This is a genomic window from Maribacter spongiae (assembly GCF_047345125.1).
Classification (GTDB): Bacteria; Bacteroidota; Bacteroidia; order Flavobacteriales; family Flavobacteriaceae; genus Maribacter.
The window spans coordinates 173014-229940 of the sequence record NZ_JBLFEQ010000001.1 but is presented as its reverse complement, the minus strand read 5'-3'; the positions used below and the strand labels follow the sequence as shown (position 1 = coordinate 229940).

Below are 56927 nucleotides of genomic sequence, written 5' to 3'. Positions count from 1 at the left end.
TATTTGTACTGTTGTCCAACCTGAACCTGGTAAAGAACAAATATGCATGGTTAGCGGTATGTACGGCGTTACTATGCTACATACCCCATTTTTACTGGCTTTATGCAAATGATTTTGTCTCTATCAAATATCACCTGTACGAAAGGCCCAACGGAGCCTATAGCTTTGAAAAATACACTCTGGGCTTTTTTGTAAACCTGATAGCACTTTTTGGACTTACTTTCCCTTTTATATATTATGCCCTGATTAAAACCAGATCCAAAGAGTTGTTCACCAGGGCACTTCTCTTTCTAACGTACGGGATCATACTTTTCTTTTTTGTTTCCAGCTTTAACAGGAGGATACAAACACAATGGGTAGTCGTTATTTCTATTCCCCTGGCCATTATTGCCTTTAATTTTATGTTGCGACACAAACAAAGCTTAAAGTGGATCTATAGGCTTGGGACAATAAATATTATTCTTATGCTCTACTTAAGGGCCGGTTTGATTTATCAGCCCCTTCTGTTCAATTTCTATTATGAAAGTCATGGCAATAAGGATTGGGTCAAAAAAGTAGCGGATAAGGCAGGGGCAATTCCTGTAGTATTTGAAAATTCATACAGGAGAGCCCCCATGTATGCCTTTTATTCTGGTGGAAAGACATCATTCTCACTGAATAATGTGCAATACAGAAAAAATCAATATACCATTGACGGTTCGGAAGAACAGGTAAGGGGCAAAAAAATACTCTATATCTCTAAATACATGAAAAGTGGCCCCTTTAGCTATACAAAAACGGACGGCAGTACATTTTATGGAAAGTTTATTGATGATTTTAAATCTTATCGTAATTTAGAATGTACCCTTACTGGGCAAGTATCTCCTATTACCATTGGACAATCGTTGGATTTTAAGGTCTATAATCCCTATAATTTTGATATCCCCATGAAAGAGCTCCAATTTGCCATAGCCTATTTGGACGCCTATAGAAAACCACGGGACATACGCTCAATAACCGCCATTCCAAATTCAAAGGACATCAACTATCTAAAAGCAAAAGATTCCATTGGTTTGAGCATTACCCTTCCTTCATCCAAAAAAGAAAATCTGGCCAACTTTAGAATAGTCATTTCCGAAAACAATCTGTATTTTGGTCTTAACGGGAAACCAATACCGCTTAATTAATGGACCCTATTGCAAGAGCGACATATACATCGGATTGGATTACACTGATCATTTTCGGCAGCTTGCTTTTTGTTCTTTTGGCCAAGCTTTTTTTTTATCCCCGCTTTTTAAACTTTATAATTTTACCGCTTAACAATAAGTACATTTTTATGTACAATAAGAAGGAAAAGCTTTTTAATTGGTTCCATATCTTTTTTACCATTTTTCAATTACTTAATTCTTCCTTGTTCATATTCCTGGCCCGTCGTGCCTTTGTGGGGATGGAAGACCAAGATCATCTATTTCTGTTCCCCATGATTCTTTTAGGTCTTTTTTTGTTTATTTGTCTTAAAGGCTTTTTTCAATTGGGCAATGGTTTTATTTTTGGTTCTTCCCAAATTTTCAGCGAACTCATTTTTAAAAAAATTTCTTATTTGAATTATGGAGGTATTGTATTGTTCATTGCCAACATTATTTTGACCTATGTTCTTGTGCACTCCAAAATTGTAACTTTAGTGGCTTTTCTTCTATTTATAATAGTCAATGTTATTGGTTGGGTAACAGTGATTAAGAATTATCAAAAATTTGTGATGAACTATTTTTTCTATTTTATTTTGTACCTTTGCGCACTCGAAATAGCACCGCTGATTATTGTGGGAAACTTTCTAAAATAGTTCATTAATATGAAGGTAAAGACGATTTTGGTTTCCCAGCCGGAGCCAAAAATGGAAAATTCTCCCTATTCTAAACTTATTGATAAGGAAAAGGTTAAGGTAGATTTTAGGCCTTTCATTCATGTGGAAGGAGTGGATGCCAAGGATGTTCGAATACAGAAAATAGACTTAAAAGACTATACTGCAATCATCCTTACAAGTAGAAATGCCGTTGATCATTATTTTAGGTTGGCCGAAGAAATGCGATTTAAGGTACCGGATACCATGAAGTATTTCTGCCAGTCCGAAGCAGTAGCGTACTACCTTCAAAAATACGTGGTCTACAGGAAAAGAAAAATCTATGTCGGGAAACGGCTTTTTTCGGATTTGATACCTTTGATAAAAAAATATAAGGGCGAGGAATTTTTGCTCCCCTCATCGGACGTATTAAAACCCCAAGTACCGGAAACATTGGATGGCCTTACTATTTCTTGGAAAAGAGGAATTTTCTACAAAACGGTTATCAGTGATCTTTCGGACTTACGGAACGTATATTATGATGTTTTGGTCTTTTTTAGTCCTTCGGGGATAGAATCGTTACTTCAGAATTTTCCCGATTTTAAACAAAACGATACCAGAATAGCGGTTTTTGGCAATAGCACCGTCAATGCTGCCACAGATGCCGGTTTGCGAATAGACATCAAGGCCCCGACCCCTGAAACACCGTCTATGACCATGGCCTTGCAGAAATATATTACCAGTGTAAACAAATAGGTTTTTCGAACAATAAAATAAAAAATGCCCAATCTAACGATTGGGCATTTTTATTAAAAAGCATACCGTTGTGGGCCGCCTCGCCTGATTTCCTCACTGGCGTATTTCTCAAACTTTTTAAAGTTCTCACGAAACGCATTGGAAAGTTTAAAAGCGGTCTTATAATACTTATCATCATTGTTCCAGGTGGCCCGTGGGCTTAAAACACTGGTAGGAACCCCGGGACATTCCCTGGGCTGGGCCACTCCAAAAACAGAATGGATATGATAGTTATCATAGGAATACAAACCTAATGTTCCGCTCAGTGCGGCACTGATCATTGCCCTTGTATATTTTAATTTCATTCGTGTACCTATGCCATAAGGACCACCGGTCCATCCAGTATTTACCAGCCAGACATCAACACCGGATTCCTTCATCTTTTTACTCAGCATTTCAGCATATTCGGTAGGATGCAGCGGCATAAAAGGAGCACCAAAGCAAGCCGAGAAAGAAGGTTGTGGTTCTACTACACCAGCCTCCGTACCGGCCACTTTGGCCGTATATCCAGAGATGAAATGATATGCGGCCTGACTCGGGGTCAATTTGGATATGGGAGGCAATACCCCAAAGGCATCCGCGGTCAAAAAGAAAATATTTTTTACATTTTTTCCTATGGACGGTTCCTGAATATTATCAATATGATAAATAGGGTAACTGACCCTGGTGTTTTGGGTAATGGAAGTATCTGCAAAGTCAACATTCCCGGAATTATCCAAAATTACGTTCTCCAGAATAGCGCCCGGTTTTATGGCACCATAAATTTCTGGCTCCTGCTCTTTTGATAGGTTGATTACCTTGGCATAACATCCGCCTTCAAAATTAAAAACAGTGTTTTTTGCCGTCCAACCATGCTCATCATCCCCGATAAGCCTTCTATTGGGGTCTGTTGACAATGTAGTTTTCCCTGTTCCGGAGAGGCCAAAAAAGATGGCCGTATCCCCACCTTCTCCTACATTGGCCGAACAATGCATGGGCAAGGTGTTTTTATAAACGGGCAGGATAAAGTTAAGGGCCGAAAAAATTCCTTTTTTAATTTCACCGGTGTAACCCGTACCTCCTATTAAAGCAATTTTTCGGGAAAAGTTAAGAATGGCGAAATTATGTTGCCGCGTACCGTCAACCTTTGCATCGGCCATAAATCCAGGAGCGTTTACCACCGTCCATTCGGGTTCAAAATTTTGCAATTCTTTCTCCGTAGGCCGTAGAAACATATTGTAAGAAAACATATTGGACCAAGGATATTCATTCACTATCCGAATATTGAGTTTGTAGTCCGGATCTGCACAAGCGTAACTGTCCCTTACAAACAGTTCCTTCGTATTAAGATAGGCAATCACCTTTTCATAAAGTGCATCAAATGCATCGCTATCAAAAGGAATGTTGATATCCCCCCACCAAATCTTATCTTCTGTAACAGCATCCTTCACAATAAAACGATCCATGGGCGACCTCCCCGTAAATTCACCGGTATTTACCGCAAGCGTCCCATTGGCAGTCTCTATCCCCATACAACTCTCTACCGTAAACTCTTGAAGTTCTTTTGGACTTAATTGATAATGAATATTATTATGGTCTATTCCATAATTTTTCAACGAAACCGTCTTGGCAATCTTGGTAGAACTATCCATGATATATTTTTTGTTGCTGCAAAGCTATTAAAATTATATACCGTCTTCTCAGCTTACTTACTGAATTCACGCTATTTACGGCAGAAATATGAAATCCCCATCGTTCTCAAAAAATTTGCAAAAAATTCTCATTGGGGATTTACAATTCATTATTATTTTATCAATAAATGACAATAATATTACGAAATCGATAAAATTAAATAGTCATTTATGATAAATTCAAATTACAAAGCCTTATAAAAAAGGATTTAATAATCAATTTTAGACCGCACCAGATGATATCCCAGGGTAGTCCACCCAGCAATCAATAAGCTTCCTCCCAAGGGCGTTAAAAAAGCAATTTTCCTAAAATCGACCTCTATGAGGGAATTCAGGGCCAAAAGATAAATGGAAAACGAGAACAAAATAATACCTGTTAAAATGAGGCTATAAACGATCTTTTTTTGTTTTGTGGAAAGGTTTGGCAACAACCCTAGAATAAACAAGAAGAAAGCATGGTATATCTGGTATCGTACCCCTGTTTCAAAACTCTCTACAGCTTTGGGAGTTACGAGCTTTTCCAACCCATGTGCGCCAAAGGCCCCGAACAGTACCGCCAAGGTTCCCAAAACCGTAGCCGCAATATAAATTGTTTTGTTCATAACTTAATAATGATGTTTTTTTGCATATATAACAATTTGATATCTTGGTCTTTCGTTACCTACAAAAATAAGCAATCCCATGCAGCGAAAAATACTTGTAATAGGAGCCGGCAAATCCACCTCTTACCTGTTGGATTATTTTTTAGGGAAGGCACGCTCAGAAAACCTATATCTTACCGTGGGCGACCTAAACCCCAATACTGTTCCCAAGGCCATTTCAGAACATCCTCTATGCAAAGTCATCTTGTTGGATATATTTAATGAAAGCGAAAGAAAAAAAGCGATCAAGGCTTCAGATATCGTTGTTTCCATGTTACCAGCACAGTTTCACCTAAAAGTTGCCAAGGACTGCATTGTTTATAAAAAGCATTTGGTCACGGCTTCCTATGTAAGCCCAGAAATAAAAGTTCTGGAAAATAAGGTGAAAGAAAGCGGACTTGTATTTATGAACGAAATAGGTCTTGACCCCGGAATAGATCACATGAGTGCCATGCAGGTTATTGATGGTATAAGGGAGAAAGGTGGTAAAATAGTATTGTTCGAGTCATTTACGGGGGGGTTGGTCGCCCCGGAATCCGATCATAACCTTTGGAATTATAAGTTTACATGGAATCCCAGAAACGTAGTTATAGCAGGTCAAGGCGGTACCGCTAAATTTATTCAGGAAGGCACTTATAAATACATTCCCTATCACAAACTTTTTAGGCGTACCGAATTTTTTGAAATAGAAGGCTACGGAAAGTTTGAAGGCTATGCCAACAGAGACTCGCTCAACTACAGAGAGGCTTATGGCCTACAGGATGCACTTACCATTTACAGGGGCACTATGCGACGGGTAGGTTTTTCAAAAGCTTGGAACATGTTCGTAGAACTGGGCATGACGGACGATAGTTATACGGTCGAAAATTCGGAACATATGAGCTATCGGGAATTTGTAAATCTGTTCCTGCCCTATTCCCGTACAGATTCCGTTGAGCTTAAACTGCGCCATTACCTCAAGATCGATCAGGATGATATCATGTGGGAAAAACTTAAGGAGTTGGATTTATTCGATGACACCAAAATAATAAACCTTAAAAATGCCACTCCCGCCCAAATACTCCAAAAAATATTAGAGGACAGTTGGACACTTAAACCCAATGAAAAGGATATGATCGTCATGTATCATAAATTTGGTTATGAGATCAATGGCAAAAAGAAACAAATAGATTCCAACACCGTTGTAATAGGCAAGGACAGGGTACATACGGCAATGTCCAAAACAGTAGGATTGCCTGTAGCCATAGCCACTTTACTTATCCTAAATGGGAAAATTACCGCCCCGGGCGTACAGATTCCTATTTCTAAGGAAATCTACGAACCAATTTTATCGGAGCTTAAAAACTATGGTATCCGTTTTAAGGAGTTCGAGGTTCCCTATTTGGGTTACGATCCGGATTCGGTTACGGGTTAAAATCTCTCATAGCCAAGCTTCCCTACCAATAAAAAGAAACTCTTTTCGTCTAAAAAACCGGGAGCCTGTCAATATTACATTAGGCCTATGAAAAGTATCGTTCCAAATCAGATATGGTATTCCGTTGGTTTCAGGTTTCAATACCGAACCGTAGCAAAACACTCAAAAAAGTTTATCAGGAACTTGCATCTCACCTCAAAACGGGTTGTTTCAAAATCAATTTAACAATTAATCTCTATTTTTACTTCTCATTTGAAATGCATATTATGAAATCTGGTAATGAAAAAGTCAAAATTGATGGTATTGACAAGAAAATTCTAAGGTTCTTAATGTCAGATGCCCGAAAACCTGTTTTAGAAATTGCCCGAAGCATTGGTATATCTGGTGCCGCCATTCATCAACGTCTTAGAAAACTGGAAGCTTCCGGTCTTTTGGCAGGTTCCAAATTTGTTATCGACCCAAAAGTAATGGGTTATACCACTATGGCCTATATCGGTATTTATTTGGACAAAGCCATGAGCAATCCGGCGGCCGTGAAGCAACTTGAAAAAATCCCCGAAGTTTTGGAATGCCATTATACTACGGGCAATTGGTCTATCTTGATTAAAATACTTTGCCGCGACAATGAGCATCTAATGCAAGTATTGAATAGGGAAATCCAACAAATAGAAGGCATTTCCCGCACGGAGACTTTTATTTCATTGGCGCAACAAATTGATAGGCAGATAACCATTTAACGACCAAGCATGCATATGTTGCACAACCCATGCTATTTTTGGGGTCTTTTATTATGGTTGTCGTTTTCTGTAGATACCGCAATTTCCCAAACAAAACAGATTACGGCTCCACTCACCCAACAAATTGAACTCAGGCACGATAATGATTTCTTTTTATTAACGGATAAATACTATACATCCGGACTTTTTCTCACTTATCGCAAACGTCTGGAAAAGGGTTTGTTCCAAAATAGCCATGAACAAATTGCTCTTTCCCTAAGCCAAGAAGTTTTTACCCCATCCCAAACACAATCTGCCAATTCATCTAATTTTGACAGGCCCTATGCCGGTTTTACCGGTTTTACCTTTTCATGGTCCACGGCCGGGGAACATCAACTTTTTCAAATCAATATGGCATTGGGTCTGGCAGGTCCGAACTCGGGTGCCGGTGGATTTCAACGTTGGTACCATCGCCTTATAGCCATATCGGATTCGCCATTATGGACCGATGAACTTGCGGACAGCTTTCACGCAAACCTGTACACTAATTATGTAAAAGAATGGGAACTCGTTCCAGTACCTTTTGGCGTTAGGTTTGCTTTTAAACCAAATCTGGCCTTGGGTACACGGGATATCTACATAGAACCGGAGGCTATCTTTTATTTTGGAAGAAGAAATGAGACAAATAAGACCATTGCCTATGATCAGTTGGGCAGTACGGACAGGGAAATCTATTTCGCCCTGCATTTTTCGTATAGAAGGGTATTCTATAATGGATTAATTGAGGGAAATCTCTTTGGTGACGATTCCATTTTCACGACCGAAGCGGAAAATGCCCTTTATAGATTAGGGGTCGATTTTTTTCATCGCTATGGGCGTAACAATTATAAATTAGGAATCCGGTACAACAGTACCGAAAGTCCTTTGGCCAAAAATCACAAATATGTACTCTTGGCGTACGGTCTTAGCTTTTAAAATAAAGGGGGCACCTATATGTATAGGGGCCCAATCTTATTTAAAAAGACATAAAATTAGTCCCGGCCGCCAAAAACCTGAAGTCCCCAATATACAAGGGTCGCCAAAGAACCGATGGCCGCTACCAAATAGGTTCTTGCCGCCCACTTTAAAGCATCTTCAGATCCTTTGTATTCTTGTTGTGTCACTACATTTTTCTGCTTTAACCAAGCTAAGGCCCTATTACTCGCATCGTATTCTACAGGCAATGTAATAAAACTGAACAACGTTGCCGCGGCCATCATTACCAATCCGGCAACGGCCACCCAATAGCCTAAACCGATACCGGCAGCCGCACCAAGTGCCAAACCACCGAACACTATCCAGGTGGACATTCCTGATGTAACACTGACTACGGGCACTAATTTAGAACGCATGGTGAGCCACTCGTACGCTTGTGCATGTTGTACGGCATGTCCACATTCATGGGCCGCAACGGCCGCTGCCGCTGCATTTCGTTGACTATAGACCCCTTCGCTAAGGTTAACCGTTTTATTTTTTGGATTGTAGTGATCTGTGAGCATTCCGGGCGTAGAAATCACTTTTACATCCCTGATACCGTGGTCGGCCAGCATTTTCTCTGCAATTTCCGCACCACTCATCCCGTTCTGTAAATGGACTTTGGAATAGTGCTTGAATTTACTTTTTAATCGGTTGCTCACCACCCAACTCACCAAAGCAATTGCCCCAATTAATATATAATATCCCATCATAACCTTACCATTTTTAATTTTAACTTAAAGATACTAAGATTCCCACTGTTTTTGGAATCTTATAATCAAAGTACAAAAATCCCGCCATTTAAAGGTTTATACACGCTTTGGCAAATCCACTGCCATTTTAGCAGCTTGTTGAAGTCGGGTTCTTAGAGCCGAAGAAACTATTTATACCTTAATTTCATGACCAGCATCGTAAAAATAAGCAGGGCCGTAATGATGTTCGCCAAAATAACCGGAAGACTATCAATTAAAATACCATAAGTCAACCATAATACCACCCCGATAAACATCACGGAATACATGGACATGGAAATATCCTTGGTTGATTTTTCCTTCCACGTCTTATACATTTGGGGCACGAAGGATGATGTAGTAAGCACGGCCGCGACTAGGCCTAAAATTTCTATGGTCGGCATGGTTTTATATTTTATATGCTAAGGTACTATACAAAAAAGCACCTCCAATTCGGATTACTATCCGGGTGCTAAAAAAGAACATATAACATTTCCTGTATTTAAGGGAAAATTATTTTTATCTTAAATGAATGTAAAAGGGGCTTACCCTACTATATTCACGATCTTTCCGGGAACCACGATTATTTTTTTGGGAGTACGCCCTTGTAATTGCTGTTGGGTCTTTTCATGGGCCATAACGGCCGCTTCTATGGCTTCTTTGTCCATATCCAATGGCAAGTCCAGCTTAAACCGCATCTTCCCGTTAAAGGAAATGGGGTATTCCTTGTTACTTTCAATCAAATATTTTTCCTCGAATTTTGGATAAGATGCCGTGGCAATAGATTCCGAATGCCCCATTTTCTCCCAAAGTTCTTCTGCGATATGTGGTGCATAGGGCGATATTAAAATTGCCAAAGGTTCCAAAATTGTCCTGCTGGTACATTTTTGGGCCGTCAGTTCATTTACACAGATCATAAAGGTTGAAACCGAAGTGTTAAAACTAAAGTTCTTAATGTCTTCCGCTACTTTTTTAATGGTTTTATGAAGCGTTTTGGCTCCTTCCGGTTCTTCCGAGACAGGAATATCGGTTATGTAAAAAGTATTGTCCGGACCGGTATGGTATAACCTCCACAGTTTTTTCAAAAAAGAATGCACGCCGGTAATCCCTGCCGTGTTCCAGGGTTTGGATTGCTCCAAGGGCCCCAGAAACATCTCGTACAAACGCAAACTGTCCGCCCCGTACTCCTCGCAAATATTATCTGGATTCACAACATTATACCAGCGTTTCGACATTTTTTCAACTTCCCGACCAACTATATATTTGCCATCTTCTAAAAGAAATTCAGCATTTGCATATTGAGGTTGCCATAGTTTTAGCTGCTCAACATCAACTTCATCAGAAGTATTTATCAATCCAACATCTATTCGCAACTCTTCAACATCATAATTCTCTTTAAGCGCCTTGGAAACAAATTTATTCTCTCCACTAATTCTATAAACAATGGCACTCGTCCCCGTAATCATCCCCTGATTGATCAATTTTTTGGCAAACTCATCTTTGGGAACCAAGCCTTTATCGAACATAAATTTCTGCCAAAAACGGGCATATAATAAATGTCCTGTGGCATGTTCGCTACCGCCAATGTACAAATCCACATCCTGCCAATAATTAATGGCTTCTGGAGAGAATATCGCCTCTTCATTGTGCGGATCCATATACCGGTTAAAATACTGGGAGCTGCCAGCCCAACCCGGCATGGTGTTCAATTCCAAAGCTCCTCCTAACCTCCCTGTGGGAGAGGAATTGTTATATTCTTCCTCGGAAACCACGCTACCTTTGTCCCCATACTGCAACCAGTGCCATTTTTTTGCATTTCCAAGAGGGGGTTCACCGGTTTCGGTAGGCAGGTATTTATCCACTTCGGGCAATTCCAAGGGGAGAAACTTTTGATTCAACATCTGTGGCATACCGTCCGCATCATAATACACGGGGAAGGGCTCTCCCCAGTAACGTTGGCGGCTAAAAACGGCATCCCGCAAACGGTAGTTGATTTTTCCTTCGCCTTGCCCCAGTTCTTCCAGGGCGTCTATTGCCTTTCCGGTAGCTTCCTTATAGGATAGTCCGTTCAGGAAATCGGAATTGGCAATGATCGTAGTAGTTTTATCCGAAAAAGCTTCCTCGGAAATATCCACGCCCTCAAAAATATTGGGAACGGGAATATTAAAATGTTTGGCAAAATCATGATCGCGCTGATCGCCACAGGGAACGGACATTACCGCCCCAGTACCGTAACCGGCCAATACATAGTCCCCGATCCAGATAGGAATAGGTTCTTTGGTAAATGGATGTTCCGCATAAGCTCCCGTAAATACACCCGAAATAGTCTTTACATCGGCCATACGATCACGTTCGGAACGTTTGGCGGTGGCTTCCACATAGGCCTCTACCTCGGCTTTTTGTTCCAGTGTAGTAATCTTGGACACCAATTCATGTTCCGGTGCCAAGGTCATAAAGGAAACACCAAAAATGGTATCGGGTCTTGTCGTAAAAACAGAAATTCTGAACTCTGAACCCTGAACTCTAAACTCTACTTCAGCCCCCTCACTTCTACCGATCCAATTGGTCTGGGAATCCTTTAAGGGCTGCGGCCAATCAATTTTTTCCAAACCGTCCAATAAACGTTGGGCATAAGCGGTAATGCGCATGCTCCATTGCGTCATTTTCTTTCGAACGACCGGATGCCCTCCCCGCTCGGAAACTCCGTTTACAATTTCATCATTGGCCAAGACCGTACCCAATGCGGGACACCAGTTTACTTCACTTTCCGCCAAATACGTCAAACGGTATTTTAACAATATCCGTTGTTTTTCCTTATCGCCATATCCCTTCCAATCTCCTGCCGAAAACTGGCGGACATCATCATCACATACCGCATTTACTCCTACATTCCCATTTTTTTCAAAAATGGAAATCAATCCATCAATATCCTCCGCCTTATCGGAATCCTTATTGTACCAAGAACTGAACAATTGGATAAAGACCCATTGTGTCCATTTGTAATATTTTGGATCTGAAGTGCGGAGTTCCCTGCTCCAATCAAAAGAAAACCCTATTTGATCCAATTGGCGGCGATAGGTCCTTATGTTTTCTTCCGTCGTAACCGCCGGATGCTGCCCTGTTTGTATGGCATACTGTTCGGCAGGCAGCCCAAAGGAGTCATATCCTTGCGGATGGAGTACATTAAATCCCTTATGTCTTTTATAACGTGCATAAATATCACTGGCAATATATCCCAATGGATGCCCAACGTGCAATCCCGCTCCCGAAGGATAGGGGAACATATCCAACACATAGAACTTCTTTTTATCAGAATTGTTCTCGGCCTTAAACGTTTGGTTTTCTGCCCAATATTTCTGCCATTTGGCCTCAATTTCATTGAAATTGTATTGCATATCCTCATGTATTGGACCTGTCCGGTATAATTCGGAAATATTCATCCTGAACCCATTTTCAGGAAGCTCAGTAAATGAAACTTGACAGGTCTTATCTGTTCCCGGCAAAAATAAGTTTATTCAATTTACTTTCCTATTTTTACATATTGATTACCTTTTATGAGCAACTCTTTTGAAAACTATCAAAAACGAAAGCTGATATCTTCTTATTTTTCAGTGGTGCTCAGTATTGCTTTGGTCTTATTTCTACTGGGCATATTGGGTCTTTTGGTACTCAACACCAAAAAAATGGCGGACCGCTCCAAAGAGCGGATTACCATATCTATCTTTTTAAAGGAAGGAACCAAGGAAATAGAAGTGGATCAATTGAAAAAGACCTTGGCCATGTCCGATTACACAAAATCCGCCACTTATGTTTCCAAAGAGGAGGCAGCAGCTACACATAGCAAAGAAATAGGGGAGGATTTTGTAGACTACCTGGGATACAACCCCTTAAAAAATTCCATTGATGTAAAGCTGAAGGCCGATTTTGTCACGGCCGAAAAAGTAACTGAAATTGCCGCCGATCTTTCCGAAAAAAGTTATGTGGACGAGGTAAGTTATGATAAAGTGCTCGTGCGTATGGTTGCCAATAGCGTTGAAAAAATAGGATTTTGGATTTTGGTGGCAAGTGCCATATTTACTTTTATAGCGGTCTTGTTGATCAATAGTTCCATTCGCCTTTCTATCTATTCCAAACGTTTTATTATTAAGACCATGCAAATGGTGGGTGCTACCAAAACTTTTATCAGGAGACCTTTTGTTTGGCAGAATATAAAATTAGGCATGTTAGGGGCACTCTTGGCCCTGATGGCCATTGGAGGCGTCATTTATTACGTCCACACCAATTTTCAGGATTTGGAACTTTTGGAAGAGCCCTATATGCTAATCGCCCTGCTTGCGGGCATATTTCTATTGGGCATCCTTATTTCCTTTATAAGTACCTATTTTGCCACACAACGGTTCCTTAACTTAAGAACGGACGAATTGTACTATTAGATTTAGGGACATTTCGCTTTTGCGATATTCAACCCCAAACCGTTTATTTCAAACGAGTTTCTTTTTTATAAATTTGTGCCATGAGCAAAAAGAACAAAGTTGAGCAAGTACCTAAACAAGAGTTTATTTTTCAAAAGAAAAATTATCTGTTTATGTTCATCGGTATTGCCTGTATTGCATTGGGATTTATATTGATGAGCGGTGGCGGAAGTGATGACCCCAACGTATTCAATCCCGAAATATATAATTTTAGACGTATTCGCCTGGCACCTACCCTGGTACTTATAGGATTGGGAATAGAGATTTACGCCATTTTATTGAACCCCCATAAAAAAAAGAACTAAGTGGATACACTTGATGCGATTATCCTTGGCATTATCCAGGGGTTGACCGAATTCCTTCCGGTTTCTTCCAGCGGACATTTAGAATTGGGAAAAGCTATTTTGGGAGATAATTCCGTTCCCGAGGAAAGCCTCTTATTTACCGTAGTACTTCATTTTGCGACAGCTTTGAGCACTATAGTCGTATTCCGAAAAGATGTTTGGGAAATTATTCAAGGCCTATTGCGGTTTAAATGGAACAAGGAGTCCCAATTTTCATTAAAGATCATTGTTTCTATGCTTCCTGCTGTTTTGATAGGTTTGTTCTTTGAAGCGCAATTGGAAGCCTTTTTTGGAGGTAATATCCGCTTTGTAGGGTTTATGTTGTTGATTACTGCGGTACTGCTTTATTTTGCCGATAAAGCCAAGGATACCGAAAAAAAAGTAAGTTTCGGCAACGCATTTATAGTTGGCATTTCACAGGCCATTGCCATGCTGCCGGGTATTTCCAGAAGTGGGGCCACCATATCCACATCGGTACTCTTGGGCGTTGATAAATCTAAAGCGGCCCGATTTTCTTTTTTAATGGTCGTGCCTTTGATCTTTGGAAAAATAGCCAAGGACCTGCTAAGTGGCGACCTCACTTTTTCAGGTGAAAATAACCTCGCCATGGGGGTTGGATTTTTAGCCGCTTTTCTCGCCGGTTTGGCCGCCTGTACCTGGATGATCCAATTGGTACGTAAAAGCAAGCTTACCTATTTTGCCATTTATTGCCTTATAGTAGGATTGATCGCCATAAGTTATGGATTTTTTAATTCTTGACCGTTATTTGAATTATGCCAAATTTGACCAAACAAGATTATTTAAACGGTCAATTACTTTTGATCGACAAACCTCTGGGGTGGTCCTCGTTTCAGGCGGTAAATAAATTAAAATGGGCCATTCGGAAGAAATTCGGGCTAAAAAAAATAAAAATAGGTCATGCCGGAACCCTAGACCCCCTGGCAACGGGACTATTACTGATCTGTACCGGAAAATTCACCAAAAAGATTCCTGAATTTCAAGGTCAGGTAAAGGAATATACGGGTACCATTACTTTAGGTGCTACCACGCCTTCCTATGATTTGGAAACAGAGGTGGACAAGACCTTTCCCATAACCCATATTTCCGAAACATTGATTCAGGACGCGGCCTCAACTTTTGTTGGGGAAATAGCACAATATCCCCCGGTTTTCTCGGCATTGAAAAAAGATGGAAAACGGCTTTACGAGTTCGCAAGGGAAGGCAAAGAGGTTGAAATCAAAGCTCGAAAAGTTACCGTTCATGAGTTTGAAATTACCCAGATAACTATGCCTAAAATCAAGTTCCGCGTGGTATGTAGTAAAGGCACCTATATAAGATCCTTGGCCCATGACCTGGGCAAAACGTTGAAATCCGGAGGGCATTTATCCGAACTAAGAAGAACCAAAATAGGCGATTACAACGTAAATATAGCCGTAGACCCTATAATTTATGCGGACGGTCTATTAGGAAATACGAACGAATAAAAGGCAAGTCCTTTTTATTTCGACCTATTTCCCGAAATATTTTAACAAAAAGAAGGTTATACTATCCATGAATTTAAACCGGCAACAATTGTCCCTGCTCATCACCATTTTCTCAATGGCGATCATGGTATTGGTGCTGTACAATATCCATCTAGGACAACGATCCGAGGGAGATGACGACTACGTTGTAGAAATGGTTCTGGAAGAAGATTTGGAAGAACTTATGGAGGAAAAAGAAAAACTCCTGGAAGAAATGGCCAAGAACGACCCCATAAAAAGTCACATGGCCTTTAATGAAACCGCAAAGCCCAGTTATGGCAACCCGGAACCCTTAAAGACTTTGGAGGAAATCCTACAGGAAAAGGCCGAAATGGGTGAAGGGGAACCGTCCGAGGACACTCTTTTAGATTCCGAATATGATGCCAGAATAAAGGAACTGGCCAAAAAACGCGAAGAAAAAAAACAACTGTTAGGGGAAAAGGAAGCCCAAAAACAGGAGTTTACCAATAATCTTGCGGAAAGAAGAACCTCCATTTCCTATTCATTGGTGGATAGGACAAGTCATAGACTACCGCCTCCCATTTACACCTGTATAGAAGGTGGTAAGGTTGTTATCAACATTAAAGTAGACGGGGCCGGAAACGTAACCGAAGCCCATTTTAATGCAAAAAGCTCCGGTACTTCCAATGGTTGTCTGGTGGACAACGCCATTGCTTATGCCCTGAAGGCAAAATTCAATACTTCCAACAAAACTTCACAAAAAGGAAGTATTACGTACCTATTCCAGGGGAAGTAGTTCCAATAAATCCGAAAATACACTCTGCCCTTTGTCCTTATTATACCACACTTGAAGGTCTTGTTTAAACTCGGGTGTTAATGTCCCATGTTCGGCTTTATAATCTTCAACGAGTTTGGTCGCATTTTTTGAGCGTGGCCCCCATTCCCCGATCGGTTCTTTAGAAACGGTATCTATTTGGATCAATTTGGGAATGGACATGGCTCCATTGGTCAAAAACTGATTCATCAACTCCGGATTTTCATCCCGAAGGACGATCTTAAAATCAATATTGGGATTCAATTCAGCTATCTTTTGCATTACGGGCAAGGCCGGCGAAGCATCTCCACACCAACTTTCCGTAAGTACCAGCCAGGTGATTTTTTTATCTATTCTAGAAATTTTATCGACTATCTGGGAAGCTACCTTAAATACCTTGTCCCAACGTTTCATACGCCTATCGTTCAATTGCGTATAATTGGTCAGGGCTTCCGTTTGAGTTGGCCCGGTAGACTTGCCCTCCTCGGCCAATCTAGTGACCAAATCCCTATATTGTCCATAGGTATATGCCTTGTCCAGAGCTACTTTGATCAACTCCTGTTTTATGTTTTCGAATATTGTATTCATCATTTTTATTTAGGATATATCGCCACAAAATTATCTCATCTGCTGTTTCAAAAAACTGATATTGGTCATATTAAGTAGTTTTTTTCTTAAAAACTTACGATGGTCGGTATTGAAGTGATTTTAACAACCCTAAAAGATGGCCATGACGCTCCTTTTCAATATTATCTTGGAAATATCTATTTGTGCAGTATCCGTAATTTTAAAATATTGAATTACCTTTAATTCAATATTTATCTTATGGAGAAACACAGGTGTGGGTGGTGTGTGGGCGACCCGTTATATGAAGCTTATCACGACCAGGAATGGGGTTCGCCGGTAAAAGATGACAATACCTTGTTTGAATTTTTGATTTTGGAAAGTTTTCAGGCCGGGTTAAGTTGGATAACAATTTTGAAGAAAAGGGAAAATTTCAGAAAGGCCTTTGATCATTTTGATTACAAAAAAATAGCCCACTACGATCAATCCAAAATTGACGAACTCTTACAGGACACCGGTATTGTGCGCAATAAACTTAAAATAAACGCCACTGTGGCAAACGCAAAGGCCTTTATGGAAATTCAACAGGAATTTGGGAGTTTTAGCAACTATATCTGGGAGTTTGTTGATGGCAAACCTATTAAGAACCGATTTGAAAATTATAAGGATGCCCCGGCCAATACTGCTTTGTCGGACACTATCAGCAAAGATTTAAAAAAACGAGGCTTTAAATTCATGGGCAGTACAGTGGTCTATGCCCATATGCAGGCTACGGGCATGGTCAACGACCATGAGATGGGTTGTTTTAGGTACGATCAGGTTTAAACATTACTCGTTTTTAATGAAAATAACTATTGGAAGCCTTGCCGTTATTCTTCTCCTGTGCGGTCACTGTACTATCGCACAACATAAATATGAGCGTAAATACCGCATTCTAAAATCACAATTCCCCAAAACGGCCCTGGAATTGATCGATAAAAAGTTGGAAGGCGCAAAAAAACTAAAATTCTATAAGGAGACGGACAGCATTAAATCGAGCTTTGAGGCAAGGTTTAAGAAAGACCGGCTCTGGTATAATGCAGTGTTTGACGAGAACGGAAAATTGGGAAATATGGAAATCCTGATCAAACCCATAGATATTCCTTCAGAAACATTCTTGGCCATTGAACGTTATGTTAAGAAGGCATTTTCAAAATATCGCTTAAAAGAAATATGGCAACAATACCCGACCTCTTCCGAGGAAACACTGGAAAATACCTTAAAAAATACTTTCCAGAACCTTATTATTCCTTCCATAACATACAAAATTATGGTCGCCGGAAAGAAAAGCAGAAGTTATTTGGCCCATGAAATCCAGTTCAATGCCCAGGGCGAACTTCTGAATATACACCGATCTCTTCCACCAAATTATGACCATGTGCTTTATTAAAAAGGGGGGCTTCCATTTTCTTGATCGGGCAGGCTCTTTTCCTGTAATAATTTCATAAAAGCCACCCTTGAAATTTCCTCCGCTCCCAGACTTGCTAGATGGTCCGTATATAATTGGCAATCGATCAATTTATATTTCTTTTCGCTCAACTCATTGGCCAATTGGATAAAAGCAAACTTGGATGCATTGGCTTTTAGACTGAACATGCTTTCCCCACAAAAAACATGTCCTAAATCTATTCCGTACAATCCACCTACCAGTTCACCTGCCTCCCACACCTCATATGATTTTGCATATCCATTTTCATGCAATCCCAGATATGCCTTTTTCATATCGTCCGTAATCCAAGTGCCATCTTGATCTTTTCTTTTTGCCGAAGCGCACTGCCCCATGATTTCCTCAAAACAGGTGTTTTTTGTGATTTTAAATTGCCCTTCACGCAATACTTTGCGCATGCTCTTCGATATTTTTATCTTATTGGGAAACAATACCATACGAGGGTCCGGACTCCACCATAAAATAGGGGAATTATCATTGAACCAAGGAAAAATACCGCTCCGGTAGGCCAGTAACAATCGTTCCGCGGATAGATCGCCCCCTATCGCCAAAAGTCCTTCCGGGTCTGCTTCCTCCACGGACGGGAATTCCAATATGTCCGAAAGAAAACGTATGTACCTCTGTTCTTTTTCCAAAGTTCTTTTCTTTTCAAATTAGAAAAAAGTACGCTAACCTAAAATTTGTCCGGCACTTAAAATTCAAAAAAAAGACCCGGCCAAAGCGGGTCTCGTATTCCTAAGTTTCTAATTATGTTGAAATAAAATATTCCTGTGCTTTAGAAAGGAAGATCATCATGATCTCCTTCATTTAAATTATCCGCAGGTTCAAAGGCTTCCATTGGTGGTACCGGCGACATTCCTTCTGGTTGCGCCTGCTGTAGGTTTTCAATTCTCCATCCTTGGATAGAATTAAAATATTTTACTTCCCCTTGAGGATTGGTCCATTCCCTTCCCCTGATATTTATACCAATTTTCACATCTTGGCCTACAGTATAGTTGTTCAACAAATCGCATTTATCCTGAACAAACTCTATAAGGATATGCTGCGGGTATTGCTCATCCGTGGTAACGACCAATTCCCGTTTTCTAAAACCATTATTACCAAAGGTTTTGGTCTCTCCGATCAATTTTACTTTTCCTTCTATTTCCATCTTAGATATGCTTATCGAATTCGTTTAAACGAGTTCATTACTATAAAAATCAAAAATACATAAAATGGGGCGGTAATAAAACCTACAAAGAAAATAGCACACAACAATTAACTACATTTTGGGTTATCTTTAATACTAGAAAACAACTGGATGAATTTTAATCCTAAAAATAAGGTTTCCAATATTTTTCTTCTCATAGGTTCCTTTATTCTGGTGAGCCTTATACTTTGGAATACCAATAGTTTTTTTAAGACTTTCAAGGAAGAGGAACGCCTTAAAATGGAGGTTTGGGCCACGGCGCAATCGGAATTTTTACAATCGGCCGAGGATGTTGACCTGGGGAATTTGCACTTGAAAGTTTTTCAGAACAACACCTCTACCCCCATGATCCTAATCAATAAGGACAGTTCTATCCGGATCAATAACATTCCTAAAGAACTGGCTTCCGATTCTATTTATATTCAAAAACAGCTCAGAAAATTCAGGAGCGAGAATACACCTATTTCCATAGACCAGCAGGGGGAACACCTGGCAACGCTCTATTACGGGAATTCAGAAGTTTTGAACAAACTCAAGTTTTATCCCATAGCACTTTTGTTGATCATCTTTTTGTTCGGTACGGTCATTTATTTCTTGTTCAAGACCAATAAAGCTTCCGAACAGAATAAACTATGGGCAGGTATGGCAAAGGAGACCGCACATCAAATAGGAACACCTTTATCATCTTTATTGGGTTGGAACGAATTGCTGAAAACCGAAAAGATAAATCCCGACATTACCAAGGAAATCGAAAAGGATATTTGCCGTTTACAAACAATTACAGAACGTTTTTCCAAAATAGGATCCTTACCCAAATTGAACGAAAGCGACATTGTTTCGGAGACCAGGGACGCCTATGAATATTTGAAAAAAAGGAGTTCTAAGCTCATTCATTTTTCCTTTACTACCCCAGTAGAAAAACTTCCGGTATTGTTAAATAGTTCCCTGTACAATTGGACCATTGAAAATTTGGTCAAAAATGGCATCGATGCCATGAAGGGAAAAGGCAGTATAGCCATTGAGATCGTACCTGATGGAAAACTCGTGAATATCCTTATAGCGGATACAGGCCATGGGATTTCAAAGCGTGATTTTACCACTATCTTTAATCCGGGCGTCACCTCTAAAAAAAGAGGTTGGGGGTTGGGGTTATCCCTGGTAAAAAGAATCGTGGAAGAATACCATAAAGGTAAAATAAAGGTCCTTTCCTCGGGCAAAGAGGGCACTATTATGCAGATATCTTTAAAAATAACCCATTAAGTCATGGCAAAAGAAAAACTGATGGCCATTAAAGAGGCGGATTTAAAAAACAATTGTCCGGAATGCTTTAATCAGGATCTAAAACTCACTTTTTATCAAAAACACAGCTATGGTGCTTTTTTTCATAAGACCACCAATGAGGTAATCAATCAAATTGTGTGTAGAAAATGTAGTTCTATAATCTACCCCGTAAAATGGACGGACGATATTGAACGAATGTTCGATTATTATCAAAAAACCGTGACCCCGGAAAAAAAATCCACAAAGCCAACTTTCCTGTGCTATATGCTGATATTGTTATTTATGGTATCGCTAGGTACCGGAATCTATTTTTACTTAGGTGGCACTATAGAATTTTAGCACTGATCTGGGCCGCAATAGCTTCAAATTCTTTTGGACTTAATTTTACCTTGTGCTGAAAAGTAGCATTCTCCATACTTTGTAAAGGAATAAGGTGCACATGAACGTGAGGCACTTCCAAGCCAATAACGGATAACCCTACACGCTTACAATCTACAGCCTGTTCAATGGCCATTCCCACTTTTCTTGCAAATGCCATAAGTCCCAAATACGTGTTTTCATCCAAATCCATGATTTTATCCACTTCCTTCTTGGGAACACAGAGTGTATGTCCTTTTGCATTTGGGTCAATATCCAAAAAAGCCAAAAAAGAATCGTCTTCCGCAACCTTATAGCAAGGGATTTCCCCGTTTATTATTTTAGTAAATATACTAGGCATAGGCTTTTTAAGGTCAGTTAGGTTAAAAAAATGGAGTCAACTTATCATTGATTATTCCCGGGTAATTTCCAATATATCAAATTTCAAAGTGCCGTTGGGAACGGTTATTTCCGCTACTTCGCCCACACTTTTACCCAATAATCCTTTCCCTATAGGTGAACTCACTGAAATTTTACCTGATTTTAAATCGGCCTCGCTCTCGGCCACCAAGGTATATTTCATCTCCATACCGTTATTTTGATTCTTTAATTTCACGGTAGATAAGACCAATACTTTGGAGGTATCCAACTGGGATTCATCTATTAACCTGGCATTGGCCAAGACTGCCTCCATTTTGGATATCTTCATTTCCAACAGACCCTGTGCTTCTTTAGCCGCATCATATTCGGCATTTTCGGAAAGATCCCCTTTGTCCCGTGCTTCGGCAATGGCCTGTGAAGCTTTTGGACGTTCTATATCACGAAGATGGTTCAACTCGTCCTTTAATTTTTTAAGCCCCTCGGCAGTATAGTAAGATACATCGCTCATAATAGTGTCATTTATAACGGGGAAATCCTCTGCATAGGCCATGTTCACAAGGCTTTTTAGCGAGGATTTAACGCAAATATACATATTTTTTATGCAATTTTGTCCATGTTCTTATAAAACCCGATGGCATAATGAAACGCATACTAAGCCTATTTTTACTCATTTTAATAACATCATGCGAGCGTAATGGAACCAATAGAAATCCATTCCTTCAGGAAATAGGGTTCCGGTTTGATGCCAATTTGAACCTCCCCCTTTACAGCCCCTTGACCAATACCGGAAATGCGGTCCTGATCGAAAATAATGGTGTTGGGACCCGTGGTGTCTTTATCATAAATACCGGATTTAACCAATTTCGTGCTTTTGAGGCCAGTTGCCCCAATCATGCGCCCAACAATTGTTCCACCATGACTTTAAATGGCCAGACGGCCACGTGTTCCTGTGAAGATTACCAATATAGCCTGTTCACGGGGCAACAACTGAACAGGCCCGATGATGGCAATCGTTATTATGATATGTTGGAATATCGCGCTACATTTAACGGCTCTACGGTAAGTGTTTCAAATTAGGGGCTATTCCGCTTAATGTGCCCCCAAGATTTTGTCCATGACCCAACTTGTATGCAACGCCGTCTTTCCGGTCGATGGATGCTCCCGTTCTTCAAAAAAATAATGTGCCAAATTTTCAACATGATATTGTTGTACGTGTTTGGGGTTTTCAATAAAAATCCTTTGGATACCATTTGCATTCTCCAGGACAATTTCCTCTTCCTCAAAAACGGAAAAGCTGATCTTTCCCTTACTTCCATAGATTTCCACTTTATCCTCCCTGCGATCACAACCAAAGTTCCAGCTTCCTTCCCCGGTAACTCCCGAACCATGCAACCAAACTCCGGAAACGGCATCTTTTGCCGAATAGAACCCTTGTTGGTTTGTACTAAGGCCATGGGCTCTTTTGATATCTCCCATTAGAAAGATGAACAAATCCAAACCATGACTGGCCAAATCATCAAAATATCCTCCGGGAGCAACTTTTATATCTGTCCGCCAATTATATGCGCCGGACATATCCAATTGACCGGAAATCCTGCTCAAAAGCCACCTTATATGACGTACCGCTCCAATTTCATTGGAATTCAACCATTCCCGCACTTTTAAAAAACGGGGCAGGGAGCGCCGATAATACGCTATGAACAATGGGATATTCTTTTCCTGAAAAGCCTTATAAATCTCAAGACTATCCGTATAGTTTGGTGCCATAGGCTTTTCTATACAGCAGGGTTTACCTGATTTAGCGACTTTAATGGCATAGTATTTATGCGAATCGGGCGGAGTGGCTATATAAACCGCATCTATCTCATTATCCTGTATTAACGTATCGGCATTGGTATAAAATTTTGGAATACCATGCCGCTTAGCGTAATCTTCCACTTTTTCCGGGTTACGCCGCATTACGGCAACAACTTTAAAGCCATCCGTTCTTTGATATGCCGGACCACTTTTGATCTCGGTCACCGCACCGCAACCGATAATACCCCAACGCAAGGGCATATTTTTTTCATTCATCTAGCTATAAATATATTTCCCATAATTTAGTCAAAAATCGAAAACGGCACTATTTTCATCGTTACCATTGCGAATATCATAAAATCCCAAAAACTTCTCAAAATAGTTTCGTTCCGAGTGCAATGCAGGACAATATTAAAAAAACATCCATTACTATTAGACTTGCTCTAAAAGCTCTGCCCCATTTGTGGAAACCCCTATTTCACACTGTAATTACAAACGCTCCGTAAAAGAGGCGAAGTCCGGCATATTTACCCAAAAAGTTTAAATGAGTTCGTTTTCCAATCTGCTATACTTATCGAAGATAATTCTGTTCATAGGCCGAACCATAGATGATACCACCATCTTAAAAATTGAAAGGGACAACAATATGCTATCCCCTTCAAACCAAAACAACTTGATACAAACAAGTTATTCCATCTCATATTACCAATCGGTCGCTCACACCCTCTTTCAACAAATACGCATAAAACCTTCGACTTTTCACAAAAAGGGAGCTGCTCTCGCAACTCCCCAACAACCAACCAAAAAAACCGCTTTTTATAAACCCCTTCCCAGATAAAAATTGCTCTTTACCCGAATTATTTATATTCTAACTAAATTAAGGGAGTCTTTCTATAAGTTCATGGTTATTTGGTGCTACCCTCATAGTCAATGGTTAGTGTTTCCACAAAGGTTTCTTTATTTTGTTCATCGTTATCTATTATTGTAATTTTTGACACTGTTCTATTTACATTATCGCCTTTTATCATTTGGGAAGCTATAAACCAACTACTTATCATTACCGTGCCAAACAACATAGATTTCAACATGTCTTTTATCATTGTTCGATATTAACCTCTTTCCACGATTCCTATCGCTTTCATTTAAATAAGACACGCCCATTTTTTAAAAGTCACTTTTTAGCATAAAAAAAAACTGCAAACGCAGTTTTTCTTATTTGACAATAGTTCTTACACCTTCTTTTTCAACCAATTGCCATAAGAATCAATATATACCGTTCTTCTTGTTCCACTCTTTAAAACCATAATCAGTTTAAATTCCCCTTTATCGTTCTTAAAAGCCTGCGCCAATTTGGAAGTTGGGTATTGCTTTATCAGCTCTTCTATCACCGCTGGCGTTAATTCCTTTGAAGATATTTTTTTAAAATCATCAGCTATTACTACGACATTTTCATTTGAAACATTCATGGCTTCCGCAGTAAAAGTCGTTCCTACTGCAAGAATAGCCATCGCTATATACTTTTTCATTCTTTTAATTTTAAGGATTGATAATCCGTATCGTCCTTTATTTACGAAAAAGAAATCCGTTCGGATGTTCGGCCGATCCATTTTTACGATTTTTGGCCTCGGGCCCGAAAACCGAAATTTCGTATTTACCTCACCCTGAACTGCCAAAAGAGGCGGTCCAGACTTCTTAACGAGAGGCCGATAGGAAACCCCACCCCAAGGATCGGGGAATTTGCAGATTGAAACTTGAATATTCACGGCTCCCTTATTCGCCAAAAGACATATTCACTTCAGCATATCAAAGAATTTTTATACGCTAGGCCTGATGCGAGGGTTTCAATAAATCGTTTACCGTTTTAACGGGATTGAAGGTCACCAAAGGGACCTCAACGAAAATGGTGTTCCAAAAAGCCATGGCCCCATTCCACAGTCCGGGCAGTTCCAAAGCTTTGAGTTCACGGCCTTCTTTGGTTTTTTCGGTAATAAACCCTTGCTTATGGTCTACGAAATCTAGGAGATCGTATTTTTCACCCTTATAATTACGTACGGCACAAACTAAATCCACAGGGTTAAAATGTGTTGCGTTTTTTAGTATTTTCACTTGATTTTCATTCTCCATATCGATCTGTGCCGATTCTATGATCTGTAGGGAAACACCGCCCTTGTCATTTACGACCCAAAAAGGTCCACCACCGGGTTCTCCTTCGTTCTTTACCATACCACAGATGCGTATGGGTCTATTTAATTTATCTTTAAGGGAGGTTATTTTTTCTTCATTTGAAATACGGTCAAAATCCTCCGAAAACCGCACATTCAATTTTTCTTTTAAAAAGAGAACTATTTCATCGATCTTTTGCTCATCTGCCAGGCCTTCATCCAAAGAAGCTGCAAAAGAAAATGCCTTTTCCTGAACCTGCAGTAAAACTCCGCCCAGATTTTTTTTGCTTTGGGCAACGGTATGGGCATCTTTCATAACGGCAACATTATCTATGTTCTTTATAAAGATAATATCTGCATCCTGCTCATTAAGGTTTTCTATTAATGCGCCATGACCTCCCGGACGAAATAATATAGAGCCATCCGAATTTCTGAACGGGGCATTGTTCATGTCCACCGCGATGGTATCCGTTGAAGGTTTTTGGAATGAATAATCTACATGAAAAGCAGTTTCGGTAGCTTCTGAAACCTCATCTCCAACCTTCTTCAACTCCGTATTGAACATAGTTTCATGCTGTTCCGAAATTGTAAAATGCAACCTGGATTTCCCATTGGAAGCTGCATATAAAGCCCCTTCTTTTAAATGTTCTTCAAAAGGCGTTGCCGTATTGTCCCCATATTTATGGAAAGGCAGCAACCCTTTGGGGTAAAAACCATAATTAAGTGCATTTTCATCCAACAGTTCCTTTACAAAGGCATATACTTCCTCACCGTTGTTTTCAGCTTCTTTTTCCTGCTTATTTTTCACTTTTTTGTAAAACGGAAAGTTTTCAAGACCGTCCACAAATACCTTTATGGCCGTATCATCGCTTCTTTTTAAATAGTCATCAAGGGTCTCTTTATTTGGGTCGTACGCTTGTAAAAAATTGAATAGGGCCTTGAACATTCTGGAAGCCGCACCGGAGGCGGGAACAAATTTGAGCACGGACAAATTCGGGAGTTTTTCATTAAACAACCTTACCAATTCTTTTTCCTCCTGTTCGGAGAATCTACAGATTCCATTCCCCACAACTGCGGCGTCTTTAAGGTCAACAAAGGGAATGCCTTGTTCAAAAGTATTTATTTGCCCTTGTACCTTTTCCCTGTTTATTCCTTTTTCCTTTAATAGTTCGAAATCCTTCTGCGTTAAATTCATCATCCTTTTAATAAGTTATCTATATGTTTTATTGCATTTTGCAAACGTTTCTTTTTATTTCCTTTTAATATAATAAAATTACGATCGTATTTTTCGAGTGTCCGTTTAAAATAGGAGAACATCCGTTCCCTTTCATTAGGTTTATCCCTTAGATCATCCGCTTCCCAGGGAACATCTGTATAGGTGAGCAGATAAAGGTCATAGCTGTTTTTCAAGGCGTATTTCTCCAGGATAGGGTTACAATTTCCTGTATAATAGGCTTCAGAATATACTTTGGTCTCTAAAAGATCGGTATCGCAGACAAGAATATTCGTTGCTTTTTTGGTGAGTTCGTTTTCCAATCGTATTTGACCCTCGGCAATGGGCAATAAATCTTTTGGTTCGCACGTCTTACGTTTATTGTTCCACTTATCCTGCAGATACTCCCGTGCATACTCGGGCACCCAAACGGTATTATAGTGTCTGGCCAACTGCTTTGAAAGTGTTGTTTTGCCCGTAGATTCCGGTCCAAAAAGAACTACTTTAAAGATATTTGAAGGTTGTTGTCTATACTTTTCTTCCATGCGACATAGCCCTGTACGGCCAAAGCGGTAAATATAAGATATTGAAGTGAAAGCATGCCCCAACCACGATAGGCATAAAGTGGGACGGTAACAATATCGGCAAAAATCCAAAGTGTCCAATTTTCCAGTTTTTTTAAGGCCATATACCACATGGCCGTAAAAAAGATACCGGAAGTGAGCATATCTATATAATTGCTCATTTCTATATTATACCCAAATATCCGGTAAATCCCATAATTCATTAAAACCGTTAGTATAAAAAGCCCCCAACCGATCTGTTTTTCCCTGGTCGTAGTCCTTGAAATTTGAACAACTTTTTTACCGTCCTTTTTCCGGGACCAGTTCCACCAACCATAAATGCTCATGGCGGACCAATAGAAATTCATCATCATATCCCCTAACAGGCCATCTCTTAGAAATAGATAGACCGTAATGACCGTGGCCACCAATCCTGTAGGATATACTAGGATATTTTCCTTTTTGGCATACCAAACACTGGCAATACCGGTAACAAAAACAATGGCTTCCAGAACAATAATGAAGGGTTCCTTATCTTGATACCCTTCAAGAAAAAAATCAAAAATGGGGTTCACAATCACTCTTATAGGATTTTACAATTTTTAGATACAACGATCCCATGTCCCTTAATTCAAGGGGAGTCTTTGTTTTCCGTATTCGCCCCCTATCATGGCATCATAACCTCCGTATATTTGGGTACTTAGCGAATCTTCGAATATGGTAAGCCGATCCCCCGAGTTTTTTTAACAAAGTTGATGATGTGTTGCCCAAAATCATCTTGAAGCTGGGAAAAAATAAGTCCTATGGATATGTCCATTCAAAAAAATCAAGTTTTAGGTTTTAAAGTCAGGTGCATCGCATAGGCAAAAGCCCTTAAACTATTTTTTTATGGCATATACACAGGTGAAGCGTTCAAATTCCAGAAAATCGATCGTATAAGAGGAGGTTATCCCTTCATATAGGATTTCCGCTGTTGTCTTTTGGTCCGCAAAGAAAAAATCGGCCACATTAATATGGTGCAAAAAGCTTAGCCCTTCTTTATTGTATATTTTGTAAAGCGATTCCTTAGCGCCCCAAACAATAGTCAATTTCCGGACAATGGCATCGGTATTGGCTAAAGTACGGTACTCTTCGAACGGTGTAAATTTATGGGCTATACGCAAGATTTTATCCCGCTGCATCTCAATATCTATTCCTACCTCATCGGTCTTACTAACAATAATACCCGTAAAATTATGGGAATGGGTAATGGATATAAAATTGCCGTCCTTCAAATGAGGTTTTCCCGTCTCGTCATAAAACAGGTCTTCATCAACATAACCATATGTTGCAAGCAAATGCCGAATACTTAGAAAGGCCCTACGGTGCAGTTGGGATTTCATGCCATCGTAACGTTTTTGACAATGGTCGTTCAATTTGATTCCTTTGGATAAAAAATCTTCCGTCTCCTCAACTTTCCATATGGCCAGGGACGTATTTTTATCTACTGTTATAGTTTTGTAAAGCGCCATGGGATTCCTTGCTTAATTTGTACCTTTGCAGCGCATTGGAATAAGCCAAGCGCTTATAAACGAAAGTAAAAAGAAAAAAGGATATGAACACCACAACTACTCCATATGTGCCCTATAAAGTAAAAGATATTGACCTTGGGGCATGGGGAAGAAAAGAGATTGAACTCGCCGAGGCGGAAATGCCGGGATTAATGGCCCTGCGGGAAGAGTATAAAAATGAACAACCTTTAAAAGGGGCCCGCATTGCAGGATGTCTGCACATGACCATACAAACGGCCGTGCTCATTGAAACATTGATAGCCCTTGGGGCGGAGGTTACCTGGAGTTCCTGTAATATTTTTTCCACGCAGGACCAGGCCGCCGCAGCTATTGCCGAAGCCGGTATTCCCGTGTACGCATGGAAGGGAATGAACGAGGAGGAGTTTGATTGGTGTATTGAACAAACCCTGTTTTTTGGAGAAGATCGTAAGCCGTTGAACATGATTTTGGATGATGGTGGTGACCTGACCAATATGGTCTTGGATAAATATCCTGAATTGGCCGCTGGTATTAAAGGGCTCTCGGAAGAAACGACTACCGGTGTCCATAGATTATATGAACGTGTAAAGAAAGGCACGTTGCCCATGCCGGCCATTAATGTGAACGATTCCGTGACCAAATCCAAATTTGATAATAAATATGGGTGTCGTGAAAGTGCCGTAGATGCCATCCGTAGGGCTACGGATACGATGTTGGCCGGGAAAAGGGTCGTGGTCGCCGGTTATGGGGACGTAGGCAAGGGAACGGCCGCTTCCTTTAAGGGTGCAGGTTCCATAGTAACCGTAACGGAAATAGATCCTATTTGTGCCCTGCAGGCCTGTATGGACGGATTTGAAGTGAAAAAACTGGAAACTGTCATCGGGAATGCGGACATTGTAATCACTACGACCGGAAATAAGGATATTATTCGCGGAGAGCATTTTAAAGCCTTAAAAGACAAGGCAATCGTATGTAACATAGGTCATTTTGACAATGAAATAGACATGGCCTGGTTAAATGGCAATTATGGAAACACCAAGGACGAGATAAAACCACAAGTAGATAAATATACTATTGACGGAAAGGACCTTATTATTTTGGCTGAAGGACGATTGGTCAATTTGGGCTGCGCTACCGGGCATCCCAGTTTTGTAATGAGCAACTCGTTTACCAATCAAACACTGGCACAGATAGAGCTTTGGAACCATAGTGACAACTATGAAAACAAAGTCTATATGCTTCCCAAGCATTTGGATGAAAAAGTGGCCAAATTGCATTTGTCCAGATTGGGTGCGGAACTCACGGAACTTAAACCAGATCAGGCCGAGTATATCGGAGTTACGGTAGAAGGGCCTTTTAAACCGGAATACTACAGGTACTAGATCAAATACATGAACATATACAAAAACCCTTATCATTTTTTATAACATGATAAGGGTTTTTGTTTTTAGAACTCCAAAGGAATTTCCCGACAGGAAGCATCCTGTTTTATTGAAATTCAAGGTTTAAACAAATTAAAAGGTACTTTTTGGACAAACTACTCGCAGAATTAGAGGATTACTTTGAATATAGGGACGTTAAAAGCAATACCGTTTCAAAAGTTGATGTAATCTGGCATCTGTACCATAGTTTAAAAACAATTAATGTTATTTGCGAAGGGCTGCTACGTTCAAACCCCAAAGATTACAAATCAAAAATCAACTTTGTCCGGATATTCGTTCTTACCACCGGTATTATACCACGGGGAAAGGCTAAAGCTCCAAAATTTGTAATTCCCCCATCATATGTTGAAACCAATGAACTTTATGAACTTCTGTCCGAAGCTAAAAACAATCTCAAAAAAATTGAACCATTAGCGGCCAACGCCAATTGTGGGCATCCCTACTTTGATATGATCAATAAAGCACAGGCAAAAAAATTTCTGCGAATCCATACCAAACATCATATCAAGATCATAAAGGATATTTTACGGGAGCACTCTTTGAAAAGGTTCTGAATTTATTGATGACAATAGGATAAATACGTAGCATATAGTGATAGAGAAATTGTTGTAAAGATATCATGTAACAAAAAACCCTCACTTTTTGAGTGAGGGTCCGTAAATTATCGCTAAAAGGAATTTTAAGCCTCAAAAGGCTCTATGGAAACATAAGATTTCCCTCCCGCTTTCTTTTCAAACTTTACCAAGCCATCTACACGTGCATGCAATGTATGGTCTTTTCCCAAGTACACATTCTCACCTGGGTTGTGCTTTGTTCCACGCTGTCTAACAATAATGTTACCCGCTATGGCGGCCTGACCTCCAAAAATCTTAACACCTAAACGTTTCGATTCCGATTCTCTACCGTTTTTTGAACTACCTACACCTTTTTTATGTGCCATGATATATAATTTTAAGCTCCAAACCTTCGTTTAGAGATTATCGTTAATTTTTATTTGCTCAAAGCTGCTATCAAATCAGCTTTCTTCATAGAGGAAATTCCCTCTATTCCTTTGGCTTTTGCCATTTCCTTTAATTCAGCGACCGTACTTTTACTTAAGTCGGCACTGGCTTTTTCAGCAGGTTTAGCAGTCTCTTTTGCTGGAGCTGCTTTCTTGGTTTCGGCTTTTTTCGTTGCCGGTTTCCCTTCATTTTTTGCAGGTGCCGCTTTTTTAGCTCCTTTTGCAACAATGGATTCGATAACGATCTCGGTCAAGGATTGGCGGTGTCCATTTTTCTTTTTGTATCCTTTGCGCCTCTTCTTGTGAAACACGATTACCTTATCGCCCCTCAGGTGTTTAATGACTTTGGCCTCTACTGCGGCTCCGTCTACAGCCGGGGCGCCAATAGTCACGTTCTTGCCATCGTCCAACAAAAGAACATTGTCAAAAGTTACCTTTTTTCCTTCTTCTGTCTGCAAACGGTGAACGTACACTTTTTGGTCTTTTGCAACTTTAAATTGCTGCCCTGCCATCTCTACAATTGCGTACATAGTATTAATAAATGTAATGATTAAACCTTGGGATTTTTTCCAAAGGCGGGTGCAAATATACTTCTTAATGGCGAATCTACAAGGCTTTTTAGAAGTTTTTAGCCTTGTTTTTCGAGGGATTCAAAGAAGTTTTAAATAGTTGCATAAAAGATAGGGTCAAAACCAGGGTCGTTGTAAAACCCATAACTGCGACCACCAAAAAAACTATGGCCTCAAAACTCCTATATTCATTGGCCCATTTGGTAGAAAGTTCCTCTAAAAAACGGGTGTTGAATTCCGTAGCATAAAAAGCAAAGAAAATAGTAAAAATGAGCGTAGCTACCCCTCCTGCGATCAAACCGGCGACAAAACCATTGCCATAGTTAAAATCATTGCCCTTTTTAATCTTATAAAATTTAATGGCTTCATAAATGCCGAAACCGGTGATGACGCCGTTGAACAAACTATAAAAAATATTGGTATGGAGACCCAATAAGGACAAAATCAGAAAATAAGCGATCAAACAACCACTAATAGCGATACCAAAACGAATGGGAAGCACATAATTCTTCATAATATTGGCTTACTATGATTATCGTTCCTTAAGTTAAGAAATCTTTACTTAATTATCGATATAATTTCATGTTAAAACAACATTCTTGCAATATCTTGCAAAAACGAAATATGTTACTTGTAACAAATTGTAATGAAAACATACAAATTTGAGATATGGATAAAGAGATGTACCATTGTCTCTATGAACAGGAATTTCATAAACATTAAACACTATACAATGAAACAAAAATTAGTAACGGCCTTTGCGCTACTTTTCATTGCCGGCCTTACCGGTGCACAAGAAGTGGCCTATGAGGAATATGACCTGGATAACGGACTCCATGTAATCCTACATAAGGACAATACGGCTCCAGTGGTAAGCACAGCGGTAATGTATCACGTGGGCGGCAAGGACCGTACAGAAGGCAGAACAGGTTTTGCCCATTTTTTTGAGCATCTTTTGTTCGAAGGCACAAAAAATATCGAAAGGGGAAAGTGGTTCGAAATCGTTTCTTCCAACGGGGGGACCAATAATGCCAACACTACCAATGACAGGACTTTTTATTATGAGGTGTTTCCCTCCAACAATCTAAAATTGGCCCTATGGATGGAATCTGAAAGAATGCTTCATCCGGTCATAAACCAGAATGGCGTGGATACACAAAATGAAGTGATCAAAGAAGAGAAAAGGTCTCGTTATGACAATTCGCCCTATGGGAAGATTTTATTTACCGTATCCGAAAATCTATTTAAAAAACACCCGTACAAAGACCCGAATATTGGATATATGAAGGATTTGGATGCCGCTTCATTGGATGAATTCATCGCCTATAAAGAAAAATACTATGTTCCCAACAATGCGGCACTGGTGGTTGCGGGCGACATTGATACGGAGCAGACAAAAAAGTGGATTTCCGAATATTTTGCAGCGGTTCCCAAAGGGGCCGACGTTGTTAAGGATTATCCTTTGGAAGACCCTATTACCAAGGAAATCAAAGCAAAAACTTACGATGCCAATATTCAGATACCTGCTACCATAATAGGTTATAGGACCCCGGGTTTTAAGAATAGGGACGCTTATGTATTAAACATGCTCTCCACCTATTTGAGTGATGGACCTACCTCCAAACTCTACAAAAAGATGGTAGACGACCAAAAGGAAGCTTTACAGGTCGGCGCTATCAATTTAGGCCAGGAAGATTATAGTATGTATTTGGTTTTCGCCCTACCGGTGGGACAGACCACTTTGGGGCAATTGAACACATCGATAGAAGAAGAAATTGAAAAGGTGCGTACGTCATTGATCTCTGAAAACGATTACAAAAAATTACAGAACAAGTTTGAAAATAAATTTGTAAACTCAAACTCGAATGTAGAAGGCATAGCGAATTCCTTGGCTACAAATTATATTTTATATGGCGACACTTCACTGATCAATAAAGAAATAGAAATCTACCGTTCCATTACCCGTGAAGAGATCATGGAAGTAGCCAATACATACCTGAAACCAAATCAAAGGGTTGTCATTGATTATTTGCCCGAAGAAAAACCTGCAAACTAAATATTGTAATGAAAAAGTTTTTTATACTATCATCCGTCTTGATCTTAAGTGCTTCATTAACACGAGCACAGGTAGATCGCTCCGTTATGCCAGAGCCAGGTCCTGCACCAGAAATAAATTTGAACGAGCCACAAAGTTTTGAACTGAACAACGGTCTAAAGGTAATGGTGTTGGAAAACCATAAACTACCAAGGGTCTCCATACAGTTAACCATAGATAACCCTCCCGTTTTAGAAGGCGATAAAGCAGGGGTTTCCGGCCTTACGGGGAGTCTTTTGGGGCTTGGTTCCAAAAATATAAGTAAAGACGAGTTTAACGAGGAAATCGATTTTCTCGGAGCAAAAATGAGTTTTGGGTCACAAAGTGCTTCCGCCAATTCACTTTCCAAATATTTTCCCAGAATATTGGAATTACTGGCCGATGCGGCCATCCATCCAAACTTTACGCAAGAGGAGTTCGAGAAAGAAAAGGAAAAATTAGTAACAGGGCTAAAAACCCAAGAAAAAGATGTTCCAACCATTGCAGGAAGGGTACAACGGGCATTAGCCTATGGTAAAAATCACCCTTATGGGGAATATGCATCCGAAACAACCGTACAAAACGTGATGCTGACGGATATTGAAAGCTTCTACCGCGATTATTTTGTACCCGCCAATGCCTATCTTATCATAATAGGAGATGTAGTTTTTGATCAGGTAAAAGAGCTGGTAGAAAAATATTTTACCCCGTGGACCAAGGCAATACCCCCTTCATTTGGTTTCTCCGACCCCAAGAATGCACAGTACACCCAAATTAACTTCGTGGATATGCCCAATGCCGTACAATCGGAAATAGCGGTACAAAACTTAGTGGAACTTAAAATGAATGATGAGGATTACCTCCCTGCATTAGTGGCCAATCAAATTTTAGGTGGCGGCGGTGAAGGTAGGCTTTTCCTTAACCTTAGGGAAGATAAGGCCTATACGTACGGATCGTATTCAAGTATAGGTAACGATAAATATGGAGTGTCCAGGTTCCTTGCTACGGCAAGCGTTAGAAATAAGGTTACCGACAGTTCCGTGGTGGAAATACTCAAAGAAATAGACCGTATCGTGAATGAACCGGTTACCGAAAAGGAACTGGCCAATACCAAGGCCAAATATGCAGGTAGGTTCGTTATGGCCCTAGAACAACCCAAGACCATTGCAGGTTATGCCCTGAATATTGAAAAGGAAGGACTATCCAAGGATTTTTACAAAACATATTTGGAACGCCTGGAAAAAATTACGGTGAACGACGTACAAAAAGCCGCACAGAAATACTTTAGTGCCAACAATGCAAAAATAGTGGTAGTAGGTAAGGGAAGTGATGTTCTGGAGAATCTGGAAAAAGTAACCTTTAAAGGTAAAAAAGTCCCTGTTAAATTTTACGACAAAACCGCCAGCACGGTCTCAAAACCTAACTACGATTCTAAAACACCAGAAGGCCTTACGGCCAACTCCGTTTTGGAAAAATATATTGAAGCGATCGGCGGAAAGACACTACTGGAAAGTGTAAAATCCTATTCATTGATCGCCACTGCCGAAATGCAGGGAATAAAATTGGACCTTGAAATGAAAAAGACATCCAAAAATCAATTCATGCAGGATATAAAAATGATGGGGAATTCCATGAGCAAGCAGGTTTTGGACGATAATAAGGGGTATATGGTGATACAAGGGCAGCGCAAAGACCTATCTGCGGACGAAATCACAAAAATAAAGGAGGAATCCGCACCTTTTCCCGAACTCAATTACCTGTCCGTGAGTGGCATTTCTCTAGCAGGAACCGAAATGATAGGCGATAAAAAAGCCTACAAGCTAAAAGTTACGGACCATAAAACGGTCTTTTATGATACGGTGTCCGGATTAAAGCTCCAGGAAGTAAATGTTGCCGAAATACAGGGGCAGCAAATAATCAGTACAATTAACTACAACGATTATAAAGAAATATCGGGGGTTTTGTTCCCTTATCTCATATCCCAGGCCATAGGGCCGCAGAAATTTGACTTTATCGTTTCGGAAATTAAAGTGAACGATGGGGTCTCGGCCTCGGATTTTGAATAAAAAATTACAGAGAGAAGCCCGTTCAAATGAACGGGCTTTTCCATTCTTACGATCCATAAGAAATAAACACTAACCTATCTTTCTAATTTCGGCCTCGCCAATTACAATTCCTTTTTCCACGGCTGCATCGCCTTCATAATTAATGGTTGTTTCACCATAACAGCTTACTTTTAATCTATCGGAAACATTTACCCTAAAATTACTTTCGCCATAGGCCGTGATCTTGGTTTCTTTATTATTCATTTCCCTTGTATTTACCTCGCTCTCCCCATACGCCCTGTATACCTGTCTGCGAACTTCCCCTGCTCCAACTTCCAGATAGCTTTCGCCATAAATGGCTACGGTAAGTTCATCCAATCTAACCGAATCAAAATAAACTTTGGACTCCCCGTAAATGGTCAATTTTAATTTATCCTGATCTAGCGGACTTTTACACTTTATGATTTCCTCTCCTCTAATGGACAGGTTCTTTAATGTTTTGTAGGTTATGATAACCGTAGCCATAGTACCGTTATAGATTGGTTTTTTTCCTTTCCAATTATCCGTTGAAACACGTTCGGATCTTGTTACCGTTTTTGCACCGTCCAAATATAATCTCAAGGTTTTGCCCTCTACCTTCACTTTTATTTTGTCCGTAGGTACTTTTGCATTGTCAATGACAACGGATTCTTCATCACCCTGAACCAAATCAACCGCTATATGCGGGCTTATGATTATTTTTTCAAAAGTATTTACCTTTATCTTTTTATGTTGGGCCTGTGAATTGAATGCAACAAAACAAAGAATGGCCACTATAAAATATGCTCTTTTCATGATATGTGTTTTTGATCGATCGTCATTTTAAATGACAACTACAATCTTACTTTGTTACAGTTGTACAGAAAGAACCAATGTTAATTCCTTCTTCTCTTATTTACCATCCACACACCGATCAAAATAACACATCCTCCCAGAATTTGATATATATTAATAACCTCGCCATCCCAAACGCCCCATAACACCGCCACCAAGGGTATCGTATAGGTCACGGAAGCCGCAAATACCGGGCTGGATATATGTATCAGTTTATTAAAGAGCATATTGGCCAGGGCCGTTCCAACAATGGCCAGGGCCAATAAAAACCAGATGGCCATCCGCATTTTAACGTCGGTCCAAAAATCAATTAAAACGCCATTGACCATTAGCATTGCCAAGGCAGGAACCACGGCCACGACAAAACTGCCCGTAGTTACCGCCAAAGGACTCAAATGGGCCAAGTGTTTCTTGATGATATTGATATTAAATGCATACCCCAAGGCAGAAATGATAATAAAAGCGGCGTACCAATAATTCTGGTCGGGCCTAAATTGCATACCGGCGAATAACAATATTATCGTGCCAAAAAAACCAATGACCACTCCCAAGAGCTGTTTTCCCGTTACCGTTAATCCAAAGAGAAGTACCCCCACCAGTGAAGTACACAAAGGAGCCACGGAATTGAAAATGGAAGTAACACCGCTATCTATCTCGGTCTGTGCCAAAGCGAACAAAAAAGGTGGGAAAAAAGAACTGCACAATCCCGCAATAACAATCCATTTCCAATCCATTACCCGAATGGCCTTTAAACTCTTAAACCCTAAAAGCAATAGGAAAGAAGCGGCCAATAGAATACGTAAACCTCCCAATTGTATGGGAGTAAAACCTATCAATGCCTTTTTGATCAGGATAAAGGACGAGCCCCAAATCAGCGAAAGAAAAATTAGATAAAACCATTTTTGATCTGGGCCTTTCAAAATTTGAAATTTTTTACAAATGTGCCGTTTTTTTATGATATAAAATTATCATACTCTAAAATGTGGTTTTAACTTTGCAAAAAAACCGAATTTGAGGTCTTTTACGGCAACTTTTTTTGTACTTCTCTACATGCTTGCCATGACCAGGCCCATAATGCCCTTGTTCGAGTATATACTCAATGAGGATTATATTGCGGAATTTTTATGTATTAACAAGGACAATATAGCATTGAATTGTAACGGAAAGTGTTATTTGATGCAAAAACTGGAGAAGCAAAACGAAGAAAAAAGGCAAAACCTTCCAAAAATAGCTTTGGAGGATTATCCTATCGGCTTTGTTTTTTTGGCTAGGATAGAAGCGCATCAAACAAAGATAGTACAGGCCAAGAGCTATTTTGAGTATCGAAACCTCTATCGGTTCCTTTACAGTCAACAAAGTTCGCACCCGCCAAATTCATTGGTATAATCCCACTACATACCACTGGTCGGCATGCAATTCCCATAGCATGTTCCCGGTATTCACTTACATTTAATCTTAATATCTAAAAAATGAAATATTCTTTTTTGGCCATTTTATGTTTGGCCACTATCAACATATATGCACAGGATACTATAAACAATACCCTTAAAAAATGGTCGGCCGGCAGACCTGATGGCCACGCACCTATATCCATTATGGGAGACCATATGCACGGTAAGGGGGAATGGATGTTCAGCTATCGCTACATGTACATGAACATGGAAGATTTAAAACAAGGTTCCAGCGATGCAAATTTTCAGGAGGCCCTAGCCGATTATATGGTAACCCCTACTAAAATGCCCATGAATATGCATATGCTGGGAGCCATGTATGCCCCAAGTGATAAATTGACCTTGATGGCCATGGTGAACTATTTGGATATGACCATGGACCACATTACCCGAATGGGAGGAACATTTACTACGGAAGCATCCGGCTTTGGAGATATTTCACTTTCAGCTTTATATCAGTTTTTTAATAAGAACCAAAAGACCATGCACGGACAGTTTGGAATATCCATCCCCACAGGTAGTGTTACCCGGAGTGATGTAATTCCGGCCTCTGCCCCAAATGCGGTCTTACTTCCTTACCCTATGCAAGTAGGTAGCGGCACTTTTGATACCAATCTGGCCGTCACCTATTTATGCCAGGGCAAAATTTTCTCCTATGGCTCGCAACTACGAGGGGTTTTTCGTTTTGGTAAAAATGAAAGGGATTACCGCTACGGCAATAGATACAGCCTAAATAATTGGCTGGCCGCAAAGGCAGCGGATTGGTTAAGTTTTTCTGTTCGGTTGGAAGGTCTGAACGTGAGGGAAATCAATGGTGCTGACCCCAACCTGAATCCGGCCATGGTCATCACCGCCGATACCGATAACTCTGGCGGAAATTACCTTAATTCCGGGATAGGGTTTAACACTTATATTCCCAGCGGAAGCTTAAAAAATCTTCGCTTCGGTTTTGAATTTGGCATCCCAATATATCAAGATCTTAATGGTATCCAATTAAAAAATAAAGAAACGGTAACGGCCGGATTTCAATATTCATTCTAATGACCAAATGGCACCGGCCCTAATCCTATGGGCCGGTGCCATATTATGAATTGGTCGTTAAAACTTTTTCATTATTCGGTATCTTTATCGTATTGAACCCATTAATCGATTTTTGATTAATATAGTAACTTGGTGAACTTTAAATAAAAAAATATGCTCTTTAATAAAAATTATTTCTCCTTGCTTTTGGTATTGATTTCATTTGGTTCCTGCAAAGAGGAAAAAAAAGCGGACGTGCCTACCCAAATGGAACAGGTAATGGCCATACATGATGAAGTAATGCCCAAAATGGGCACCCTGGGCAAATTGGCGGGAAAACTAAAACCAATGGCCGACTCCTTAGGCCCTGAATCCCCACAAGCCAAGGCATTGAACAATTTGCAGGAAGCGAATAAAGTCATGATGGACTGGATGCAAGGTTTTGGAAACCGATTCGATTCCGAAGAAATCCTAGAAGGAAAAACGCTTTCGGAAGAAAAACAAAAATGGTTGGACGAAGAAGAGGAAAAAGTAAAAGAAGTTAAAAACAAGATCAATTCCAGCATAGCAAAAGCAAAAAGTTTACTGGGTAAAAAATAGGTGCGGCGTTACAATTTGTAATCGTGGGATTTTTTAAACCTTTTTAAAAGGATAGGTTTTCCAAATCCACGTTACCCCCAGAAACTATAAGTCCTATTTTTTTGTTTTTGTAGTCATTTGGATTTTCCAAAGCATCCCGTAGCAAAGCAGCAACGGCAACGGCGCTTGAGGGTTCAATAATTATTTTCATTCGTTCCCAGACCAAACGCATGGCACTTACTATTTCTCCTTCTGTAACACGGACTATCTTTTTTACATATTCCTTAATAATGGGAAAATTGTTATCCCCTAATGTGGTCTTTAATCCGTCTGCAATGGTATTTGTCGTAACGTTCCCTTCTATTTTGCCGCTTTTTAAAGAGCGATAGGCATCATCTACGGCAAAAGGTTCCCCGCCGATGACCGCACAATTTTGCCCAAAATGATGAGCGGCCAAAGCTGAACCGGCAATGAGCCCGCCACCGCCAACTGGAGAAAAAATAACCGATAAATCCCGTTGTTCGTCCAACAATTCCAAAGCGGCCGTACCCTGTCCCATAATTACATCCTTATTATTGGACGGATGCAAAAATGTAGCCCCTGTTTCCTTTGTAATTTTATCCGCCGTTTCCTGCCGAGCCTTTATTGTAGGTTGGCATCCATAGATTTTCCCACCATATTCCAACACCCCTGTTTTTTTGACCTCTGGAGCCGATAAAGGCATTACGATATGGGCGGGCACCCCAATACTCCGAGCAGCCAATGAAAGTGCTTGTGCAAAATTCCCCGAGGAATGTGTAACGACTCCATTTTTTCTCTGGGCATCCGTTAATTTTAAAATGGCATTGGTGGCCCCACGAATCTTATAGGCTCCCGCACGCTGAAAGTTCTCGCATTTGAAAAATACTTCTGCACCAATTTTTGCATTGATCGATCGGGAAGTTAAAACCGGTGTATTATGGATATAAGGCCTTATTCGTTCATGGCAATCTAAAAAATCTTGCATTTTTGCGTTTTGAAAAACCCGTCAGGTTTCAAAAACCGGACAGGTCCGAAGATTTATTTTTTCCACCGAAGCGTCTCCATTATCCTTCGGACATCGTTTTGCAAATAGGCCGCAGCCGGAAGAATGGAATCATAATTGGGTTTGGTATAAAAATAGACCGAGCCCGTAAGGAAATGTTCCGTACTGTCCGTTACAAAAAACTGGGACTGGGAAGCGGCGTCCCCCTGAACCTCGAACAATGCTCCGTATACTTTCTCATCGGGATTTACAAAAGGATAAGGTATTATCTGCCCCTTTGAGGCATGTTCATAACTTAATTTTTCCGCGTCCCTGATCAGTTCGTTCAAATCATCTCCCACTTTTTTATAACTGATGAAAATGGAGCCTTTCATATCTGGATAATCAATGATAAAGGCTTGGTCTTTATTTGCTTCCGCACGGGCCAATCGGTTGTATTGAAACATAAAATCATCCGTTTCCAACGTAGCCAATTCCCCTTGGGGATATTCCAAACGGATCTGTGCTTTTGGTTTGGGGATAATAGATTCTTCTCTACAACCGGCCAAAAACAATATCAAAAGAACGATTGACAAATAATTAAGTTTCATGGGGCAAGGTTACTTTTATTTGTTTTAATCTCTTTTTATCCAAACTTTCTACAACGAAAAGGTAATCCTGAAAGGCAACTTTTTCTCCACGCCGTGGAAAATTGCCCGCAATTTCCAGAACAAATCCCGCTATGGTCTCGGACTCCCCTTTGTTATCCTCAAATAAGGATTCGTCCTCCAGTTTAATCACTCTATAAAAATCCTTTAATGTGGTCTTCCCTTCAAAAACATAGTTATAATCGTCCAGTTTGGAAAACACAAGGTCTTCGTCATCAAATTCATCACTGATATCCCCTACAATTTCCTCGATAATGTCCTCCAAAGTTACAATGCCGGAAGTTCCACCATATTCATCCACAACAACGGCCAGATGATTTTTCTTTTCTTGGAATTCGGCAAGTAGGTCATCCAGTTTTTTGTTCTCCGGAACAAAATAGGGTTCCCTGATAAGGTTTATCCAGTTAAATGATTTTCGTTCTAAATGGGGCAACAGGTCTTTTACGTAGAGTACACCCGAAACGTTATCTATGTTTTCCGAAAAAACAGGAATCCTGGAATAACCGTTCTTTTTAATTTCTTCCAACACTTCGGGAAATTTTAATTGCTCACTTAGGGCAAAAATGTCTATCCGCGGACACATTACCTGTTTGGTATCCGTATTTCCAAAGGTTACAATACCTTCCAGGATTTTTTGCTCCTCTTTTGTGGTATCGCCATCCGAAGTAAGTTCCAAAGCCTGCGAGAGGTGGTCCACGCTCAAATTGGATTTTTCCTTTCCCAGCTTATTGTAAAGAAATACCGTTCCCAAACGCATGGGAAGGCTTAAAGGGGAAAACAAAAAATCCAGAATTTTAAGGGGATAGGCCATAAAATGCGAAAAACTCCCCCGGTTCCTATTGGCATACACCTTAGGAAGAATCTCCCCGAACATTAAAATCAAAAAAGTGGCTACTACCACCTCTAAAAGAAATCGTAGGGACAAAATTTCAAAAAGAACATAGTCGATGTTCGAAAACAAGGTATCCCCTATAACATTAAAAAGCAATACAACCCCAATGTTAATGGCATTGTTCGTAATCAGAATAGTGGCCAATAGTTTTTTGGGGCGTTCCAATAATTTAAGTAAAATACTGCCCCTTGTCGTCTTTTGATCTGCAATTTCCTTTAATTCCGTCCCAGAAAGCCCAAATAAGGCAACCTCGGCCCCGGATATCATTGCGGAACATAACAACAACAATAACAGCACAATAATATTCAATGCAAAGACACTGTCCATAACCATAAAACTCGGAAGAAAATGAAGGGGGTCGGGGTCCAACAGTTATGGTTTAAGTTTAAAAATTAGAATGGCAAATCATCTTCCGGCTCCGGCTCACTTACTTGGGGAGTGGCTTGGCTTGGTGTATTCACCGTAGTATTTTGTACCGCTTGTTGCCCGGGCTGAGCATTAGCGGCATTATTTGCCATACTTTCCTTCTTTGTGGACAAAAAAGTAAAGTCCTGTACGTGTACCTCGGTCGTGTATCTGGTATTGCCGTCCTCTCCCTGCCACTGTCTATTTTTAAGTCTGCCCTCAACATAGACCTTATCTCCCTTACTGAGGTACTTTTCACATATTTCCGCAGCTTTGTTCCTAACTACGATGTTATGCCAATCCGTATTAGTAACGCGCTCACCTGTCTGCCTGCTCGTGTAGGTCTCATTGGTGGCAATGGGAAACCTTCCTATACTTCCTCCACCCTCAAAATAATGCATCTTTACCTCATCTCCCAAATGCCCGATCAGCATCACTTTATTTAATGTACCGCTCATACGCTTTAATTTATAAATTTTGAATAGGAAGGAAATTAGTTTGTATTAATGACTAAAACATCCCTAAAGCCCATCGATGGACGAATAAATCCCACTTCGGCATGCCCGGTGCATTACCTTGGGGAAACGATCAATAAATCAAAAGTACTAAAATTTAAATGTTTTAATAAAATCGGCAATTAAAACCGGAACCGGAAATTCTTCCAATCTTGAGACCGGAATTCCATCTTTTGGCCGGTCTTCACATTCCAAGATCCAAAACTTCGTGTACAAATGTTGGTGCGATAGTTTATGGACAATGAAATCTTCATTAAAGAGTGAAATCCCATTGAGCTTTTTTACATCCACTATTTCCGTATATTTTTTTTGGATATATTCTGTAGTTACCCCATTCTTGGATTCCAACAAAGGAAACTCCCAGAGTCCCTGCCAAATGCCTTTACTTTTTCGTTGTCGCAAATGGGTAGAAGCATCATTACCGCCATTTTTATAGATCGGGACCAAATAATTAAAATAACGTTTACGGATTTTGATCTTGTTCTCTTTTACGGGCAAAACGGCCACCTTTCCCTCCTTTAGCGCAATACAACCGTCATTTAAAGGGCAATGTAGGCAATAGGGCTTTTTAGGCGTACATTGAATGGCCCCAAATTCCATAATCCCCTGATTGTAATCCCTAACATTCTCGGTATTCATTACTTCTAAGGCCAACTTTTTAAAATGTTTTATGCCTCTGGTACTATTGATGGGCAAATCTACCCCAAAATATCTGGATAAGACCCGGTACACATTACCGTCCACAACGGCTTGGGGCTCATCAAAACAAATAGAAGCAATGGCACTGGCCGTATAATCCCCTATTCCTTTTAGTTTGAGCAATCCCTTATAGTTATCCGGAAATTTGCCTCCATATTCATTGGCCACCTTTTTGGCGGTGGCATGCAAATTTCTGGCGCGGGAATAATACCCCAGGCCCTGCCATAACTTTAAAACCTTTTCCTCAGAGGTTTCGGCCAAGTCCTGGACCGTAGGAAAGGCAGCTATAAACTTTAAATAATAAGGGGTTCCTTGGGCAACCCTCGTTTGTTGCAACATTATTTCGGATAACCATATTTTATAGGGATCTTTGGTCCTTCTCCAAGGAAGTGTCCGTTTGTTATGGCCGTACCAAATCAAAATTTTTTCGGAAAATAACATGTACTTTAATACTAAGGGATAAAAGTAGCAGTTTATATACTTAAAATTAGCCCGTTAGAAAGAAAGATTCAATTTAATTTATATATTTGCAACCCGAAAAAACATACAGAAAATCTAATATTGTAAGATGACGAAAGCGGAAATTGTATCGAAAATCTCAGATAAACTGGGAATTGAAAAAGGAGATGTACAGGCAACGGTAGAATCCTTTATGGAAGAAGTGAAAACTTCATTGGAAAGTGGCGACAATGTTTACTTAAGAGGTTTTGGTAGTTTTATCATAAAGACCAGGGCCGAAAAGACGGGAAGAAATATTTCTAAGAATACGACCATAAAAATACCCGCCCACAATATTCCCGCATTTAAACCCGCCAAGGTTTTTGTAGAAGGAGTCAAGAGTAACGTACAAGTAAAATAATAATCTAAAAAGAAGAACTTTATGCCGAGTGGTAAGAAAAGAAAAAGACATAAGGTAGCTACCCATAAGCGCAAGAAGCGCAGAAGAGCTAACCGACACAAGAAAAAGTAGTTTTATAACTACTTTTTCATTTTATACGTTCTTTGACATAGGGATTTCAAGAGTAAATCTCGGCAGATTTTAACCGATCTGTTTCTAGCATTGTTTAATCAATTTATCGGTTTTGGCAACTCAAGACCGGATAAATATAAATACACATTCAGGTGAATAGAGAATTAATCGTAAGATCTAGTTCCGATGCCGTCGATTTTGCCTTGCTCAAGGACGGAAAACTCACTGAACTACATAAAGAAGAGGATAATAACGATTTTTCTGTTGGCGATATATTTCTCGCTAAAATCAGAAAACCGGTCACAGGACTCAACGCGGCATTCGTAAACGTTGGGTATGAAAAAGATGCATTTCTGCATTATCATGACCTTGGACCACAACTTTCCTCCATGCTTAAGTTCATAAAACAAGTGAGTACAGGAAAACTTAAGGATTATTCCTTAAAAAACTTTCCGTTCGAGAAAGATATTGACAAGAATGGCAGCATAAATGATGTCATTAAAGCCAATCAATCACTTTTAGTGCAAATCGTTAAAGAACCCATTTCCACCAAAGGCCCTAGAATAAGTTCGGAACTATCCATTGCCGGACGTTATTTGGTCATGGTCCCTTTTTCGGACCGTGTTTCCGTTTCACAAAAAATAGGGAGCAACGAGGAAAAAGACCGCTTAAAAAGGCTCGTAAAGAGTATTAAACCAAAAGGATTTGGCGTTATAATCAGAACGGTTGCAGAAGGCAAAAAGGTTGCAGAACTGGACAAAGATCTAGAAAACTTGCTGAACAAATGGTCGGCAATGTGCAAAAAATTATATCGCGCTAAAACACCTTCAAAAGTTCTTGTAGAACTTAATAGGGCCTCTTCTATTCTTAGAGATGTTTTCAATGATACTTTTACAGGAATATTTGTTGATGATGATGCCCTTTATGAACAAATAAAGGACTATGTGGCAGAAATTGCCCCAGATAAGGAATCCATAGTCAAGCAACATAATTCATCCGTTCCTATTTTTGAAAAATTTGGTATTGAAAGACAGATCAAAACGTCTTTTGGAAGAACGGCCGTCATGAGCAAAGGTGCCTATTTAATCATAGAGCATACCGAGGCGTTACACGTAATAGACGTTAATAGTGGCAACCGATCCAATAAAGCCAAAAATCAAGAAGATACAGCCTTAGAAGTAAATATACTGGCGGCAACGGAAATAGCTCGCCAATTACGCCTTAGGGATATGGGAGGCATTATCGTAGTCGATTTTATAGATATGATAAAGCCCCAGCATCGGAAAAAACTTTTTGAGCATCTCAGGGACGAGATGAAGGACGATCGCGCAAAGCACAAAATTTTACCGCCCAGTAAATTTGGCCTCATCCAAATTACCAGGCAACGCGTAAGGCCCGAAATGAATATTAAAACAACTGAAGAGCATCCCAATCAAAAAGGAAAGGAAATAGAAGCTCCCATAGTTTTGATAGATAAGATAAACGTGGACCTTGAGCGCCTTTTAAAAGGCCCTGCAAAAGACAACAGTATATCACTAAATATACATCCGTTTATTGCGGCCTATATCACAAAAGGTTTCCCGTCTATACGTACCAAATGGTTCTTGGAACATAAAAGATGGATCAAAATACAACCTAGAGATGCGTACACGTATCTAGAATACCGTTTTAAGAATAAGGACGGTAAAACCATTTATTAGCGAAACACTTGATTTTCATGACGTGAAAGCCGAAAGAAAAATCAGATTATTGAACAAATCTTTCGGTAGTACTTAAGGTCAGTTCAATTAACATGCATTTTATTTAAAGCGACTTCCAAAAAGGAGTCGCTTTTTTTATTTGCCTATTTTTGAAAAATGTATTCCCATAAGGCATATACTCTTACAGAAGTTACCAAAAAAATGGAACGTTATTGCGCCTACCAGGAACGCTGCCATAAGGACATAATTTTAAAATTAAACGAGATGCGCATGATTCCCGAAGCCGTAGATCAAATTATGACGCATCTTATCCAGGAAAACTATTTGAACGAAGAACGCTTTGCAAAAAGCTTTGCCCGTGGCAAATTCAACATTAAAAAATGGGGTAGGAAGCGAATTGTAAACGAATTGAAACAAAGGGGTATTTCTAGATACAACATCTCCATTGCATTAAAGGAAATCGATGAAAAGGTCTATCTGGAAACGCTGAATACCCTGGCCAAAAAAAGACTTGGGCAAATCACCGAGAAAGACATCCAAAAAAGAAAACGCAAACTGGCGGATTATTTATTATATAGGGGCTGGGAAAGCCATTTGGTCTATGCCAAACTTCAGGAATTAATAATCGCCCCTTAACCTTTAAGGGAGCGTCCCTAACTATACCCTATGGATATTTGCGCATACCCTTTCTAAAATTCTATCAAAGAATACTGTTAGTTTTCAATATGGCCTTTTCATTTTTGGCATCGATCCACTTTTGCCCTTTGAGCTTTCGCATCAATACATCATAATGGCGCATAAAGGCAACATTATAAATGGCCCTGGCCAAATTTTTGGGGTTCTTGGCCATAGACCGCAAACTCATTGAAAATCCCGGGGTCGAATATTTCATATAGTGCCAGTATCCTTCTGGCATATATAACACATCCCCATGACCTAGATCGGCCTTATACCCTTTTGCTTTTTTTAGAGCTGGCCATTTCTTATAATCGGGATCGGAAAAGTCTATACTCTCATGGGTTATTAGAGAATGGGGGATTTTATATAGATATTGTGTTTCGGATTGCGGAAATAGAATACATTTCTTTTTTCCTTCAAAATGAAAATGAAAAATATTCCCCAAATCAATATCATAGTGCATAAACGTATGGGATTCCATTCCTCCAAAAAATAACATAGGAAGGCTTTTCATTAGCTTAATTCCAAAATCCGGGTAGTTATAATCTTTTTGCAATTGGGGCACTTCCTTTAAAATATTCCAAAGAAAAATACGGTATTTGGTAGGCTCTCTTTTTATGAGGTCTATATACTCGGCCATTTTCATAGTGGCATGCGGCTCATTAAAACCATCTTCATGTTGCACCGGACGGTCATCATAAAGCGGAACGATCTTATCACCCGCTATACTTTTCATATAGTCCAAATTCCACTTGGAGAAAGCCGGCCAGTCCTTTATGGCGTTTTCAATCACCACAGGTTTTTGAGACTTATAATAGTCCCTTATAAAGTCTTCTTTGCCAAGAGAAGCAACCCTTGGGATTTCTGTTAACTTCAACGGTGATTCGGTTTTTAGGAATCTCAAAGTTAATTAACGTAACGCAACTATCCTCTTAAAAAGAGGTTAATGTAGGGTTAATCCGTCAATTTAGCCTTTCCTTTTGCCGCTTCGTTTCGGGCTATCTTATGTTCCGGACGTGTCCATTTCGGTCTCTCGTTCAAAGATTGGAATTCGGAATCCGAGGCTTCCACGGTCTTGGGCTGTGAAATTTTGGTAAATGGCTTTTGGGGATTCAGTCCTAACAATTTAAACATTTCCATATCCTCGTTCACATCAGGGTTTGGTGTAGTCAACAATTTATCCCCGGCAAAAATAGAGTTGGCACCGGCAAAAAAGCACATCGCTTGTCCTTCCCGGCTCATATCTGTGCGACCTGCGGAAAGCCTTACTTGGGTCTCCGGCATCACTATTCTAGTGGTAGCCACCATACGTATCATTTCCCAAATAGCGATCGGTTCCATCTCTTCCATAGGTGTTCCTTCCACGGCCACCAAAGCATTAATGGGAACTGATTCTGGCTGGGGGTTCAAAGAAGCCAGGGCCACCAACATTCCGGCACGATCCTCTACCGCTTCCCCCATTCCAATGATCCCTCCGCTACACACGGTTACATTACTTTTACGCACGTTGTCTATAGTTTCTAAACGGTCCTCAAAAGCTCGGGTAGAAATAACATCCTTATAATAATCCTCCGAAGTGTCCAGATTATGATTGTAGGCATACAGGCCAGCTTCCGCTAAACGTTTTGCCTGATTTTCGGTCAACATCCCCAAGGTACAACAGACCTCCATATCCAGTTTGTTAATGGTGCGTACCATTTCCAGCACTTGGTCAAACTCGGGCCCATCTTTTACGTTTCGCCATGCGGCACCCATGCACACCCGGGAACTGCCCGAGGCCTTTGCCCGCAACGCCTGTGCCTTTACATGCGGGACCGTCATTAAATCATTGCCTTCAATATCCGTATGGTAACGGGCCGCTTGCGGGCAATAACCGCAATCTTCCGGGCAACCTCCCGTTTTTATGGAAAGCAAGGTAGAAACCTGAACCGTATTTGGATCATGGTGCGTTCTATGCACCGTTGCCGCCTCATAGAGCAACTCCATCAATGGTTTATTGTAAATTTCTAAAATTTCCTCTTTGGTCCAGTTGTGTTTTACTTCGCTCATATCAGTGCATTCATTCTGTGCCAAAAATAATCTAATTACAATTCAATTCCCAATGGGGAAAGGTCAAACTCGCTAACGAACATCCAACGAACCGGGATGAATATCACAGGAATAAGATTAAGTATCACATCTGTTTTCTAGATTTTATAAATAACTATAGCTTTACACTTGAATAACTTAACTAAATATGAAGTTTTGTCAAATTATTTTAGTCTTTTTACTAATTGGTCTTATTGGATGCCAAAAAGACAAAAACATTATTATTACTGGAAAAATCATTGGGGAAATTCCTGAAAAAGTGGAATACACCACTCCAATAAACGGAACTTGGTTTTACGGGTCTAAAAAGTCTGTCCAACCTGATTCCTCGGGTAATTTTCGTATTATCATAAACATCGATTCTCCTTCATTTATAACATTATATATTCCTAAAAAATCAAATGGCACCCTATTGGTTGAATCCGGAAAAACCTATACTATTAATTTTAATTTAGATTCAACAGACAAAAAGTTCGTGGTCTTGGGGGAAAATCATAAAGGTCAAAATATCTATAATTCATTTCCGAATCCAGACTTTAACATCTATGGTGGCAATGAATTTCTTAAAGATTCCGTTGCTTCGGTTATATCTTCAAAAATAAAAACTGCAAAAGAAAAGGAGATTTTATTATTCACGAAATTATTTGATAAAGGGGAAATCTCTGAAGATTTCTTCTCCTTGGTTAAATTGGATCGGGAATGTTATTACTCTTCTATGCAAGGAAGGGTCGCTTCGTATAAGTTCATGGAAAGTGAAAGAAACAAGAACGAGGAGCTAAAAGGCAATAGTTTAGAACTATGGAATGAAGTGGTTAACAATATGCCGTTAACGACTCCAAAACTGTTTCGTTCACCATGGTTTTATTCTCTAGCCGATAATTTTATAGAATACAACGAACTTAAAAACGAATCTTTTGACGTTGAAAAATTAGTTTCAATTTACAGACAAGGATTGGTTCACTCTCACAAAATTGAAGGGTCAAAAAGATATTTAAATGAAAATAAATTAGAATATTATGATGCTTCCTACATATATTACCACTGTTGGCAAAACAAGGACAATTCAAAAGAATTGATTACACTATATGAAAAATTCATAGAAGAATATCCAAATAGTGAATACAGCAATTATTTAACGTCTATGGTCACTCCGATTATCGAGTTTCACAAGAAAGTAGCGAAAGAAATATCACTTAATAAGAAATTTAGGTTTATCGATAACCATAACAACATTGACTCTTTTAGTGAACTGTTAAAACCTCTAAGGGGCAAGAAAATTTATATTGATATTTGGACAACATGGTGTGGCCCCTGCAAAAGAGAATTTAAGCATAAAACAGCGTTAGGAAAACTGCTTAAATCAAAAAATATAGAACTATTATACATATCGCATGATAAAGATGAAAAAAATGAACTCTGGAAAGAAATGATAAAAGGTTACGGTTTAGAAGGCTATCATATAAGGGCAAATGAATTACTGAAAACTGACATGATCAAAATATTTGGACATCGTGGTTCATTCGGTTATCCTCGGTATATTCTAATAGGTGAAAATGGCAAAATTATACAGGAAAACGCCAAGAAACCGTCTCAATTATATGAATTGGAAAAAGAATTGAATGAAATATCCCAAACCTAAATATGATGTCATCAGGCACGTTTTTTACGTCAAAATTTAGAAAGGGAATATTCATTTAATCGCATTAACTATCAATTTCTTTTACATATGTCCTATTGTTTTCAAACCTCTAGTCATAAATCTCCATAAGCAATCGATACAAGGAACTATTCTCTAAAAGAGATTAAACCTTAGATTTGATGAGCTCTACAAACCCTCTAGGACTCGTTTTCTCCTTTATTTTTATTATTTCCTTTAGTGGTCAATGGTTCGTCTACACTCTTATCTTCCACTTCCTTCCCCTTCAAATACTCGGGCAATTGCATTCCCGCCATATTGAACATTTCCTGTAAGGGCGGAACGGACTTGTACATTCCCGAAATAAAGTTGGCGGTAGAGTTTTTGCCATCTTCCCCTTTTGCTCCAGAATCCCAAACAGTGACCTTATCGATCTTAATATTTTTGATGGCCTCGGCCTGTTTTTCCACCAGTTCCGGTAGCTTGTCCGCAATCAATAATAAAACGGCATCTTTTGGGTCGTTCCCCGCAGCCTTAACAATTCTGTCCAGACCTTCGGCCTGTTTCGTCAGTACTTCAAAAATCCCTTTTGCTTCGGCCTGTGCCTTAAACAGAATGGCATCGGCCTCCCCTTTGGCCCTTCTACGGATCATTTCGGCTTCTGCCTCGGCATCGATTTCCACTTTCTTCTTATCGATTTCCGCAGGCACCACAACATCCGCCATTTGAGAGCTTCGCTCACGTTCCGCCCTGGCCAATTCCGCATCTTTCTCGGCGGCATAGGATTCTTCCAAAGCTTTTGCCGACTGTACTTTTTCAGAGGCTATTGCCGTTCGCTCGGCCTCTGCTTCGCGTTGCCTACGAAGTGAATCGGAGTTGGCCACATCTATTTTGGCCACGTTCTCTCCTTCGACCGCTTTTGCATTGGCAGCCGCTACCTGGGTACGCTCATCCTGTAGGGCATTGGCCTCACCAATGGAACCGTCCCTATTTTTCTCCGCAACGGACTTACGTGCCGCATTTATCGCATGAGCGGCGGCTTCTTTCCCCAGGGCTTCAATATAACCGGACTCGTCAACAATATCCGTAATGTTTACATTGATCAGTTTTAGACCTACTTTCTTGAGTTCCGACTCCACACTTTTGGAAATATTGGTCAAAAATTTATCCCTATCGGAATTGATTTCTTCTATATCCATGGAAGCCACCACCAAACGCAACTGACCAAAAATGATTTCCTTGGCCAAATCCTGTACTTCTTGCATTCCCAACCCCAATAATCTTTCAGCCGCATTCTGCATTACCCCGGGTTCGGTAGAAATACCTATAGTAAACCTGGAAGGCACATTTACCCTAATATTCTGCCTACTCAAGGCATTGGCCAAATCCACCTCTATAGAAATTGGTGTCAAGTCCAAAAATTCATAATCCTGGATAACCGGCCAGATAAAGGCCGCTCCACCATGGATGCACTTTGCCGAATTACCGGAACCTACTTTTCCATAGACCACCAAAATACGGTCGGACGGGCAACGTTTATATCTTCTGATAAAGGAAATAATGATGATAAAAAAGAACAGTATTGCAAAGCCAATGGCTAACAATGAAGCGCCTGCGCCCATTTCTAAGGGTATTAACATATAGTTATTTATTTAAGAGTTCAACAATTAAAATTCCGTTTACGGTAATTTCTTTTACCTGTACCACATTGCTTTGTACCAAATCCATATCCTCATCGGTCAAGGCATCCAATTCACGTAAAGTACCTTGGACATTGATACTTACCTTTCCGATTTTGGAACGATTGGCACCAATGGTAAGATACACTTCCCCTATTTGGTTCAAGGCATTTTTAAGTTTTAAGGTGCCACTGCTTTGCAATTTTGCCAAATAATAAAACAAGGCGGCCATAGCGGTCATCATTACCAATCCGCATAGCATAGAAATTGCTATAGTAATTCCCTTGGAAAGACCTGCGTCCATACACGCAATGCCAGACCAACCAAAAATGACCAAAAATCCCATAAGATTTTTAAAGGACAGAAATTGAAACCCGATACCTCCGTCCCCATCAACTTCGGCATCTACGTCACCTCCCATATCATCGGCATCACCCCCAATAAGGGTCATAATAATCAAGACGACAAAAATCACCGAGGAAATTAAGGCGACCGTCCAATATATTTTCTCAAAAAGGGTAAGGGCAATGAACCATTGTTCCATATTCTTAGGTTTTAGTTGGTTAATGATAATGCGTTATTCTGATTTTGAATAATCGGACGAAATATACTACTTTATTGGAAATGAAATCCTGATCACAAAGCCTTAAATCCTAAAAAAATCAGCATTGAAATTTAGGGTTCGATATTTGGTGCTCTTAAAAGGATGCTCACTGCGTTTCCTCCAAAACCCACTGCATTGACCATGATTCTTCCGATTTTTTCAGGTGTTGTGTCGTAGGTTACAAAAGGGACTTTAATCGCTTGTTGATGCAAAAGCATTAAAATGGCCAATTCTACATTCAACATCCCCGAAGCACCAAATGTGTGGCCCACTTTCCATTTATTGGTAGTTAAAAAAGGAAGTTTGTTACAAAACACTTTTTTTATGGCATTGAACTCTGTGGAATCTCCCTTAATCGTTCCCGGGGCATGCATTACAATAACATCCACTGTTTCGGGCTTGTTCTTACCCAACGCCATATTCATAGACCGTTGAAAACATTCGGCATCTGCCGAGATGGACACATTATGCTCCAATGGTTCTGTAGCGTAACCGACACCTTCAATTACGGCCAAGGTATTTTCATGGATCCCTTTTTGCAAACAGATCGTTGCAGCACCTTCGCCCAAGATCATGCTGTTCTTTTTTTTGTCCAGATCGAACGCCCGGCTGGGATAACTATGACCGAATTTACCCCGGGCAGTGTCAAAAGGTCCAGCTAACTCGTGTGATGGGTTTTCGGAATCGGCGTAAATCTTTAACGCTTGCATCTGGGCAATCGTAAAATCGGTCAGTGGTGCTTCACTGCCCCCTACCAGAAACTTCTCGGCCATGCCACCTCTTAACCAGGCCACTCCATTGAGCAGTGCATGCAATGCTGTCGAACAGGTAATGGAATGCGATATCTCTGGACCCTGGGTCCCCAAATCATGTGCCACCCATGAAGATATGTTTCCCAAAGTAGTGGTAGGCGAAGCTGGTGTAGGCGTATTTTTTGTATCCATAAACTGCTTATGGTACTTTTCGAACAGCCCTGTAGCTCCCCTGGAAGATCCTATATTGATTCCAAAGTCCTTATTTTTTGCCCAACCTGCATTCTGCACGGCCTTTCTGGAAGCGGCAATAGCGTACAATACACTTTCATCCAGACGATTGTATTTACCGTCCGATGTTCGCAATACTTCAATAGCTTCCTTATCTTCATTGGATAAAGGGGCTATCCAATACGTACGGCCGTTAAACTCCTTTGCCGTAAAAAGATGGCTTTCCTTAAGGTAATTGTTCCAAATAACCTCATTACTACTGCCCAAAGGGGAAATGGAGCCGATTGAAGCGATGGAAATAGGTGTGTTCATGACCAAAAAAAATTTGTTCAAAACTAGTGCTTTTACAGATTTTAGAAATCCTTTTTTCATTGGAATTCATTATCCCGTCTGAAATCGTACTTTAGACACCTGATTTTAAATGCCAAACTTGGATGCTTTTTGTATGAATACCTCAGCACTCTGTATTATTATTCCCTGTTATAACGAATATGAACGGTTGCCCGAAGCTAATTTCAGATTATTTCTGGAACAAACCCCCCATGTTACGGTATGCTTTGTAAACGATGGCTCATCGGACAAAACTTCGGAAAAACTCTTTGGCATCCAAAAGGAGCATCCTAAGAACGCTTTGGTCATTCACAATGAAATGAACTTGGGCAAGGCAGAAGCCATACGGACTGCAGTTCTAGAACTGTCCAAATCCAACAACTATACCCATTTTGCTTATCTGGATGCCGATTTAGCGACCTCTTTGGAAGAATGTTATTCCCTGTTACAAAAACTTGTGGATGGAAAGGAATTTGTATTCGCTTCACGCATTTTAAAAATAGGTTCGATAGTTGAGCGTAAGTTTTCCCGCTTTCTGTTCGGTCGCATTATTGCCACATTCATATCCAATATTTTGGATATTGCCGTTTATGACACACAATGCGGGTGCAAGGTCTTTACGTCTTCAATCGCCCCTGTCCTGTTCAACAAACCTTTTATCTCCAAGTGGCTCTTTGATGTTGAATTGTTCAGCAGGCTCCTTTGCCATTATGGAAAAGACACCGCTCTGGCAAAAATGGAGGAAATCCCTGTAAAGAGATGGGTGGATCAGGGCGATTCTAAAGTGAAGCTCTCTTATTTTTTTAGACTTTGGTATGATTTATTCCAGATAGGAAAGGCCCATAGAAAAAACTATAAGACCAATAACGCTTAAAATACTTCCAAAGCACTTTTAATGCTATCGTAAATCTGTTCCAATTGCGCATTGGTAATGACGTAGGGAGGCAAAACATATATCGTATTCCCCAAGGGTCTAAGGTTAACCCCTTTTGCCATAAAAAACCGATACAATTGATCCCTTAAGTTACCGTACCGGTCCGTCTCAATATTTAAATCTATCGCCAAAATCACCCCTAAACATCGTGCTTCTATAACTTTGGAATGACCTTTTATTTGGGAAACAAAATTCAAATGTGTCTTTTCAATATATTTTCTTCGTTCCAATATTTCATCGGAAGTAAGTAATTCTATACCGGCAATCGCAGCTGCACAGCCCAAAGGATGGGCACTGAAGGTATGGGCATGAAAAAAACCCTTGGTAACTTTCTCACTCAAAAATGCATCAAAAATTTTTTGCGTACAGCTTGTGATGCTCAAGGGGAACATCCCGGCGGTCAGGGCCTTGCCCATACACATAATATCCGGCTTATATCTTAAGTGGTCCGAGGCAAAATTCTTGCCCGTTTTGCCAAAACCGGTCATAATCTCATCCGCAATACACAATACATCCGCCTCCTGACATTTTTGGATAAGAGCATCCAACCCTTTGGCGGAATGGAACTTCATCCCCGCCGCTCCCTGTGCCAAAGGCTCAAAAACAAAAGCGGCACACGCATTATTTTCCAAAATATGCTGCAACTGGGCCAATACGTCATCTAAATTATCTTCCCGAGGTACGGGTATGCGTTCTACTTTTATTAAAAATTCCTCGAACGGGCCATTATAGGAAGAAATTCCCGAAACGCTCATAGCCCCTAAGGTATCTCCGTGAAATCCATTTTCAAAGGCAATGAGCGTATCTCTTTTTTTCCCTTTATTGTGGTAATACTGCAAGGCCATTTTTATCCCGGCTTCCACTGCCGTAGAGCCATTATCGTTAAAAAAAATCTTGGCCTGGTTATCGGGCAATATTTGGATCAAACGTTCGGATAATTGCACTGCAGGCCTGTGGGTGAATCCACTGAACATAACAAAATCCAACCGTTGCATCTGTTCGGCTATCGCAGCGGTAATGTATTCGTTACAATGCCCATACATAGCCGTGTACCAAGAGGCTATACCGTCTATATAGGCGTTGCCCTCCTCGTCCCAAATAAGTGCATCCTTTGCCTTGACGATTCCCAATTGAGGTGCTGCCCTCCGGTATTGTGTTAACGGATGCCAAAGGTATTTTTGATCTCTGTCCGATAGATTTTTCAATGCGCTTTGTTTTCTTGAATCCAGCTTTTATCTATCTTGCAAAGATGGGAAATAAAAGTGCCAAAAAACGTTTTTATTTTACACCTACCGAGATAACAATAGAGTCCCGGCCTCCCTTATGGAAAGGTAAACATATCTGAATGCTAGACAAAACCCTAAAATTTCTGGTATCCGATTTTGAAAAACTGAACGAAAGAAAAGTGGCATTCTATTTTTTTGTCGCTACTTTTTTACTGCGCTTCCCGTTTTTTTTCAGGGATTATGTAGATCGGGACGAAAGTACGTTTATATTGCTCGGGCAATCCTGGGCAGACGGGCACCTACCTTATACGGAGCTGTGGGACATAAAACCACCGCTTACCTTCGCCTTTTTTGCGGCCGTTATCTATCTATTCGGTAAAAGTTTTATCGCTATTCGGTTGGCGGGAACGTTACTTATTTCCATAACGGCA

General features: G+C 40.1%; 62 protein-coding genes (2 of these 62 only partly in view). 29 read left to right on the top strand and 33 right to left on the bottom strand.

The features are described from left to right. The 3 genes in view from ACKWB9_RS01090 to ACKWB9_RS01080 are tightly spaced (at most 9 nt apart) and all read left to right on the top strand, a layout consistent with a single transcriptional unit that may run on beyond the window. Positions 1-1166, top strand: partial view of an ArnT family glycosyltransferase gene (locus ACKWB9_RS01090; protein ID WP_414001127.1) — the 3' portion only. It extends 508 nt beyond the left edge of the window; only the last 1166 of its 1674 coding nucleotides appear in the window; its start codon lies off the left edge, out of view; its stop codon occupies positions 1164-1166. Next, positions 1166-1819 (top strand): DUF4271 domain-containing protein, encoded by a 654-nt coding sequence (locus ACKWB9_RS01085; protein WP_414001126.1) that lies wholly within the window; start codon positions 1166-1168, stop codon positions 1817-1819. Before ACKWB9_RS01090 ends, ACKWB9_RS01085 begins: the two co-directional genes overlap by 1 nt. 9 nt (positions 1820-1828) lie before the next feature. Next, complete coding sequence (locus ACKWB9_RS01080; protein WP_414001125.1) at positions 1829-2572, top strand: uroporphyrinogen-III synthase; 744 nt, start codon at positions 1829-1831, stop codon at positions 2570-2572. Positions 2573-2625: 53 nt separating this feature from the next. Here ACKWB9_RS01080 and pckA read toward each other — a convergent pair whose 3' ends face one another. Then, positions 2626-4242: a phosphoenolpyruvate carboxykinase (ATP) gene (gene pckA, locus ACKWB9_RS01075; RefSeq protein WP_414001124.1), complete on the bottom strand. Its 1617-nt coding sequence runs from the start codon at positions 4240-4242 to the stop codon at positions 2626-2628. A gap of 248 nt (positions 4243-4490) precedes the next feature. After that, positions 4491-4883 carry a DUF423 domain-containing protein gene (locus tag ACKWB9_RS01070; protein WP_414001123.1) on the bottom strand — a complete coding sequence of 131 codons (393 nt, stop codon included), beginning with the start codon at positions 4881-4883 and terminating at the stop codon, positions 4491-4493. Between the two features lie 79 nt (positions 4884-4962). Between ACKWB9_RS01070 and ACKWB9_RS01065 the strand changes: the two genes are divergently transcribed. From ACKWB9_RS01065 to ACKWB9_RS01055, 3 genes are all read left to right on the top strand, one after another. Continuing rightward, entirely contained in the window at positions 4963-6336 is a 1374-nt protein-coding gene (locus ACKWB9_RS01065) for a saccharopine dehydrogenase family protein (protein ID WP_414001122.1), read from the top strand. Positions 6337-6602: 266 nt separating this feature from the next. Then, the gene (locus tag ACKWB9_RS01060) at positions 6603-7073 is read left to right on the top strand and encodes an Lrp/AsnC ligand binding domain-containing protein (RefSeq protein ID WP_414001121.1); all 471 of its coding nucleotides are present in this window, start codon (positions 6603-6605) and stop codon (positions 7071-7073) included. Between the two features lie 9 nt (positions 7074-7082). Continuing rightward, positions 7083-8027, top strand: a complete 945-nt coding sequence (locus tag ACKWB9_RS01055) for a lipid A-modifier LpxR family protein (RefSeq protein WP_414001120.1) — start codon at positions 7083-7085, stop codon at positions 8025-8027. A 56-nt stretch (positions 8028-8083) separates the two neighbouring features. Here ACKWB9_RS01055 and ACKWB9_RS01050 read toward each other — a convergent pair whose 3' ends face one another. The 3 genes from ACKWB9_RS01050 to leuS form a co-directional block, all read right to left on the bottom strand. Next, positions 8084-8779 carry a zinc metallopeptidase gene (locus ACKWB9_RS01050; RefSeq protein ID WP_414001119.1) on the bottom strand — a complete coding sequence of 232 codons (696 nt, stop codon included), beginning with the start codon at positions 8777-8779 and terminating at the stop codon, positions 8084-8086. 167 nt (positions 8780-8946) lie between these two features. Continuing rightward, complete coding sequence (locus ACKWB9_RS01045) at positions 8947-9201, bottom strand: SemiSWEET family sugar transporter (protein WP_414001118.1); 255 nt, start codon at positions 9199-9201, stop codon at positions 8947-8949. Positions 9202-9342: 141 nt separating this feature from the next. Further along, complete coding sequence (leuS, locus tag ACKWB9_RS01040) at positions 9343-12192, bottom strand: leucine--tRNA ligase (protein WP_414001423.1); 2850 nt, start codon at positions 12190-12192, stop codon at positions 9343-9345. 159 nt (positions 12193-12351) lie between these two features. Here leuS and ACKWB9_RS01035 point away from each other — a divergent pair, with 159 nt between their 5' ends. The 5 genes from ACKWB9_RS01035 (at position 12352) to ACKWB9_RS01015 (ending at position 15893) form a co-directional block, all read left to right on the top strand. After that, on the top strand, positions 12352-13230 hold the full coding sequence (locus tag ACKWB9_RS01035) for a cell division protein FtsX (RefSeq protein WP_414001117.1): 879 nt from the start codon (positions 12352-12354) through the stop codon (positions 13228-13230). Between the two features lie 80 nt (positions 13231-13310). Next, on the top strand, positions 13311-13574 hold the full coding sequence (locus tag ACKWB9_RS01030) for a DUF3098 domain-containing protein (protein ID WP_414001116.1): 264 nt from the start codon (positions 13311-13313) through the stop codon (positions 13572-13574). Beyond that, positions 13575-14372: an undecaprenyl-diphosphate phosphatase gene (locus ACKWB9_RS01025; protein ID WP_414001115.1), complete on the top strand. Its 798-nt coding sequence runs from the start codon at positions 13575-13577 to the stop codon at positions 14370-14372. Positions 14373-14386: 14 nt separating this feature from the next. Further along, positions 14387-15097: a tRNA pseudouridine(55) synthase TruB gene (truB, locus tag ACKWB9_RS01020; RefSeq protein ID WP_414001114.1), complete on the top strand. Its 711-nt coding sequence runs from the start codon at positions 14387-14389 to the stop codon at positions 15095-15097. Positions 15098-15164: 67 nt separating this feature from the next. Then, complete coding sequence (locus ACKWB9_RS01015; RefSeq protein ID WP_414001113.1) at positions 15165-15893, top strand: hypothetical protein; 729 nt, start codon at positions 15165-15167, stop codon at positions 15891-15893. Here ACKWB9_RS01015 and ACKWB9_RS01010 read toward each other — a convergent pair. Beyond that, entirely contained in the window at positions 15876-16499 is a 624-nt protein-coding gene (locus tag ACKWB9_RS01010; RefSeq protein WP_414001112.1) for a thioredoxin family protein, read from the bottom strand. The two genes, ACKWB9_RS01015 and ACKWB9_RS01010, sit on opposite strands and share 18 nt — an antisense overlap. A 237-nt stretch (positions 16500-16736) precedes the next feature. Here ACKWB9_RS01010 and ACKWB9_RS01005 point away from each other — a divergent pair, with 237 nt between their 5' ends. Together ACKWB9_RS01005 and ACKWB9_RS01000 are read left to right on the top strand one after the other, a co-directional pair. After that, a complete protein-coding gene (locus tag ACKWB9_RS01005) occupies positions 16737-17300 on the top strand; it encodes a DNA-3-methyladenine glycosylase I (RefSeq protein WP_414001111.1) in 564 nt (187 codons plus the stop codon). 16 nt (positions 17301-17316) lie between these two features. Further along, entirely contained in the window at positions 17317-17904 is a 588-nt protein-coding gene (locus tag ACKWB9_RS01000; protein WP_414001110.1) for a hypothetical protein, read from the top strand. On the opposite strand, the gene aat is transcribed toward ACKWB9_RS01000, so the two are convergent. Together aat and ACKWB9_RS00990 are read right to left on the bottom strand one after the other, a co-directional pair. Further along, positions 17901-18596: a leucyl/phenylalanyl-tRNA--protein transferase gene (aat, locus tag ACKWB9_RS00995; protein ID WP_414001109.1), complete on the bottom strand. Its 696-nt coding sequence runs from the start codon at positions 18594-18596 to the stop codon at positions 17901-17903. The genes ACKWB9_RS01000 and aat overlap by 4 nt on opposite strands. Positions 18597-18736: 140 nt before the next feature. Beyond that, positions 18737-19111, bottom strand: a complete 375-nt coding sequence (locus ACKWB9_RS00990) for a DUF3127 domain-containing protein (protein WP_414001108.1) — start codon at positions 19109-19111, stop codon at positions 18737-18739. Between the two features lie 150 nt (positions 19112-19261). Here ACKWB9_RS00990 and ACKWB9_RS00985 point away from each other — a divergent pair, with 150 nt between their 5' ends. Together ACKWB9_RS00985 and ACKWB9_RS00980 are read left to right on the top strand one after the other, a co-directional pair. Next, on the top strand, positions 19262-20410 hold the full coding sequence (locus ACKWB9_RS00985) for an ATP-binding protein (RefSeq protein ID WP_414001107.1): 1149 nt from the start codon (positions 19262-19264) through the stop codon (positions 20408-20410). Between the two features lie 3 nt (positions 20411-20413). Then, the gene (locus ACKWB9_RS00980) at positions 20414-20770 is read left to right on the top strand and encodes a hypothetical protein (protein ID WP_414001106.1); all 357 of its coding nucleotides are present in this window, start codon (positions 20414-20416) and stop codon (positions 20768-20770) included. Here the strand turns inward: ACKWB9_RS00980 and ACKWB9_RS00975 are convergent. Together ACKWB9_RS00975 and greA are read right to left on the bottom strand one after the other, a co-directional pair. Beyond that, positions 20757-21149, bottom strand: a complete 393-nt coding sequence (locus ACKWB9_RS00975) for an HIT family protein (protein WP_414001105.1) — start codon at positions 21147-21149, stop codon at positions 20757-20759. The two genes, ACKWB9_RS00980 and ACKWB9_RS00975, sit on opposite strands and share 14 nt — an antisense overlap. A 51-nt stretch (positions 21150-21200) precedes the next feature. After that, positions 21201-21677 carry a transcription elongation factor GreA gene (greA, locus tag ACKWB9_RS00970; protein WP_414001422.1) on the bottom strand — a complete coding sequence of 159 codons (477 nt, stop codon included), beginning with the start codon at positions 21675-21677 and terminating at the stop codon, positions 21201-21203. A gap of 131 nt (positions 21678-21808) precedes the next feature. On the opposite strand from greA, the gene ACKWB9_RS00965 reads away from it, so the two are divergent. Further along, complete coding sequence (locus ACKWB9_RS00965; protein ID WP_414001104.1) at positions 21809-22246, top strand: Rieske (2Fe-2S) protein; 438 nt, start codon at positions 21809-21811, stop codon at positions 22244-22246. A 12-nt stretch (positions 22247-22258) separates the two neighbouring features. On the opposite strand, the gene ACKWB9_RS00960 is transcribed toward ACKWB9_RS00965, so the two are convergent. The 7 genes from ACKWB9_RS00960 to ACKWB9_RS00930 all read right to left on the bottom strand — a co-directional run bounded on the left by ACKWB9_RS00960 (position 22259) and on the right by ACKWB9_RS00930 (position 28415). Beyond that, on the bottom strand, positions 22259-23242 hold the full coding sequence (locus ACKWB9_RS00960; RefSeq protein ID WP_414001103.1) for a Gfo/Idh/MocA family protein: 984 nt from the start codon (positions 23240-23242) through the stop codon (positions 22259-22261). A gap of 629 nt (positions 23243-23871) precedes the next feature. After that, positions 23872-24066 carry a hypothetical protein gene (locus ACKWB9_RS00955; protein ID WP_414001102.1) on the bottom strand — a complete coding sequence of 65 codons (195 nt, stop codon included), beginning with the start codon at positions 24064-24066 and terminating at the stop codon, positions 23872-23874. A 129-nt stretch (positions 24067-24195) separates the two neighbouring features. After that, entirely contained in the window at positions 24196-24492 is a 297-nt protein-coding gene (locus ACKWB9_RS00950; protein ID WP_414001101.1) for a hypothetical protein, read from the bottom strand. A gap of 295 nt (positions 24493-24787) precedes the next feature. Continuing rightward, the gene (locus ACKWB9_RS00945; RefSeq protein ID WP_414001100.1) at positions 24788-26326 is read right to left on the bottom strand and encodes a DUF4301 family protein; all 1539 of its coding nucleotides are present in this window, start codon (positions 26324-26326) and stop codon (positions 24788-24790) included. Then, the gene (locus ACKWB9_RS00940) at positions 26323-26886 is read right to left on the bottom strand and encodes an AAA family ATPase (RefSeq protein WP_414001099.1); all 564 of its coding nucleotides are present in this window, start codon (positions 26884-26886) and stop codon (positions 26323-26325) included. The genes ACKWB9_RS00945 and ACKWB9_RS00940 overlap by 4 nt, the downstream gene beginning before the upstream one ends. Next, complete coding sequence (gene pnuC, locus ACKWB9_RS00935; protein ID WP_414001098.1) at positions 26841-27479, bottom strand: nicotinamide riboside transporter PnuC; 639 nt, start codon at positions 27477-27479, stop codon at positions 26841-26843. The genes ACKWB9_RS00940 and pnuC overlap by 46 nt, the downstream gene beginning before the upstream one ends. A gap of 303 nt (positions 27480-27782) precedes the next feature. Next, positions 27783-28415, bottom strand: a complete 633-nt coding sequence (locus tag ACKWB9_RS00930) for a 4'-phosphopantetheinyl transferase family protein (RefSeq protein ID WP_414001097.1) — start codon at positions 28413-28415, stop codon at positions 27783-27785. A gap of 83 nt (positions 28416-28498) precedes the next feature. Here ACKWB9_RS00930 and ahcY point away from each other — a divergent pair, with 83 nt between their 5' ends. Continuing rightward, on the top strand, positions 28499-29815 hold the full coding sequence (gene ahcY, locus ACKWB9_RS00925; protein ID WP_414001096.1) for an adenosylhomocysteinase: 1317 nt from the start codon (positions 28499-28501) through the stop codon (positions 29813-29815). Between the two features lie 146 nt (positions 29816-29961). Beyond that, complete coding sequence (locus ACKWB9_RS00920) at positions 29962-30429, top strand: hypothetical protein (protein WP_414001095.1); 468 nt, start codon at positions 29962-29964, stop codon at positions 30427-30429. Positions 30430-30554: 125 nt separating this feature from the next. On the opposite strand, the gene rpmA is transcribed toward ACKWB9_RS00920, so the two are convergent. The 3 genes from rpmA to ACKWB9_RS00905 form a co-directional block, all read right to left on the bottom strand. Further along, positions 30555-30815: a 50S ribosomal protein L27 gene (rpmA, locus tag ACKWB9_RS00915; protein ID WP_414001094.1), complete on the bottom strand. Its 261-nt coding sequence runs from the start codon at positions 30813-30815 to the stop codon at positions 30555-30557. A gap of 50 nt (positions 30816-30865) precedes the next feature. After that, positions 30866-31405 carry a 50S ribosomal protein L21 gene (gene rplU / locus ACKWB9_RS00910; RefSeq protein WP_414001093.1) on the bottom strand — a complete coding sequence of 180 codons (540 nt, stop codon included), beginning with the start codon at positions 31403-31405 and terminating at the stop codon, positions 30866-30868. 88 nt (positions 31406-31493) lie between these two features. Next, entirely contained in the window at positions 31494-31958 is a 465-nt protein-coding gene (locus ACKWB9_RS00905) for a DUF4199 domain-containing protein (RefSeq protein WP_414001092.1), read from the bottom strand. 219 nt (positions 31959-32177) lie between these two features. Between ACKWB9_RS00905 and ACKWB9_RS00900 the strand changes: the two genes are divergently transcribed. Continuing rightward, complete coding sequence (locus tag ACKWB9_RS00900) at positions 32178-33500, top strand: M16 family metallopeptidase (protein WP_414001091.1); 1323 nt, start codon at positions 32178-32180, stop codon at positions 33498-33500. 8 nt (positions 33501-33508) lie between these two features. Then, a complete protein-coding gene (locus tag ACKWB9_RS00895; protein ID WP_414001090.1) occupies positions 33509-35584 on the top strand; it encodes a M16 family metallopeptidase in 2076 nt (691 codons plus the stop codon). Positions 35585-35653: 69 nt separating this feature from the next. Here the strand turns inward: ACKWB9_RS00895 and ACKWB9_RS00890 are convergent, their stop codons facing one another. Together ACKWB9_RS00890 and ACKWB9_RS00885 are read right to left on the bottom strand one after the other, a co-directional pair. Beyond that, on the bottom strand, positions 35654-36397 hold the full coding sequence (locus ACKWB9_RS00890; protein ID WP_414001089.1) for a head GIN domain-containing protein: 744 nt from the start codon (positions 36395-36397) through the stop codon (positions 35654-35656). Between the two features lie 80 nt (positions 36398-36477). After that, entirely contained in the window at positions 36478-37356 is an 879-nt protein-coding gene (locus ACKWB9_RS00885; protein ID WP_414001088.1) for a DMT family transporter, read from the bottom strand. A gap of 91 nt (positions 37357-37447) precedes the next feature. Between ACKWB9_RS00885 and ACKWB9_RS00880 the strand changes: the two genes are divergently transcribed. The 3 genes from ACKWB9_RS00880 (at position 37448) to ACKWB9_RS00870 (ending at position 39507) form a co-directional block, all read left to right on the top strand. After that, positions 37448-37822, top strand: coding sequence for a hypothetical protein (locus ACKWB9_RS00880; RefSeq protein ID WP_414001087.1), 375 nt, complete (start codon positions 37448-37450; stop codon positions 37820-37822). A gap of 83 nt (positions 37823-37905) precedes the next feature. Then, the gene (locus ACKWB9_RS00875) at positions 37906-38928 is read left to right on the top strand and encodes a transporter (protein ID WP_414001086.1); all 1023 of its coding nucleotides are present in this window, start codon (positions 37906-37908) and stop codon (positions 38926-38928) included. A gap of 153 nt (positions 38929-39081) precedes the next feature. After that, a complete protein-coding gene (locus tag ACKWB9_RS00870) occupies positions 39082-39507 on the top strand; it encodes a hypothetical protein (protein ID WP_414001085.1) in 426 nt (141 codons plus the stop codon). Positions 39508-39550: 43 nt separating this feature from the next. Here the strand turns inward: ACKWB9_RS00870 and ACKWB9_RS00865 are convergent, their stop codons facing one another. The 5 genes from ACKWB9_RS00865 to mutY form a co-directional block, all read right to left on the bottom strand. Further along, positions 39551-40492, bottom strand: coding sequence for a pyridoxal-phosphate dependent enzyme (locus tag ACKWB9_RS00865; RefSeq protein WP_414001084.1), 942 nt, complete (start codon positions 40490-40492; stop codon positions 39551-39553). 53 nt (positions 40493-40545) lie between these two features. Then, a complete protein-coding gene (gene gldD / locus ACKWB9_RS00860) occupies positions 40546-41100 on the bottom strand; it encodes a gliding motility lipoprotein GldD (protein WP_414001083.1) in 555 nt (184 codons plus the stop codon). After that, entirely contained in the window at positions 41090-42418 is a 1329-nt protein-coding gene (locus ACKWB9_RS00855) for a gliding motility-associated protein GldE (protein ID WP_414001082.1), read from the bottom strand. The genes gldD and ACKWB9_RS00855 overlap by 11 nt, the downstream gene beginning before the upstream one ends. Positions 42419-42441: 23 nt before the next feature. Further along, positions 42442-42912: a single-stranded DNA-binding protein gene (locus ACKWB9_RS00850; RefSeq protein ID WP_414001081.1), complete on the bottom strand. Its 471-nt coding sequence runs from the start codon at positions 42910-42912 to the stop codon at positions 42442-42444. A 147-nt stretch (positions 42913-43059) separates the two neighbouring features. Beyond that, a complete protein-coding gene (gene mutY, locus ACKWB9_RS00845; RefSeq protein ID WP_414001080.1) occupies positions 43060-44109 on the bottom strand; it encodes an A/G-specific adenine glycosylase in 1050 nt (349 codons plus the stop codon). A 127-nt stretch (positions 44110-44236) separates the two neighbouring features. On the opposite strand from mutY, the gene ACKWB9_RS00840 reads away from it, so the two are divergent. The 3 genes from ACKWB9_RS00840 (at position 44237) to ACKWB9_RS00830 (ending at position 46974) form a co-directional block, all read left to right on the top strand. Beyond that, positions 44237-44527, top strand: a complete 291-nt coding sequence (locus tag ACKWB9_RS00840) for an HU family DNA-binding protein (protein WP_013306152.1) — start codon at positions 44237-44239, stop codon at positions 44525-44527. A gap of 263 nt (positions 44528-44790) precedes the next feature. Beyond that, positions 44791-46338 (top strand): Rne/Rng family ribonuclease, encoded by a 1548-nt coding sequence (locus tag ACKWB9_RS00835; RefSeq protein ID WP_414001079.1) that lies wholly within the window; start codon positions 44791-44793, stop codon positions 46336-46338. Between the two features lie 201 nt (positions 46339-46539). Beyond that, positions 46540-46974 (top strand): regulatory protein RecX, encoded by a 435-nt coding sequence (locus ACKWB9_RS00830; RefSeq protein WP_414001078.1) that lies wholly within the window; start codon positions 46540-46542, stop codon positions 46972-46974. Between the two features lie 64 nt (positions 46975-47038). Here ACKWB9_RS00830 and ACKWB9_RS00825 read toward each other — a convergent pair whose 3' ends face one another. Continuing rightward, on the bottom strand, positions 47039-47893 hold the full coding sequence (locus ACKWB9_RS00825) for a cupin-like domain-containing protein (RefSeq protein WP_414001077.1): 855 nt from the start codon (positions 47891-47893) through the stop codon (positions 47039-47041). Positions 47894-47970: 77 nt separating this feature from the next. Further along, a complete protein-coding gene (gene bioB, locus ACKWB9_RS00820; protein ID WP_414001076.1) occupies positions 47971-49065 on the bottom strand; it encodes a biotin synthase BioB in 1095 nt (364 codons plus the stop codon). A gap of 187 nt (positions 49066-49252) precedes the next feature. Here bioB and ACKWB9_RS00815 point away from each other — a divergent pair, with 187 nt between their 5' ends. Then, positions 49253-50743, top strand: a complete 1491-nt coding sequence (locus ACKWB9_RS00815; RefSeq protein WP_414001075.1) for a TlpA family protein disulfide reductase — start codon at positions 49253-49255, stop codon at positions 50741-50743. 197 nt (positions 50744-50940) lie between these two features. Here the strand turns inward: ACKWB9_RS00815 and ACKWB9_RS00810 are convergent, their stop codons facing one another. From ACKWB9_RS00810 to ACKWB9_RS00800, 3 genes are all read right to left on the bottom strand, one after another. Further along, entirely contained in the window at positions 50941-52380 is a 1440-nt protein-coding gene (locus tag ACKWB9_RS00810; protein ID WP_414001074.1) for a flotillin family protein, read from the bottom strand. A 4-nt stretch (positions 52381-52384) separates the two neighbouring features. Then, entirely contained in the window at positions 52385-52963 is a 579-nt protein-coding gene (locus ACKWB9_RS00805) for a hypothetical protein (protein ID WP_414001073.1), read from the bottom strand. A 131-nt stretch (positions 52964-53094) separates the two neighbouring features. Continuing rightward, positions 53095-54318, bottom strand: coding sequence for a beta-ketoacyl synthase N-terminal-like domain-containing protein (locus ACKWB9_RS00800; RefSeq protein ID WP_414001421.1), 1224 nt, complete (start codon positions 54316-54318; stop codon positions 53095-53097). Between the two features lie 133 nt (positions 54319-54451). Between ACKWB9_RS00800 and ACKWB9_RS00795 the strand changes: the two genes are divergently transcribed. Then, positions 54452-55210 (top strand): glycosyltransferase, encoded by a 759-nt coding sequence (locus tag ACKWB9_RS00795; RefSeq protein ID WP_414001072.1) that lies wholly within the window; start codon positions 54452-54454, stop codon positions 55208-55210. On the opposite strand, the gene bioA is transcribed toward ACKWB9_RS00795, so the two are convergent. Further along, positions 55207-56475, bottom strand: coding sequence for an adenosylmethionine--8-amino-7-oxononanoate transaminase (gene bioA / locus ACKWB9_RS00790; protein ID WP_414001071.1), 1269 nt, complete (start codon positions 56473-56475; stop codon positions 55207-55209). The two genes, ACKWB9_RS00795 and bioA, sit on opposite strands and share 4 nt — an antisense overlap. 140 nt (positions 56476-56615) lie before the next feature. Here bioA and ACKWB9_RS00785 point away from each other — a divergent pair, with 140 nt between their 5' ends. Continuing rightward, positions 56616-56927: the start of an ArnT family glycosyltransferase gene (locus ACKWB9_RS00785; RefSeq protein ID WP_414001070.1), read on the top strand. 1176 nt of this gene lie beyond the right edge of the window; 312 of the gene's 1488 nt are visible here — the first part of the coding sequence; its start codon is at positions 56616-56618; its stop codon lies beyond the right edge, outside the window.

Bases quoted from the DNA above. Each gene is read 5' to 3' on its own strand.
- ACKWB9_RS01085 (WP_414001126.1), top strand. From the start codon at position 1,166: ATGGACCCTATTGCAAGAGCGACATATACATCGGATTGGATTACACTG.
- ACKWB9_RS01080 (WP_414001125.1), top strand. From the start codon at position 1,829: ATGAAGGTAAAGACGATTTTGGTTTCCCAGCCGGAGCCAAAAATGGAA.
- pckA (WP_414001124.1), bottom strand. From the start codon at position 4,242: ATGGATAGTTCTACCAAGATTGCCAAGACGGTTTCGTTGAAAAATTAT.
- ACKWB9_RS01070 (WP_414001123.1), bottom strand. From the start codon at position 4,883: ATGAACAAAACAATTTATATTGCGGCTACGGTTTTGGGAACCTTGGCG.
- ACKWB9_RS01065 (WP_414001122.1), top strand. From the start codon at position 4,963: ATGCAGCGAAAAATACTTGTAATAGGAGCCGGCAAATCCACCTCTTAC.
- ACKWB9_RS01060 (WP_414001121.1), top strand. From the start codon at position 6,603: ATGAAATCTGGTAATGAAAAAGTCAAAATTGATGGTATTGACAAGAAA.
- ACKWB9_RS01055 (WP_414001120.1), top strand. From the start codon at position 7,083: ATGCATATGTTGCACAACCCATGCTATTTTTGGGGTCTTTTATTATGG.
- ACKWB9_RS01050 (WP_414001119.1), bottom strand. From the start codon at position 8,779: ATGATGGGATATTATATATTAATTGGGGCAATTGCTTTGGTGAGTTGG.
- ACKWB9_RS01045 (WP_414001118.1), bottom strand. From the start codon at position 9,201: ATGCCGACCATAGAAATTTTAGGCCTAGTCGCGGCCGTGCTTACTACA.
- leuS (WP_414001423.1), bottom strand. From the start codon at position 12,192: ATGCAATACAATTTCAATGAAATTGAGGCCAAATGGCAGAAATATTGG.
- ACKWB9_RS01035 (WP_414001117.1), top strand. From the start codon at position 12,352: ATGAGCAACTCTTTTGAAAACTATCAAAAACGAAAGCTGATATCTTCT.
- ACKWB9_RS01030 (WP_414001116.1), top strand. From the start codon at position 13,311: ATGAGCAAAAAGAACAAAGTTGAGCAAGTACCTAAACAAGAGTTTATT.
- truB (WP_414001114.1), top strand. From the start codon at position 14,387: ATGCCAAATTTGACCAAACAAGATTATTTAAACGGTCAATTACTTTTG.
- ACKWB9_RS01015 (WP_414001113.1), top strand. From the start codon at position 15,165: ATGAATTTAAACCGGCAACAATTGTCCCTGCTCATCACCATTTTCTCA.
- ACKWB9_RS01010 (WP_414001112.1), bottom strand. From the start codon at position 16,499: ATGAATACAATATTCGAAAACATAAAACAGGAGTTGATCAAAGTAGCT.
- ACKWB9_RS01005 (WP_414001111.1), top strand. From the start codon at position 16,737: ATGGAGAAACACAGGTGTGGGTGGTGTGTGGGCGACCCGTTATATGAA.
- ACKWB9_RS01000 (WP_414001110.1), top strand. From the start codon at position 17,317: ATGAAAATAACTATTGGAAGCCTTGCCGTTATTCTTCTCCTGTGCGGT.
- ACKWB9_RS00990 (WP_414001108.1), bottom strand. From the start codon at position 19,111: ATGGAAATAGAAGGAAAAGTAAAATTGATCGGAGAGACCAAAACCTTT.
- ACKWB9_RS00985 (WP_414001107.1), top strand. From the start codon at position 19,262: ATGAATTTTAATCCTAAAAATAAGGTTTCCAATATTTTTCTTCTCATA.
- ACKWB9_RS00980 (WP_414001106.1), top strand. From the start codon at position 20,414: ATGGCAAAAGAAAAACTGATGGCCATTAAAGAGGCGGATTTAAAAAAC.
- ACKWB9_RS00975 (WP_414001105.1), bottom strand. From the start codon at position 21,149: ATGCCTAGTATATTTACTAAAATAATAAACGGGGAAATCCCTTGCTAT.
- greA (WP_414001422.1), bottom strand. From the start codon at position 21,677: ATGAGCGATGTATCTTACTATACTGCCGAGGGGCTTAAAAAATTAAAG.
- ACKWB9_RS00965 (WP_414001104.1), top strand. From the start codon at position 21,809: ATGAAACGCATACTAAGCCTATTTTTACTCATTTTAATAACATCATGC.
- ACKWB9_RS00960 (WP_414001103.1), bottom strand. From the start codon at position 23,242: ATGAATGAAAAAAATATGCCCTTGCGTTGGGGTATTATCGGTTGCGGT.
- ACKWB9_RS00955 (WP_414001102.1), bottom strand. From the start codon at position 24,066: ATGATAAAAGACATGTTGAAATCTATGTTGTTTGGCACGGTAATGATA.
- ACKWB9_RS00950 (WP_414001101.1), bottom strand. From the start codon at position 24,492: ATGAAAAAGTATATAGCGATGGCTATTCTTGCAGTAGGAACGACTTTT.
- ACKWB9_RS00945 (WP_414001100.1), bottom strand. From the start codon at position 26,326: ATGATGAATTTAACGCAGAAGGATTTCGAACTATTAAAGGAAAAAGGA.
- ACKWB9_RS00940 (WP_414001099.1), bottom strand. From the start codon at position 26,886: ATGGAAGAAAAGTATAGACAACAACCTTCAAATATCTTTAAAGTAGTT.
- ACKWB9_RS00930 (WP_414001097.1), bottom strand. From the start codon at position 28,415: ATGGCGCTTTACAAAACTATAACAGTAGATAAAAATACGTCCCTGGCC.
- ahcY (WP_414001096.1), top strand. From the start codon at position 28,499: ATGAACACCACAACTACTCCATATGTGCCCTATAAAGTAAAAGATATT.
- rpmA (WP_414001094.1), bottom strand. From the start codon at position 30,815: ATGGCACATAAAAAAGGTGTAGGTAGTTCAAAAAACGGTAGAGAATCG.
- rplU (WP_414001093.1), bottom strand. From the start codon at position 31,405: ATGTACGCAATTGTAGAGATGGCAGGGCAGCAATTTAAAGTTGCAAAA.
- ACKWB9_RS00905 (WP_414001092.1), bottom strand. From the start codon at position 31,958: ATGAAGAATTATGTGCTTCCCATTCGTTTTGGTATCGCTATTAGTGGT.
- ACKWB9_RS00900 (WP_414001091.1), top strand. From the start codon at position 32,178: ATGAAACAAAAATTAGTAACGGCCTTTGCGCTACTTTTCATTGCCGGC.
- ACKWB9_RS00895 (WP_414001090.1), top strand. From the start codon at position 33,509: ATGAAAAAGTTTTTTATACTATCATCCGTCTTGATCTTAAGTGCTTCA.
- ACKWB9_RS00890 (WP_414001089.1), bottom strand. From the start codon at position 36,397: ATGAAAAGAGCATATTTTATAGTGGCCATTCTTTGTTTTGTTGCATTC.
- ACKWB9_RS00875 (WP_414001086.1), top strand. From the start codon at position 37,906: ATGAAATATTCTTTTTTGGCCATTTTATGTTTGGCCACTATCAACATA.
- ACKWB9_RS00870 (WP_414001085.1), top strand. From the start codon at position 39,082: ATGCTCTTTAATAAAAATTATTTCTCCTTGCTTTTGGTATTGATTTCA.
- ACKWB9_RS00865 (WP_414001084.1), bottom strand. From the start codon at position 40,492: ATGCAAGATTTTTTAGATTGCCATGAACGAATAAGGCCTTATATCCAT.
- gldD (WP_414001083.1), bottom strand. From the start codon at position 41,100: ATGAAACTTAATTATTTGTCAATCGTTCTTTTGATATTGTTTTTGGCC.
- ACKWB9_RS00850 (WP_414001081.1), bottom strand. From the start codon at position 42,912: ATGAGCGGTACATTAAATAAAGTGATGCTGATCGGGCATTTGGGAGAT.
- mutY (WP_414001080.1), bottom strand. From the start codon at position 44,109: ATGTTATTTTCCGAAAAAATTTTGATTTGGTACGGCCATAACAAACGG.
- ACKWB9_RS00840 (WP_013306152.1), top strand. From the start codon at position 44,237: ATGACGAAAGCGGAAATTGTATCGAAAATCTCAGATAAACTGGGAATT.
- ACKWB9_RS00830 (WP_414001078.1), top strand. From the start codon at position 46,540: ATGGAACGTTATTGCGCCTACCAGGAACGCTGCCATAAGGACATAATT.
- bioB (WP_414001076.1), bottom strand. From the start codon at position 49,065: ATGAGCGAAGTAAAACACAACTGGACCAAAGAGGAAATTTTAGAAATT.
- ACKWB9_RS00815 (WP_414001075.1), top strand. From the start codon at position 49,253: ATGAAGTTTTGTCAAATTATTTTAGTCTTTTTACTAATTGGTCTTATT.
- ACKWB9_RS00810 (WP_414001074.1), bottom strand. From the start codon at position 52,380: ATGTTAATACCCTTAGAAATGGGCGCAGGCGCTTCATTGTTAGCCATT.
- ACKWB9_RS00805 (WP_414001073.1), bottom strand. From the start codon at position 52,963: ATGGAACAATGGTTCATTGCCCTTACCCTTTTTGAGAAAATATATTGG.
- ACKWB9_RS00800 (WP_414001421.1), bottom strand. From the start codon at position 54,318: ATGAACACACCTATTTCCATCGCTTCAATCGGCTCCATTTCCCCTTTG.
- ACKWB9_RS00795 (WP_414001072.1), top strand. From the start codon at position 54,452: ATGAATACCTCAGCACTCTGTATTATTATTCCCTGTTATAACGAATAT.